At 72.7% G+C, this 55,594-nt stretch carries 57 protein-coding genes (1 of these 57 running past the window's edge); 21 read left to right on the top strand and 36 right to left on the bottom strand.

The features are described from left to right. Nucleotides 1-826 carry the 3' portion of a hypothetical protein gene (locus ACZ53N_RS03405; protein WP_469139270.1) on the top strand. The gene continues 272 nt to the left of window position 1, outside the view, so the window shows 826 of its 1,098 coding nt (coding positions 273-1,098); its start codon lies off the left edge, out of view; it ends in the stop codon at nt 824-826. Nucleotides 827-918: 92 nt separating this feature from the next. Continuing rightward, nucleotides 919-2,457, top strand: a complete 1,539-nt coding sequence (locus ACZ53N_RS03400) for an alpha/beta hydrolase (protein ID WP_469139269.1) — start codon at nt 919-921, stop codon at nt 2,455-2,457. A gap of 75 nt (nt 2,458-2,532) precedes the next feature. Here ACZ53N_RS03400 and moeZ read toward each other — a convergent pair whose 3' ends face one another. The 12 genes from moeZ to ACZ53N_RS03340 form a co-directional block, all read right to left on the bottom strand. Beyond that, nucleotides 2,533-3,711: an adenylyltransferase/sulfurtransferase MoeZ gene (moeZ, locus tag ACZ53N_RS03395; RefSeq protein WP_130879771.1), complete on the bottom strand. Its 1,179-nt coding sequence runs from the start codon at nt 3,709-3,711 to the stop codon at nt 2,533-2,535. 83 nt (nt 3,712-3,794) lie between these two features. Beyond that, complete coding sequence (locus ACZ53N_RS03390; protein ID WP_469139268.1) at nt 3,795-4,547, bottom strand: spherulation-specific family 4 protein; 753 nt, start codon at nt 4,545-4,547, stop codon at nt 3,795-3,797. Continuing rightward, the gene (locus tag ACZ53N_RS03385) at nt 4,535-5,449 is read right to left on the bottom strand and encodes an NAD-dependent epimerase/dehydratase family protein (RefSeq protein WP_130879769.1); all 915 of its coding nucleotides are present in this window, start codon (nt 5,447-5,449) and stop codon (nt 4,535-4,537) included. The genes ACZ53N_RS03390 and ACZ53N_RS03385 overlap by 13 nt, the downstream gene beginning before the upstream one ends. A gap of 126 nt (nt 5,450-5,575) precedes the next feature. After that, a complete protein-coding gene (locus tag ACZ53N_RS03380; protein WP_469139267.1) occupies nt 5,576-6,745 on the bottom strand; it encodes a hypothetical protein in 1,170 nt (389 codons plus the stop codon). Continuing rightward, nucleotides 6,742-8,415 (bottom strand): DUF3492 domain-containing protein, encoded by a 1,674-nt coding sequence (locus tag ACZ53N_RS03375; RefSeq protein ID WP_469139266.1) that lies wholly within the window; start codon nt 8,413-8,415, stop codon nt 6,742-6,744. Before ACZ53N_RS03375 ends, ACZ53N_RS03380 begins: the two co-directional genes overlap by 4 nt. 162 nt (nt 8,416-8,577) lie before the next feature. Next, entirely contained in the window at nt 8,578-10,212 is a 1,635-nt protein-coding gene (locus ACZ53N_RS03370; RefSeq protein WP_469139265.1) for an ABC transporter ATP-binding protein, read from the bottom strand. Continuing rightward, complete coding sequence (locus ACZ53N_RS03365; RefSeq protein ID WP_469139264.1) at nt 10,209-11,198, bottom strand: ABC transporter permease; 990 nt, start codon at nt 11,196-11,198, stop codon at nt 10,209-10,211. Before ACZ53N_RS03365 ends, ACZ53N_RS03370 begins: the two co-directional genes overlap by 4 nt. Then, nucleotides 11,195-12,196, bottom strand: a complete 1,002-nt coding sequence (locus tag ACZ53N_RS03360; protein WP_469139263.1) for an ABC transporter permease — start codon at nt 12,194-12,196, stop codon at nt 11,195-11,197. Before ACZ53N_RS03360 ends, ACZ53N_RS03365 begins: the two co-directional genes overlap by 4 nt. Then, nucleotides 12,193-13,920 carry an ABC transporter substrate-binding protein gene (locus ACZ53N_RS03355; protein WP_469139262.1) on the bottom strand — a complete coding sequence of 576 codons (1,728 nt, stop codon included), beginning with the start codon at nt 13,918-13,920 and terminating at the stop codon, nt 12,193-12,195. The genes ACZ53N_RS03360 and ACZ53N_RS03355 overlap by 4 nt, the downstream gene beginning before the upstream one ends. 145 nt (nt 13,921-14,065) lie before the next feature. Then, entirely contained in the window at nt 14,066-14,158 is a 93-nt protein-coding gene (locus tag ACZ53N_RS03350; protein WP_311775271.1) for an Ms4533A family Cys-rich leader peptide, read from the bottom strand. A gap of 113 nt (nt 14,159-14,271) precedes the next feature. Continuing rightward, entirely contained in the window at nt 14,272-15,681 is a 1,410-nt protein-coding gene (locus ACZ53N_RS03345) for a DUF3152 domain-containing protein (RefSeq protein ID WP_469139261.1), read from the bottom strand. Then, on the bottom strand, nt 15,674-16,660 hold the full coding sequence (locus tag ACZ53N_RS03340; protein WP_469139260.1) for an alpha/beta fold hydrolase: 987 nt from the start codon (nt 16,658-16,660) through the stop codon (nt 15,674-15,676). Before ACZ53N_RS03340 ends, ACZ53N_RS03345 begins: the two co-directional genes overlap by 8 nt. 222 nt (nt 16,661-16,882) lie before the next feature. Between ACZ53N_RS03340 and ACZ53N_RS03335 the strand changes: the two genes are divergently transcribed. The 4 genes from ACZ53N_RS03335 to ACZ53N_RS03320 all read left to right on the top strand — a co-directional run bounded on the left by ACZ53N_RS03335 (nt 16,883) and on the right by ACZ53N_RS03320 (nt 18,802). After that, complete coding sequence (locus tag ACZ53N_RS03335; protein ID WP_469139259.1) at nt 16,883-17,101, top strand: hypothetical protein; 219 nt, start codon at nt 16,883-16,885, stop codon at nt 17,099-17,101. A 190-nt stretch (nt 17,102-17,291) separates the two neighbouring features. Then, nucleotides 17,292-17,927 (top strand): TetR/AcrR family transcriptional regulator, encoded by a 636-nt coding sequence (locus ACZ53N_RS03330; RefSeq protein ID WP_469139258.1) that lies wholly within the window; start codon nt 17,292-17,294, stop codon nt 17,925-17,927. Nucleotides 17,928-18,101: 174 nt separating this feature from the next. Further along, the gene (locus tag ACZ53N_RS03325) at nt 18,102-18,329 is read left to right on the top strand and encodes a DUF3107 domain-containing protein (protein WP_469139257.1); all 228 of its coding nucleotides are present in this window, start codon (nt 18,102-18,104) and stop codon (nt 18,327-18,329) included. Between the two features lie 191 nt (nt 18,330-18,520). Then, nucleotides 18,521-18,802, top strand: coding sequence for a hypothetical protein (locus tag ACZ53N_RS03320; protein WP_207303972.1), 282 nt, complete (start codon nt 18,521-18,523; stop codon nt 18,800-18,802). Nucleotides 18,803-18,991: 189 nt separating this feature from the next. On the opposite strand, the gene ACZ53N_RS03315 is transcribed toward ACZ53N_RS03320, so the two are convergent. After that, the gene (locus ACZ53N_RS03315; protein WP_469139256.1) at nt 18,992-19,732 is read right to left on the bottom strand and encodes a ferritin-like fold-containing protein; all 741 of its coding nucleotides are present in this window, start codon (nt 19,730-19,732) and stop codon (nt 18,992-18,994) included. A 518-nt stretch (nt 19,733-20,250) separates the two neighbouring features. Here ACZ53N_RS03315 and ACZ53N_RS03310 point away from each other — a divergent pair. Then, nucleotides 20,251-22,935: a DEAD/DEAH box helicase gene (locus tag ACZ53N_RS03310; RefSeq protein ID WP_469139255.1), complete on the top strand. Its 2,685-nt coding sequence runs from the start codon at nt 20,251-20,253 to the stop codon at nt 22,933-22,935. Nucleotides 22,936-22,956: 21 nt separating this feature from the next. Here ACZ53N_RS03310 and ACZ53N_RS03305 read toward each other — a convergent pair whose 3' ends face one another. Beyond that, nucleotides 22,957-23,127, bottom strand: a complete 171-nt coding sequence (locus ACZ53N_RS03305) for a hypothetical protein (RefSeq protein ID WP_469139254.1) — start codon at nt 23,125-23,127, stop codon at nt 22,957-22,959. Between the two features lie 67 nt (nt 23,128-23,194). Between ACZ53N_RS03305 and ACZ53N_RS03300 the strand changes: the two genes are divergently transcribed. Then, nucleotides 23,195-24,049 carry an alpha/beta fold hydrolase gene (locus ACZ53N_RS03300; protein WP_469139253.1) on the top strand — a complete coding sequence of 285 codons (855 nt, stop codon included), beginning with the start codon at nt 23,195-23,197 and terminating at the stop codon, nt 24,047-24,049. A gap of 168 nt (nt 24,050-24,217) precedes the next feature. On the opposite strand, the gene ACZ53N_RS03295 is transcribed toward ACZ53N_RS03300, so the two are convergent. Then, nucleotides 24,218-25,000, bottom strand: coding sequence for a VOC family protein (locus ACZ53N_RS03295; RefSeq protein ID WP_469139252.1), 783 nt, complete (start codon nt 24,998-25,000; stop codon nt 24,218-24,220). Between the two features lie 200 nt (nt 25,001-25,200). Then, entirely contained in the window at nt 25,201-26,151 is a 951-nt protein-coding gene (locus ACZ53N_RS03290) for an NYN domain-containing protein (RefSeq protein WP_469139251.1), read from the bottom strand. Nucleotides 26,152-26,357: 206 nt separating this feature from the next. Between ACZ53N_RS03290 and ACZ53N_RS03285 the strand changes: the two genes are divergently transcribed. Then, nucleotides 26,358-26,510, top strand: coding sequence for a hypothetical protein (locus tag ACZ53N_RS03285; protein WP_469139250.1), 153 nt, complete (start codon nt 26,358-26,360; stop codon nt 26,508-26,510). Between the two features lie 87 nt (nt 26,511-26,597). On the opposite strand, the gene ACZ53N_RS03280 is transcribed toward ACZ53N_RS03285, so the two are convergent. From ACZ53N_RS03280 to ACZ53N_RS03265, 4 genes are all read right to left on the bottom strand, one after another. Then, the gene (locus tag ACZ53N_RS03280; RefSeq protein ID WP_469139249.1) at nt 26,598-27,203 is read right to left on the bottom strand and encodes a MarC family protein; all 606 of its coding nucleotides are present in this window, start codon (nt 27,201-27,203) and stop codon (nt 26,598-26,600) included. A gap of 157 nt (nt 27,204-27,360) precedes the next feature. Further along, on the bottom strand, nt 27,361-28,236 hold the full coding sequence (locus ACZ53N_RS03275) for a PHP domain-containing protein (protein ID WP_469139248.1): 876 nt from the start codon (nt 28,234-28,236) through the stop codon (nt 27,361-27,363). Nucleotides 28,237-28,454: 218 nt separating this feature from the next. After that, nucleotides 28,455-29,105, bottom strand: coding sequence for a DUF6758 family protein (locus ACZ53N_RS03270; RefSeq protein ID WP_418099946.1), 651 nt, complete (start codon nt 29,103-29,105; stop codon nt 28,455-28,457). A 265-nt stretch (nt 29,106-29,370) separates the two neighbouring features. After that, nucleotides 29,371-29,967, bottom strand: a complete 597-nt coding sequence (locus ACZ53N_RS03265) for a suppressor of fused domain protein (protein WP_469139247.1) — start codon at nt 29,965-29,967, stop codon at nt 29,371-29,373. Nucleotides 29,968-30,441: 474 nt separating this feature from the next. Between ACZ53N_RS03265 and ACZ53N_RS03260 the strand changes: the two genes are divergently transcribed. Next, nucleotides 30,442-31,548 carry a magnesium and cobalt transport protein CorA gene (locus ACZ53N_RS03260; RefSeq protein ID WP_469139246.1) on the top strand — a complete coding sequence of 369 codons (1,107 nt, stop codon included), beginning with the start codon at nt 30,442-30,444 and terminating at the stop codon, nt 31,546-31,548. Nucleotides 31,549-31,622: 74 nt separating this feature from the next. Here the strand turns inward: ACZ53N_RS03260 and ACZ53N_RS03255 are convergent, their stop codons facing one another. Further along, a complete protein-coding gene (locus ACZ53N_RS03255; RefSeq protein ID WP_469139245.1) occupies nt 31,623-32,621 on the bottom strand; it encodes a DMT family transporter in 999 nt (332 codons plus the stop codon). A gap of 166 nt (nt 32,622-32,787) precedes the next feature. Here ACZ53N_RS03255 and ACZ53N_RS03250 point away from each other — a divergent pair, with 166 nt between their 5' ends. Next, complete coding sequence (locus tag ACZ53N_RS03250; protein ID WP_469139244.1) at nt 32,788-33,303, top strand: hypothetical protein; 516 nt, start codon at nt 32,788-32,790, stop codon at nt 33,301-33,303. A 148-nt stretch (nt 33,304-33,451) separates the two neighbouring features. On the opposite strand, the gene ACZ53N_RS03245 is transcribed toward ACZ53N_RS03250, so the two are convergent. Continuing rightward, on the bottom strand, nt 33,452-34,240 hold the full coding sequence (locus ACZ53N_RS03245; RefSeq protein ID WP_469139243.1) for a hypothetical protein: 789 nt from the start codon (nt 34,238-34,240) through the stop codon (nt 33,452-33,454). A 180-nt stretch (nt 34,241-34,420) separates the two neighbouring features. Between ACZ53N_RS03245 and ACZ53N_RS03240 the strand changes: the two genes are divergently transcribed. The 3 genes from ACZ53N_RS03240 (at nt 34,421) to ACZ53N_RS03230 (ending at nt 37,522) form a co-directional block, all read left to right on the top strand. Continuing rightward, on the top strand, nt 34,421-35,725 hold the full coding sequence (locus ACZ53N_RS03240; RefSeq protein WP_469139242.1) for a magnesium transporter MgtE N-terminal domain-containing protein: 1,305 nt from the start codon (nt 34,421-34,423) through the stop codon (nt 35,723-35,725). Further along, on the top strand, nt 35,715-36,317 hold the full coding sequence (locus ACZ53N_RS03235; protein WP_469139241.1) for a DUF1003 domain-containing protein: 603 nt from the start codon (nt 35,715-35,717) through the stop codon (nt 36,315-36,317). The genes ACZ53N_RS03240 and ACZ53N_RS03235 overlap by 11 nt, the downstream gene beginning before the upstream one ends. Before the next feature lie 71 nt (nt 36,318-36,388). Beyond that, nucleotides 36,389-37,522, top strand: coding sequence for an Mrp/NBP35 family ATP-binding protein (locus ACZ53N_RS03230; protein ID WP_469139379.1), 1,134 nt, complete (start codon nt 36,389-36,391; stop codon nt 37,520-37,522). 86 nt (nt 37,523-37,608) lie between these two features. On the opposite strand, the gene ACZ53N_RS03225 is transcribed toward ACZ53N_RS03230, so the two are convergent. The 5 genes from ACZ53N_RS03225 to sigE all read right to left on the bottom strand — a co-directional run bounded on the left by ACZ53N_RS03225 (nt 37,609) and on the right by sigE (nt 42,355). After that, nucleotides 37,609-38,316, bottom strand: coding sequence for a hypothetical protein (locus tag ACZ53N_RS03225; RefSeq protein WP_469139240.1), 708 nt, complete (start codon nt 38,314-38,316; stop codon nt 37,609-37,611). Nucleotides 38,317-38,434: 118 nt separating this feature from the next. Beyond that, nucleotides 38,435-38,869: a sec-independent translocase gene (locus tag ACZ53N_RS03220; RefSeq protein ID WP_469139239.1), complete on the bottom strand. Its 435-nt coding sequence runs from the start codon at nt 38,867-38,869 to the stop codon at nt 38,435-38,437. Between the two features lie 108 nt (nt 38,870-38,977). Beyond that, nucleotides 38,978-40,708 (bottom strand): S1C family serine protease, encoded by a 1,731-nt coding sequence (locus ACZ53N_RS03215; protein WP_469139238.1) that lies wholly within the window; start codon nt 40,706-40,708, stop codon nt 38,978-38,980. Nucleotides 40,709-40,814: 106 nt separating this feature from the next. Further along, a complete protein-coding gene (locus ACZ53N_RS03210; RefSeq protein ID WP_469139237.1) occupies nt 40,815-41,582 on the bottom strand; it encodes a zf-HC2 domain-containing protein in 768 nt (255 codons plus the stop codon). Next, entirely contained in the window at nt 41,579-42,355 is a 777-nt protein-coding gene (gene sigE / locus ACZ53N_RS03205) for an RNA polymerase sigma factor SigE (RefSeq protein WP_469139236.1), read from the bottom strand. Before sigE ends, ACZ53N_RS03210 begins: the two co-directional genes overlap by 4 nt. Nucleotides 42,356-42,485: 130 nt before the next feature. Here sigE and ACZ53N_RS03200 point away from each other — a divergent pair, with 130 nt between their 5' ends. After that, nucleotides 42,486-43,151 (top strand): O-methyltransferase, encoded by a 666-nt coding sequence (locus ACZ53N_RS03200; protein WP_130879739.1) that lies wholly within the window; start codon nt 42,486-42,488, stop codon nt 43,149-43,151. Between the two features lie 153 nt (nt 43,152-43,304). Here ACZ53N_RS03200 and ACZ53N_RS03195 read toward each other — a convergent pair whose 3' ends face one another. Beyond that, entirely contained in the window at nt 43,305-43,472 is a 168-nt protein-coding gene (locus ACZ53N_RS03195; RefSeq protein WP_009997451.1) for a DUF3117 domain-containing protein, read from the bottom strand. A 311-nt stretch (nt 43,473-43,783) separates the two neighbouring features. Here ACZ53N_RS03195 and chcB point away from each other — a divergent pair, with 311 nt between their 5' ends. Beyond that, nucleotides 43,784-44,572, top strand: a complete 789-nt coding sequence (gene chcB / locus ACZ53N_RS03190; RefSeq protein WP_469139235.1) for a 2-cyclohexenylcarbonyl CoA isomerase — start codon at nt 43,784-43,786, stop codon at nt 44,570-44,572. Nucleotides 44,573-44,669: 97 nt separating this feature from the next. Here chcB and ACZ53N_RS03185 read toward each other — a convergent pair whose 3' ends face one another. Further along, nucleotides 44,670-45,281 carry a DNA-3-methyladenine glycosylase I gene (locus ACZ53N_RS03185; RefSeq protein WP_469139234.1) on the bottom strand — a complete coding sequence of 204 codons (612 nt, stop codon included), beginning with the start codon at nt 45,279-45,281 and terminating at the stop codon, nt 44,670-44,672. Next, nucleotides 45,278-45,751 carry a DivIVA domain-containing protein gene (locus tag ACZ53N_RS03180; protein WP_469139233.1) on the bottom strand — a complete coding sequence of 158 codons (474 nt, stop codon included), beginning with the start codon at nt 45,749-45,751 and terminating at the stop codon, nt 45,278-45,280. Before ACZ53N_RS03180 ends, ACZ53N_RS03185 begins: the two co-directional genes overlap by 4 nt. A 124-nt stretch (nt 45,752-45,875) precedes the next feature. Between ACZ53N_RS03180 and folP the strand changes: the two genes are divergently transcribed. Continuing rightward, on the top strand, nt 45,876-46,736 hold the full coding sequence (folP, locus tag ACZ53N_RS03175) for a dihydropteroate synthase (protein ID WP_469139232.1): 861 nt from the start codon (nt 45,876-45,878) through the stop codon (nt 46,734-46,736). Nucleotides 46,737-46,806: 70 nt separating this feature from the next. Here the strand turns inward: folP and ACZ53N_RS03170 are convergent, their stop codons facing one another. Together ACZ53N_RS03170 and dapE are read right to left on the bottom strand one after the other, a co-directional pair. Continuing rightward, entirely contained in the window at nt 46,807-47,556 is a 750-nt protein-coding gene (locus tag ACZ53N_RS03170; RefSeq protein ID WP_390149304.1) for an LOG family protein, read from the bottom strand. 139 nt (nt 47,557-47,695) lie between these two features. Then, nucleotides 47,696-48,775 carry a succinyl-diaminopimelate desuccinylase gene (dapE, locus tag ACZ53N_RS03165; protein WP_469139231.1) on the bottom strand — a complete coding sequence of 360 codons (1,080 nt, stop codon included), beginning with the start codon at nt 48,773-48,775 and terminating at the stop codon, nt 47,696-47,698. A gap of 145 nt (nt 48,776-48,920) precedes the next feature. On the opposite strand from dapE, the gene ACZ53N_RS03160 reads away from it, so the two are divergent. Then, nucleotides 48,921-49,850 (top strand): VldE C-terminal domain-containing protein, encoded by a 930-nt coding sequence (locus ACZ53N_RS03160; RefSeq protein WP_469139230.1) that lies wholly within the window; start codon nt 48,921-48,923, stop codon nt 49,848-49,850. 299 nt (nt 49,851-50,149) lie between these two features. Then, a complete protein-coding gene (locus tag ACZ53N_RS03155) occupies nt 50,150-50,530 on the top strand; it encodes an ATP-binding protein (RefSeq protein WP_469139229.1) in 381 nt (126 codons plus the stop codon). Nucleotides 50,531-50,797: 267 nt separating this feature from the next. Here the strand turns inward: ACZ53N_RS03155 and dapC are convergent, their stop codons facing one another. Next, the gene (gene dapC / locus ACZ53N_RS03150; RefSeq protein ID WP_469139228.1) at nt 50,798-51,895 is read right to left on the bottom strand and encodes a succinyldiaminopimelate transaminase; all 1,098 of its coding nucleotides are present in this window, start codon (nt 51,893-51,895) and stop codon (nt 50,798-50,800) included. Nucleotides 51,896-52,012: 117 nt separating this feature from the next. Further along, nucleotides 52,013-52,342, bottom strand: coding sequence for a ferredoxin (gene fdxA / locus ACZ53N_RS03145; protein WP_087926433.1), 330 nt, complete (start codon nt 52,340-52,342; stop codon nt 52,013-52,015). Nucleotides 52,343-52,456: 114 nt separating this feature from the next. Between fdxA and ACZ53N_RS03140 the strand changes: the two genes are divergently transcribed. Next, complete coding sequence (locus ACZ53N_RS03140; protein WP_469139227.1) at nt 52,457-53,479, top strand: GNAT family N-acetyltransferase; 1,023 nt, start codon at nt 52,457-52,459, stop codon at nt 53,477-53,479. 74 nt (nt 53,480-53,553) lie between these two features. Further along, entirely contained in the window at nt 53,554-54,429 is an 876-nt protein-coding gene (locus ACZ53N_RS03135) for a transglutaminase-like domain-containing protein (protein WP_469139226.1), read from the top strand. 18 nt (nt 54,430-54,447) lie between these two features. Here the strand turns inward: ACZ53N_RS03135 and ACZ53N_RS03130 are convergent, their stop codons facing one another. Both ACZ53N_RS03130 and ACZ53N_RS03125 read right to left on the bottom strand, forming a co-directional pair. Beyond that, nucleotides 54,448-55,101: a response regulator gene (locus ACZ53N_RS03130; protein ID WP_469139378.1), complete on the bottom strand. Its 654-nt coding sequence runs from the start codon at nt 55,099-55,101 to the stop codon at nt 54,448-54,450. A gap of 11 nt (nt 55,102-55,112) precedes the next feature. Further along, nucleotides 55,113-55,424, bottom strand: a complete 312-nt coding sequence (locus ACZ53N_RS03125) for a sensor histidine kinase (protein WP_469139225.1) — start codon at nt 55,422-55,424, stop codon at nt 55,113-55,115. Nucleotides 55,425-55,594 lie beyond the last annotated feature (170 nt).

Below are 55,594 nucleotides of genomic sequence, written 5' to 3'. Positions count from 1 at the left end.
GGGCCCGGAGGCGTACCACCAGCGCGTCACGGTCCGGCTGGACACCGGTCCACGCGGCGCCGACCAGCGGCGGAGCTGGCTGGACGGGCTGTTCGCGGGTGGCGGGGCAGCCCTGCCCGGCGGGCTTCCCGGGTTCGCCGCGGCCGGGTCCGGTGCGCTGGTGCTGCCCGAGAGCTGCGATGTGGGCGGCCGCCCCTCCGTCGTGTCCCTGACCGGCACCTTCACCGGCTCGGCCGCCCGCGTCGGCCACCCCGGCTTCCCGCAGGGCTCGGCACCGGAGATAACCGGAAAACTGCTGATAGAAATAGCCAATCGAGCGATAAACGTCAGCAGTTGCGCTTCCGGGCCACCCCTGCGGTTACCTCACGCCACAGCCGGAGACGGGCCGGGCGGCGAGGGCGGAGGCGCGGACGCGGGGACGGGTGACGACTGCGCGATCCCCGCGCTCGCGGCCGGCGAGGCCAAGGGCACCGGGCGCCCCGCGAAGACCGCGGGCAGCTCCCGCGGCGCCCTGCGGACCTGCACCGTCCCCGCTGCCGACGGCCGGCCGGCGATCCGGTTCGCGGCGATCGGCATCCCCCGGCTCGTCACCCTCTTCGACGGGCTCACGGGCGACCGGCCGCCCGCGCCCGGCTGGCGGGCCACCGGCCGTATCGAGGCGACGCGAGCCCTGGTGCGCGCCGACTGCGCCGGCCACCCCACGGTCTTCGCCCTGCGCACCGGACCGGGCCGCACCCACACCCGGCTCGACGACGCCCGCGTCGCCTTCCCCACCCTCGTCGAGCCGGTGGCCCGGCGGGCGGGCTGCGCGCGCCTGCGCACCTGACCCGGCTCGCCACCGGCGCCGCGCTCCCCCGCCTCCGGTGTTTCCCGGCGGCCCCGCCACCTCCCCCGCGGCCGGTCCGTAGAGTTTGAGCCATGAGTCCCATACGGCTACGGGCCACCGCCCTCGCCTCCGCCGCCCTCGCGATCGTCCTCGCCGCCACGGGGTGCGAGGACGGCAGGCCCATCGACGGCAAGAACGGCTCCAAGGACCGCGCCTCCGGTGACGGCTCCCTGCGCTGGAAGAAGTGCTCCGCCCCCACCGCCGCCCAGGGCGGCGACGGCAAGGCGCCCGGCCGGGCGTGGGAGTGCGCGACGCTGCCCGTACCGCTGGACTACGCCAAGCCGGACGGCGAGAAGATCGACCTCGCACTGATCCGGATCAAGGCCAAGGACACCTCGCGCCGTATCGGGTCGCTCGTCTTCAACTTCGGCGGCCCCGGCGGCTCCGGCGTGGCGACGTTGCCGGGTTTCGCCGACAGTTACGAGAAACTGCGCGGCCGCTATGACCTCGTGAGCTTCGACCCCCGCGGGGTCGGCGAGAGCGCGGGCGTGCGGTGCCAGAGCGACGCGGAGCTGGACGCCGCCGCGCAGCTCGACTTCACCCCCGACGACGACGCCGAACTCCGCACGGCCCTGGCCTCCAACAAGGCCTACGTGGACGCCTGTCGGCGCAATTCGGCCAAGGTGCTCCCCCATGTGACCACGACGAACACCGCCCGCGACCTGGACCGGCTGCGGGCCGCCCTCGGTGACGCCGAGCTCCACTACTTCGGCATCTCCTACGGCACGGAACTGGGCGGTGTCTACGCCCACTTGTTCCCGAAGAAGGTCGGCCGCGCCGTCCTCGACGCCGTCGTCGACCCGACGCAGGACCCCGTGGGGGGCGGCCTCGGCCAGACGAAGGGCTTTCAGCTGGCCCTCGGCAACTACCTGAAGGACTGCGCCTCCCAGGGCGCCCCGGGCTGCCCGACGCAGGACCAGATCACTGATCTGCTGAGGAAGCTCGATGTGAAGCCGCTGCCCACCTCCCAGGGCGGCCGCAGGCTCACCCAGGACGAGGCGGTCAACGGCATCGCCGCCGCGCTGTACTCCAAGGACACCTGGAAGTATCTGACGGCCGGGCTCCAGGAGGCCATGGGCAAGGGCACCGGCGACACCCTGCTGCTGCTCTTCGACTCCCTCGCCGGCCGTAACCCCGACGGCCGCTACAGCAACCTCCAGGCGGCCAACAGGGCCATCTCCTGCGCCGACGCCGAGCAGCGCTACAGCGTGGACGACGTGAAGGCGAACCTGGCGGAGTTCCGCAAGGCGTCACCGGTCTTCGGGGAGTCGGCGGCCTGGTCGCTGCTCGGCTGCACGGACTGGCCGGTCAAGGGGCAGTGGAAATCGCCGGACGTGCGCGCCGAGGGCGCCGCCCCGATCGTCGTGATCGGCAATACGGGCGACCCGGCCACCCCGTACGAGGGCGCGCGGAAGATGGCGCGGCAGCTCGGCGAGCGGGTCGGCATCGAGGTGACCTACCGGGGTGAAGGCCACGGCGCGTACAACAGCGGCAACGCCTGCATGACGCGCGCGGTCGACAGCTATCTGCTCGACGGCAAGGTCCCGGCCGCCGGCTTGAGCTGTTCGTAGAACGCGAGCAGAACGAAGGGCCGGCCCGCGGACGCGGACCGGCCCTTCGTCATGAGTACGTCTGCCTGAGCGCCTCTAGTAGACCGGCTTCTCGGGCTCGATCTGGTGGACCCAGCCGATCACGCCGCCGCCGACGTGGACCGCGTCGGCGAAGCCCGCCGCCTTGAGGACCGCGAGGACCTCCGCGGAGCGGACGCCCGTCTTGCAGTGCAGGACGATCTTCTTGTCCTGCGGGAGGCCCTGGAGGGCGCTGCCCATCAGGAACTCGTTCTTCGGGATCAGCCGGGCGCCGGGGATGGAGACGATCTCGTACTCGTTCGGCTCGCGGACGTCGATGATGTCGATGTCGTCGCCCTCGTCGATCCACTCCTTGAGCTGCTTGGGAGTGATCGTGGACCCGGCGGCGGCCTCCTGGGCCTCCTCCGAGACGACGCCGCAGAAGGCCTCGTAGTCGATGAGTTCGGTGACCGTCGGGTTCTCGCCGCAGACCGCGCACTCGGGGTCCTTGCGGATCTTGACCTGGCGGTAGCTCATCTCCAGTGCGTCGTAGATCATCAGTCGGCCGACCAGCGGCTCGCCGATGCCCGCGAGCAGCTTGATGGCCTCGTTGACCTGGATGGAGCCGATCGAGGCGCAGAGCACCCCGAGCACGCCGCCCTCGGCGCAGGAGGGCACCATGCCCGGCGGCGGGGGCTCGGGGTAGAGGCAGCGGTAGCAGGGGCCGTGCTCGCTCCAGAACACCGAGGCCTGGCCGTCGAAGCGGTAGATCGAGCCCCATACGTACGGCTTGTTCAGCAGCACGCACGCGTCGTTGACGAGGTAGCGGGTGGCGAAGTTGTCGGTGCCGTCCACGATCAGGTCGTACTGGGAGAAGATCTCCTTGACGTTGTCCGCCTCCAGGCGCTCCTGGTGGAGGACGACGTTCACGTACGGGTTGATGCCGAGGACCGAGTCGCGGGCCGACTCCGCCTTGGAACGGCCGATGTCCGCCTGGCTGTGGATGATCTGGCGCTGCAGGTTCGACTCGTCGACCTCGTCGAACTCCACGATGCCCAGCGTGCCGACACCGGCCGCGGCGAGGTACATGAGGGCGGGCGAGCCGAGGCCGCCCGCACCCACGCAGAGCACCTTGGCGTTCTTCAGGCGCTTCTGCCCGTCCATCCCGACGTCCGGGATGATCAGGTGGCGGGAGTACCGACGGACCTCTTCGACGGTGAGCTCGGCAGCCGGCTCGACCAGGGGTGGCAGCGACACGGGGTCTCCAGGGTCATCCCCGCAAGCGCGGGGAACATGCAGGCGACGTACGTACTTCCCCGGTAACACTGCCACGCCCCGTCTCATTCCGAGAGACCCGGTCCGATGCGCGAGACGATTTCGTCCCAGTAGCCGGGCATCGACTCCCAGGGGTCCGCTTCGTCGCGATCCGTCCGGTCCGTGAGGTAGACGGTGCCCGCGCCCTGCCAGCGGGCGATGCGCAGGGCCTCGTCCAGGTGGGGGCGCGGCACGCCGTGCACGAGGTGGCAGAAGCGCTCCGGCGGGTGGTCGGCGGTCCACTCGGCGACCTGGGACCAGCGGTAGCGGGACCAGGGCCCGGCGAAGGTGACGAGTTGGTCGGCAAGGGTGGCGTAGCCGGAGCACGGGTGCGTGCCGTGGACGAGGACGACATAGGCGTTCTCACGCAGGGTGCGCAGCGTGGTGACCACCCGCCGGATGCCGGGGAGGGCGCCGGCCTCGGTCGGCGCACGGTCCAGCGAGAAGCCGTCGACCTTGTACCAGTTCAGGAAGCGCTGTGCCTCCGACACCAGTTCACCGAAGGGGCGCGAGCCAAACCCCACGTCCAGGTGACCGAGGACGCGCACCCCCGCCTCGCGCAGCCGGGTGGCGGCGGTCAGACAGTACGGGTCGGGGCGGCTGCCGGGGCCGCTCGCGACGTTGAGCACGGTCCAGTCCAAGCGGACTTCGGCGCGGGCCAGTTCACCCCATTCGAGGGGGGCGACCAGGGGGTGGGCGAAGCCGGGGACACCGAAGCGGAGCGGCGATTCCCCCGGTGGCGCGGAGCGGCGGTGCCCCGAGGAGATCAGATGCGACACGCCGCCTCCATCCAGATGTCGGCGAGCGACTCCTCCAGGCCGATCCGGGGCCGCCAGCCGAGCCGGTCGCGGGCGGTCCGCACGTCGGCCTGCTGCCAGGTGCCGCAGCCGTCGGGATAGGGGTACGCGGGCGGACTGCCCAGATGCGGGTCGTCCAGCTCGTGCAGGGCGCCGCCGAAGCCCGCGACCCGGGCGAGGAGCGACGCCGCGTCCCGCAGCCGGACGGCGCGGCCGGTGCCGATGTTGACGGCGCCCTGGGCCGCGGAGAGGGAGGCCGCGTGGACGGCCCGGGCGATGTCGCGCACGTCGACGAAGTCGCGCTGGACGCCGAGGCCGCTGAGCTTGAGTTCGTTGTCGCCGCTCTGCATCGCGCGGCGCATGGACTCGGCGAGCCGGCCCAGCGGCGAGCCGGCGGGGGTGCCGGGGCCCACCGGGGAGAAGACCCGCAGCACGATGGCGTCCAGGCCGGAGCCGAGCACCAGCTCGGTGGCGGCGAGCTTGCTCACCCCGTACGGGCCGCCGGGGCGCGGCACGGCGTCCTCGGCCGTGGAGGAGCCGGGCTGCGAGGGCCCGTACTCCGAGGAGCACCCCACCTGCACCAGGCGGGCGCCGCAGCCGCTGCGGCGCAGCGACTCGCAGACCGTGGCGACGGCGACGGTGTTGTGCCGCGCCAGATCGCGGGCGCCGCCGCGGGTGGCGCCCGCGCAGTTGATCACCACGCCGGGGTGGACGGCGTTCAGGAACCGGGTGAGCGCACCGGGGCTGCCGGTGGCCAGGTCGAAACGGACGTCCGCCTCGTCGCCCCGGCCGAGGGCGGTGAGCTGGACGGCGGGGTCGGCGAGCAGCCGGTCGGCCACATAGCGGCCGAGGTAGCCGTTGGCGCCGAGCAGAAGGACCCTCATCGGTCGCGCCCTCGCTCTCGCCCGGCGGTGCTGAGGGGGTGAACGGTCATCTTTCTTGCTCCTCTAACGGGGTGTGCGGCGTGCCGCGTGGCGGCGGATCGTGGTCACCGGGCGAGGGCTTCTCCGCTATGCCTCCGGCACGGGGGCGTAGCGGGAGGAGCCTGGGCGGAGGTGACCCGGCGCGTACGCGAGATCCCCGCGGCCATGGGCGCAGGCGCGGGACAGGGCGGGGAAGGAGTAGGCCAGCAGGACGAGCGCGGGAACGGCGCACGCCACGAGGGGGAGGGCGGCGGCCCCGTACGCCTCGGTGGCCCGGGCGACGGGCCACTCCAGGCCCGCGCAGCCGGGCAGCCGTGCCGCGAGGAGCATGCCGAGCGGGGTGGCCTCCGCCGCGCAGGCGGCGAGTGCGGCGGTGACGGCCGCCTTGCCGAAGCCGTACGCCGCCAGCAGCCGGCCGACGAACAGGAGCGCGCCGAGGGCCGCCACGCCGGCGTAGGCGAGGGCGGGCGGGGGGCCGGGCGGCGGGGCGGCGGCGAGCTGCCCGGCGGACTCCAGGGCGGCGGCGAAGGGGCCGCCCAGCCGGGTGCCGGGCGCCGGCACCCGGGAGGTCACCACCGTGCGCGCGGCCCACAGGATCGCGAGCAGCAGGGCGACGAACACACCGACCGCGGCGAGGAGCATCGGCCGTACTCGCGCCCCGAATTCCGCCAGCCCCCGGCTGGTGGCGAGCGCGCGGCACGCCCGCGTGCCGAACCAGTGGCCGCACCAGGCCGCCGGGGCGACGGCACAGGCCAGCGCGACGGCGGTCGGCGCGGCGGCCGCGGCGACGGCGGGCGGGGTGAGCCCCTGGTGACTGCCGAGCAGTTCGACGAGCAGGCGCTCGCCGACGAGGCCGTACGCGACCAGCCAGAGGCAGCAGATCCAGCCCAGGAAGCCCCAGCCGTACGGGCCGCGGTCGTACGCCCGCCGGTCGGACGCACCGGGGCCGTGGGCGTCCGATCCATCGGCGGCGGGGACCGGTGACTCGACCGGCAGCGGCCCGTCGGCGCGCTCCACGCGTGCGTGGATCTCTTCCGCCAGGGAGAACACGTCCCGGTGCCGGCACTCCGCCGCCACCCGGTCCGTGACGCCGCGCGCCTCCAGGGCGGCGGCGAGTTCGAAGGGGTCCGCGGCGCGGGCGCACAGGAGGTGGTGCCGTTGGATGAGCGTCTTCACCGGATCGACGGGACCGGCGGGGGCGGCGGGTATGCCGGCGGCGGCGGTCGGAGCGCTGTCGTCGGTGAGAGGTGTCGTCATGGGCGGCCCGCCCAGGTGGGTGCGGTGGAGCGGCTCCAGGGCAGCGGCGGGTGGGCGTCGGCGGCGTGGGCGAACGGCACCGAGGGGTCCGGGGTCTCCTGCCGCACCGGGGCGCGGGAGAGGACTTCGAGGTGGATCCCGTGGTACGCGGCCACGTTCCGCTCGACGGTGAAGAGTTCGAGCGCCCGCGCCCGGGCGGCGGCCCCGAGCCGTGCCCGCCGGTCGGGGTCGCGCAGCAGCGCGAGAGCGGCCTCGGCGAGCGCCCGGGCGTCGCCCGGCGGGACGACCGGACCGGTCCCGCCGATGACGTCCCGCACCATGCCGACGTCGGGCGAGACCGTGGCCCTGCCGCAGAGCATCGCCGCCACGAGCGGTGCCGGAAAGCCGTCCGCGGACCCGGCGAGGACCACGACGCTGGCCGAGGCGTAGACGTCCGGGTCGCCGGCTTCGTCGAACGAGGCGGTCTCCTCGAACGAGACGGCCGGGGCCAGGGCCGTGGGGGGCCCGGAGCCCGGTGGCGGCCCCGGGTCCGGGGGGCCGACGACGCGGAGGCGGACATCGGGCTCGGCCTCGCGCAGCTCGGCGAGCGCCTGCCACAGGGCGGGTTCGGGGCGGCCGCCCACGCACACCAGGGTGCGGCCGTCGTCCGTGCGGGCCGCACCGGCCCGGCCCACGCCCTCGCCCACCGCCTCGTAGCGGCTCGGGTCGACGCCGGGGTGGAGCGTGCGCAGCCGCTCGCGGTCCGCGCCGCAGCGCTCCTGCCAGCGACGGTCCCGGGTGTCGCCGTGGGTGACGAGCGCGGCCCGGTCGTAGACCTCGGCGGTCAGCAGCCGGTGGAAGGCGGAGAGCAGCGTCCGGACGGCCAGGGACAGACCCGCGGCCCCCTCGCCGGCCGTCCCGCCCGCCTCGCCCGTCCCGCCCGCGGTGAGCCCCGCGCCACCCTCCCGCAGGTAGTACGCCCGGAGCCGGACCCCGTACTCGGTGACGAGGAGCGGTGTCCCGAAGAAGCGTTTGGCCATCAGTCCCGGCAGCGCGGCGACGCCGCCCGAGGTCGCGTGGCACAGGTCGACACCGGCCAGGCCCCGCTCGTCGTCGGCGCCGCTGCCGGACGCGCCGTACCAGTCCAGGGACAGCGGTCTCAGCGCCCGTTCCAGGAGCCCGGAGACGAGGAGGAGGTCGGCGACCCGGGTGCCGTAGGCGGCGGGGTGCGCGCCCGGTGCCCGGCAGGCTCTCTCCAGGGCGCGCAGGGCCTGTTCGGAGCGGAGCGCGCCCGCCAGGCCGCCGACGTCGCGGGCCAGCTCGGCGAGTCCGTACAGACCGTCGGCGAAACGGTACGCCAGATCCGTCGACGAGGGCTCACCCGGCGAGCTGATCGCCGCGACCAGTTCACCGAAGTGCTCGTCGAACACGCGCCGTTCACGTCGGCCGTACGCGCCGTACGCGCGCCCCCCGGCCCGGGGGGCCGGTTCGCCCCACAGCGGGGCCGTCCGCACCCGACGCACCTGGCCCGGGAGTTCGCACGGCCCGCCCCGTTCCTCACGAGCGTCACGGCTCAGTGCGTAGATCTCGAAGTCGTGCCCCTCGAGCCCGCGGACCAGTCGCTCGCACCACCGGCCGCCCTCGCCCGCGCCGTACGGGTACCCACCCTCGGTCAGCAGTCCAACGCGCACGAGTGCACCCCCGTCTCTCCCTGATGGCCACCTCGGCAACCGCCGAACGGCAGCGGGAGCACGCTATGCGCGGTCCCCGGTGGCGCGATGGACGGTTGTCCGTCGCGCCACCGGAAGGGGTGAACGCACGTGACTTTCCGGGAGATGCGGCGTTACTCCGCGCTATGCGACGGCTTCCGCCGGTTCGAGCAGGGGGACGGCCGCCAGCAGACCCTGGGTGTAGGGGTGCCGGGGCTGCTCGTAGACGGAGTCGGCGGGGCCCTCCTCGACGATCCGCCCGCCGCGCATCACGACCAGCCGATCACTGACCTGCCGCACCACGGCGAGGTCGTGCGCGATGAAGACGAGCGCCAGCCCCAGGTCGCGCTGCAGCTCGCCGAGCAGCCGTACGACCTGTGCCTGGGTGGTGACGTCCAGGGCGGAGACGGGCTCGTCGCAGACGATCAGCCTGGGCTCGGGCGCGAGCGCCCGGGCGATGCCCACGCGCTGGCGCTGGCCACCGCTGAACTCGTGCGGATAGCGGTGGTACGCGCCGGGGTCGAGCCCCACCCGCTCCAGCAGTTCCCGCACCCGCGCGACGATCTCGGTGTCGCCCAGCTTCCCGGCGGCCCGCAGCGGGTCGGCGATCGACTCCCCGATGCTGCGCCGGGGGTTGAGCGAGGAGACCGGGTCCTGGAAGACCATCTGCAGCTCGCTGCGGAAGGACCGCAGCTCTCGCTCGCGCAGCGCCCCGATGTCACGGCCCCGGTAGCGCAGCTCCCCGCCGGTGGGCTCCAGGAGCCGCACCAGCATCCGGCCGAGCGTCGTCTTCCCGCTCCCGGACTCGCCGACGACACCGACCGTCTCCCCGGCGCGCACGGTCAGCGACACACCGTCCACGGCGGTGACGGCCCGCTTGCCGCGCCCGAACTCCCGGCGCAGCTGTGTGGCTTCCAGCAGCGGGGCATCGTGGGAAGGTCCGTCGACGGACGGCTTGACGAGACCTGTTCGCCGTACGTTTATCCGCGGGACGGCGGCCAACAGGTCACGCGTGTACGGCTCGCGCGGCGCGCCCAGCAGCGCGCGGACCGGGCCGCGCTCGACCGCGCGGCCGTCCTTCATCACCAGCAGGTCGTCGACGCTGCCGGCCGCCACGCCCAGGTCGTGGGTGACGAGGATCAGGCCCATGCCGGTCTCCTCGCGCAGCTCGCGCAGCAGGCCGAGGATCTGCGCCTGGACGGTGACGTCGAGGGCGGTGGTGGGCTCGTCGGCGACGAGGAGGCGGGGCTCGCAGGCGAGCGCCATGGCGATGAGGGCGCGCTGGCGCATGCCGCCGCTGAACTCGTGCGGGCGGGAGCGGGCGCGGCGGGCCGCGTCCGGGATGCCCACCCGGTCCAGTACCTCGGCCGCCCGCGCCCGGGCGTCCCGCCGGGAGTCGTCCGGGCGGTGCACGCGGTGGACCTCGGCGATCTGGTCGCCGACGGCCTGGTACGGGTCGAGGGAGGAGAGCGGGTCCTGGAAGACCATCGCCGCCACCCCGCCCCGCACCCGGCGCAGTTCGGCGTCGTCCGCGGCCGACACGTCGTGGCCGGCGACCCGCACCGAGCCGGTGACCTCGGCGCCCGTACCGCGGTGCAGACCGAGCAGCGCGTACGCGGCCGTGCTCTTGCCCGAACCGGACTCTCCGACGATGGCGAGCGCCCCGCCGGGGGCGAGCTCGAAGGAGAGACCGTCGACGGCCCGTACGACGCCGTCCTCGGTGGGGAAGGCGACGGACAGGTCGGCCACGGACACCAGGGGCTGGAGGTCGGCGGTCATCGCAGGGACACCCTTCGGTCGGCGACGGCGTACAGCACGTCCGCCACGATGTTGGCGATCACGACGGCGGCACCGGTGATCACCACGACGGCCACGACGACCGGCAGGTCGATGGTCTGCGTGGAGCGCACCAGCAGCTGGCCGATGCCGGGCAGGCCGAACATCATCTCCGTCAGTACCGCGCCACCGAAGATCGACCCGAAGTCGGCGGCGGTCAGGGCGATGACCGGGGCCAGCGCGCCCCGCAGGGCGTGCCGCGCGACCAGCGACCGCTCGCGCACACCGTAGGCGCGGAAGGTGCGGATATGGTCCTCGGCCAGCGTCTCCAGCGTGGAGCTGCGGGTCAGCCGCGCGTACTTGGCGGATTCGAGCAGGCCGAGCGCCACCCAGGGCAGCAGCATGTTCCAGGCCCATTGTTCAGGGTTCTCGGTCAGCGGCACGTAGGACGGGAAGGGCAGCCATTCCAGATACGCGCAGAAGATCATCAGCAGCACCAGGCCACTGATGAAGACCGGGGTGGCGGTGCCGGCGAGGGTGAGCCAGGTGAGGACCCGCTCGGTCGCTCCGCCGCGCCGCAGCGCGGACAGCAGACCGGTGCCGATGCCCACTACGAGCCAGACGACCATGGCGCCGACGGCCAGCGAGGCCGTGGCGGGCAGCCGTTCGACGAGCAGGTCGGTGACCTGCTGGTTGTTCTGGTACGAGAGGCCGAAGCAGGGCGCGTCGCAGTGCAGCACGGCGGTGCCGGCGGAGTAGTCCGATCCGACGAGGACGCCCTGCAGGAAGTGCCAGTACTGCACCAGGAGGGGGTCGTCGAGCGCGAGCTGCTCGCGGACCTGCCGGATCTGTTCGGGGTTGCAGCGCGGGCCGCACGCCAGGCGCGCGGGGTCGCCGGGCGCGACGTAGAACGTCACGTAGACGACGGCCGAGAGCACGAGGACGACGGCGACCGCGCCCAGCGCGCGGCGCAGGAAGTAGGTGATCACGCCGTGCCTCCCGGACGGGACTTGCGGAAGGTGCGCCCGCCCCTGCCGACCCGCAGCCGGGACGCCTCGCGCGGGTCGAGCGCGACGCGCACGCCGTCGGCGAGCACGGTGAAGGCGAGCGTGGTGACGAACAGCAGCAGCGCCGGCAGCAGTACGTACGCGGGGTCCGAGCGGAACCAGGTGGTGGCCGTGGAGAGCATCTGCCCCCAGGAGGGCGTCGGCGGCTTCACGCCCACGCCGAGGAAGGACATGCTCGCCTCGATGACGATGTTGGTCGGCAGCAGGATGGCCGCATAGGTGATCACGGGCGCGGCGAGCGCGGGCAGCAGCTCGCGCCGGGCGACCCGCCAGGAGGAACCGCCGGTCAGCCGGGCGGCCGAGACGTAGTCGAGCTTCTTCAGGCTCAGCGTCTGACCGCGCACGAGCCGTGCCGTGGGGCCCCAGGCGAGCAGGCCGATGGCGAGGACGAGCAGCAGCGGCCGCGGGAAGTCCGTGGGCACGACGGCCATCAGCGCGATGGCGAAGACGAGCAGCGGCATCGCGACCATCACATCGGTGAGGTGGCTGAGCGCGCTGTCGACGAACCGGTTGCCGAGCGCGGCGGCCAGGCCCACGGCGAGGCCGATGAGCACCTGGACGACGGTGGCGCCGAGGGCCACGAGCAGCGAGACGCGGGCGCCGTAGAGGAGCCGTACGAACATGTCGCGGCCGGTGCCCGGTTCGACGCCGAGCCAGTGCTCGGCGCTGATGCCGCCGAAGTCACCGAGCGGCACCCCGCCGCGTGCGGAGTCGACGAGCGCGTCGTGGTAGCTGTTCGGGTCCTGGCCCTCCAGCGCGGCCAGCAGCGGCGCGGCGAGGGCGAGGAGGACGAGGAGGCCCAGCACGGCGGCGGCCGCGACCGCGGACTTGCGCGCCCTCAGCCGCCGCCAGACCTGCCGGGCGCCGGAGGCGGGAGTGTCTCCCGCCGCCGGTTCCGAGGTGATGAGAAGGTCCGTCACTTGACCGCGACCTGCGAGACGTCGAGGACACCGGTCCAGTCGCTGATGACGACGTTCTTGACGCTCTTGCCGTAGAGGCGCTTGTAGACCGGGTGGAAGAGCGGCACGGTCAGCGCCTGCTCGCCGATCTTCCGGTCGAGGGCGCCCCAGCGCTTGGCGGCCGCGGCGTGGTCGGTGATCTTGTTGATCGCGTCGATCTCGTCGTTGACCTCGGAGTCGTCGAGGCGGGAGGCGTTGAAGTTGCCCGCGCCCTCCTTGACGATCTGCCGGCCGTCGAAGATCGGCGCGAGGAAGGGGCCGCCGGAGGGCCAGTCGGCACCCCAGTGGGCGAGGAAGAGGCCCGGCTGCTTGTCGAGGCTGTGGGTCTTCTCGTCGTAGTCGTTGGCCTCCAGGCCCTCGAGCTTGACCTTGATGCCGGCCTCCTTGAGCGCGGCCTGGACGGCGGTGGCGATCTCGGGGCTGGTCTCGAAGTCCTGGGCGGTGGAGTGCGTCAGCGTGATCTCCAGGCCGTCCTCGTGACCGGCCTCCTTCAGCAGCTCCTTGGCCTTGGCCGCGTTGCCCGTCCTCCCCGCCGGGAAGTGGTCGTAGGGCGTGAAGCCGAAGGACTTCTGGTTCGGCAGGAAGGTCGTCGCCGGCTCGGCCAGCGAGGAGCCGCCCGCCGCGTTCACCACGCTCGTGCGGTTGATCGCGTAGGAGATGGCCTCGCGCACCTTCGGGTCGTCGAAGGGCTTCGCCTTGGGGTTGAAGGCCAGGTAGTTGGTGTAGCCGAAGTGGCCGGTGCCGACCCGGGCGGCGAGCTTCTTGTCGCCGGTGACCTGGGCGAGTTCGGCGGGGCCGAGGTTGGTGTCGGTGGTCACGGCGGCGGCGTCCGCGCCCTGGCCGCTGGAGAGGCGCTGGTTGATGACCGCCGAGGACAGGCCGGACTTGACCTCGATCCGGTCGGGGTAGGCGTGCCGCTCCTTGTCGGTCTCCTCCGACCAGTGGGTGTTGCGCTCCAGGACCAACTGCTCGCCGTCGCCCACGTTCTTCACGACCTTGTAGGGGCCGGAGGAGACCGGGTGCTCGGCGTACTTGACGCCGGTGTCCTTCGCCTTGGGCACGGGGGCGAACTGGGTGGAGGTGGCGAAGTAGGGGAAGTCGCCCACGGACTTGCGCAGCTTGAAGACGAGGGTCTTCGCGTCGGGCGTCTCGATCGAGTCGAGGCCCTTCTTCTCCTTGTACGGGCCCTGGTAGGTGTCGCCGCCGATCAGCCAGTCACGCAAGTAGGGCGCGCTGCCGGAGAGTTCGGCCGCGAAGGAGCGCTCGACGCCGTACTTGATGTCGGCGGCGGTGATGGGCGAGCCGTCCTCGTACTTCAGCCCGTCCTTGAGCTTGTACGTCCACGTCTTCGCGTCGTCGCTCGGCGTGCCGGTGTCGGTGGCGAGGTCGGGGACGACCTCGGTGCCCTTGGCGCCGTCCTCGCGGTTGCGGGTGGTGAGGGTGCGGTAGACGAGCGAGGGGATGTTGCCGCCGCCGGAGGTGTAGAGGCGGGCGGGGTCGAACTGCTTCTGCGGCTGCCGGTTGAGGACGGTGAGGGTGCCGCCCTTCTTCGCGGAGCCCTGGGCTCCGCCGTCGCCCTCGGCGCCGTCGCTGCCCTCCGGGCCGCATGCCGCCGCGCCTCCGATCAGGACCACACTGACGGCGGCCGCGGCCACGCGGCGGGATATGACGGACATGTGACGCATGACGGGGTATGCCTTTCGCGGAAGCGAGAGAAGGAGAGCGGAAAGCACCCACGGAAGGCGGTTGAGGAGCGCAGCGGAGCGCGGACCGCCCCCGGCGGGCGCGGCCCCGGAGGGCAACGCGGATGTACGCGGGGGAAGGGCGGTCTCAGCGACAGAGGATGTCGGCGACTGCGTGCGCGGCCACGCCGATCAGCGCCAGCTCGAAGCCGGCGATCTCGGAGGCGTGGTGGTGCGACATGGCCAGAACATTGAACGAATTTTCGGCCACTGGCAAAGGTGTCTCAGCATCAGAGACCGAATGTCCCAGGGAGTGAGAAAATAACAGGACGGTAACCCCGGCGCTCCCGCCCGTCACCCGCCCTTGGGGAAGGGCCAGGCGTTGGGGCGGCACGTCACGCCGTCGGTGGTCAGGAACTTGGTCTGCTGCATCATCACCGGCGCCAGAGCGCCCTGCGTCTCGCAGGACTCGTGGTCGTGCCCGAGGCGGTGACCTACCTCGTGGTTGATCAGCATCTGCCGGTAGGCGTGCATCTGGTCGCCGTACGTCTGCGCGCCCTGCGCCCACCGGTAGGCGTTGATCATCACGCGCTCGGTCGCGGCGGAGTCACAGGAGACGTTGTCCTGGGTGGTGTCCAGACCCGACTTGGCGCACCAGGTGTGCGTCGTGCCGGGGCTGGCCAGGGTGATGACGAAATCGGCGTCCTTGGAGGGGACGCGCTCGAACGTCCGCTTGCCGCCGTGGCCCCAGCTGCGGTCGTCGTTGAGGGTCCTGTGCACGGCTTCGGCGAAGAGCGCCCCGTCGAGCGGCAGACCCTTCTCCACGTCAACGCGGTAGCGCAGGACTTCACCCTTACCGGGGGCCCGGTCGTGGCCGCCCACGGCCTCGAACGTGCCGGACGCCTTCGCCTTCGCGTCCAGCGGGTACTTCTTCGCCATCTTCTGGTCGTACGAGAGGGGGACGGCCGCGCCGCCGTTCGGCGTGGGCCGGCTGTCGGAGCGCGAGGCGGCCTCGGATCTGTGCCGCTCGACGTCCGCGGACCGCGCCTGGGCCTTGCCCTCCGCGGTGTCCTCGACCTGTCCCCCGACGACGACGGCCAGCACGGCCGTCACCACGGCGGCGGCCACACCGGTCACGGTCCGCGCCGGTCCGCCGGGTCCGGCCGCGGCGACCCGCCGGTTGCCGCCGCCGCCCGTGCCGCGCGGGGTGGGCAGCGGCTTGGCGTCGGGAGCGTCGGAGCCGTAGTCCCCGGAAGGGACGTACACCGGGGGGACGTACGCGGCGGGAGCGGGTGCCTGGACGGAGGGGCGGTACCCGGAATTCTCATACACATCTGGATCATGCCCGGAAGATCCATGACCATGGGCGCCGGACACAGTGGAGCCGTACCCGGGCGGCGCACAGCCGTGCCCCGCGCTCCGGGTGCTCTCCCCGCGCTGCGGGCCGATGAAGCCCCATCCGAGCCCCGGCTCGGCCGGAGCGGGATGCCCACTCCGGGCGGACGGCCGGATGGCCTCACCCGCCGAGGTGCCGCCCTGGTCCGCCGCGGCCGCGGTGGCGCCCCGGCCGGCCTGATCACGCCGGTCGCCCGGGGCGTCCGGGTCGGGAGCGGAACGGTGGCGCACCCGGTCCGGTGCCGGCGTCGCCGAGCGCGGGGCCGGCGGGCCCTGGCCGGCCGGCGCGCGCCTGCGCCCCGTACCGGGACCGGCCGGCGCCGCGGGCTCCTGTGCGGCCTGGGGGGCGCGTGCGCTGTGTTTACCCACGGGGCGGGGCGCTCCGTTCAGACGTGTTCGCGGGGACCGCGAGGAGTTCGCGGAAGGCACGGGCCACCGCGTCCGGATCCTCCATCATGGCGACGTGACCCGCGTCCAGCAGCGTCAGCAACCGCGAGTCGCGGAAAGCCTTGGCCGCGCGGTGCGCCATGCGGTAGGAGACGAGCTGGTCGCGCGTTCCGTACACGAGCAGCGTAGGGGCAAGGACCTTCTCCGCCTGGCGCCACAGCGAGTGCTGGCCGCCCAAGGTGTACGCGTCGACGATGCCGCGCGCCGAGCGCGCCATGACGTCCCAGAAGTACGGCAGCTCCAGCCGGCGCTCGTACTCCGCGACCGCCAGGGCGAATCCTTCCGGCGTCACCCGCGCGGGGTCGCCGTAACAGAGCGCCAGCACCTCCCGGGTGCGCCGCTCGGGCGTCCAGTCCTTGGTCATCCGGGCGAAGAGCGAGACGACCCCCGGCACCGCGAGCAGCCCGGTCGGCACGGCCGTGCGCTGCGGGCGGAGCTCGGGCAGGGCGGGCGAGACGAGCGTGAGGGTGCGGACGAGGTCCGGCCTGACGGCGGCCACGCGGGTGGTGATCGCGCCGCCCATCGAATTCCCGACCAGATGCACCGGGCCGCGACCGGCCGCGTCGAGGTGGCGGATGACCACGCGGGCGTAGGCGGTGATGGAGTAGTCGCCGTCGTCCGGCGGGGGCGAGTACCCGAAGCCCGGCAGGTCCAGCGCCTCGCCGTCGACGGTGTCCGTGAGCCGCTCCATGAGCGCGGACCAGTTCTGCGCGGAACCGCCGAGTCCGTGGACGTAGAGCGCGGGCGGCAGCCCCGGCCGCGCGGCGGGCCGGGAGCGCACGGCCAGCGTGGCCCCGGGCAGGGTCACGGTGCGCAGTTCCTCGCCCTCGCTGACCTGCGAGGACCGCGTGGGTGGCACCACGGGTACGGCGCGGGCGTCCGGCGACTGGGTCGATGACATGCGGGCAATGTTACGAGACGATCACGCCCGACCCCCTGTGGCGGCCGTCACAGATCGCCTGGCGGCGGGAAGCCGCCTCTCCTAGGCTCATAAGCACAAGGCGTGAGGGACCCTGAAAGAGCAGGGCAGACCACAAAGAAGCGGCAGCACGGCGCGGAACACCGCACGGGACACCACGAACGACAAGGCTCGATCAGGCAGACCGGGAAAGAGGCTCCGTATATGACCATCGACCCGTCCGACCCCGCGACGTTCGAGGACGACGAGGACGTCACGGAATTCGATGTCGAGGCACCGGAGGCCGACGCCGCGGAACAGCACGCGGACATCGCACCCCGCCGGGACGACCCCCAGCCGCCCCAAGACCCCGACTCCGCCAACGAGGCGGACCTCCTGGAGCAGGCCCGGATCGTGGAGGAGGACGAGGACGACTACCGGTGACCGCGACCGCCATACCGCCGGGTAACCCGGGGTCACCTGGGGTGACCTGCACCGATTGTCGGGTATTTGTCGGCTTCCCACAGCGTCCGGTACGTGAAATTCTCCGCTCCGACCACGCACGGCCCGGTTACCCAAAAGTACGATGGCGGGCGCGGTGCACACCGTGCACGGAACAATCATGGGAGGCGGCGTGACAGCCATCGAGCAGACCGAGGCGCGCCCGCGAGGCACGCGCCTGCCGCGCCGAGCCCGACGTAATCAGCTCCTGGGCGCGGCCCAGGAGGTCTTCGTGGCGCAGGGGTACCACGCGGCGGCGATGGACGACATCGCCGAGCGCGCCGGCGTCAGCAAGCCGGTGCTGTACCAGCACTTCCCCGGCAAGCTGGACCTCTACCTCGCCCTGCTGGACCAGCACTGCGAGGCCCTGCTGCACGCGGTGCGCACGGCGCTCGCCTCCACCTCGGACAACAAGCTGCGCGTGGCGGCCACCATGGACGCCTACTTCGCGTACGTGGAGGACGAGGGCGGCGCCTTCCGGCTCGTCTTCGAGTCCGATCTGACCAACGAGCCGGCCGTGCGCGAGCGGGTGGACAAGGTCTCCCTGGAGTGCGCGACGGCCATCAGCGAGGTCATCGCCGAGGACACCGGTCTGTCGAAGGACGAGGCCATGCTGCTGGCGGTGGGCCTCGGCGGCGTCTCCCAGGTCGTCGCCCGCTACTGGCTCTCCAGCGAGAGCGCGGTCCCGCGCGAGACGGCCGTCCAGCTCCTCACCTCGCTGGCATGGCGCGGCATCGCGGGCTTCCCGAAGAACGCCCCCGAGCTCTGAGGCGGGTCCCGGCCGGTCTTCGGTGATCCACCCCTGTTCGCTGCGAGCGAGCGGAGACCGGCTCGGCTCGTCCCCGTACCGGGCTAGTGTGTGGAAGGTACGGCGCGGCTGACCGCGCACCCCTCCCCTGGGCTTCACCCCGGGGGACCCCACATCTTCGGAGGGACATAAGCCGTGGAGGTCAAGATCGGCGTGCAGCACGCACCCCGCGAGATCGTTCTGGAGAGCGGGCAGTCTGCCGAAGAGGTCGAGCGCCTGGTCGCCGACGCACTCGGCGGCAAGACGCCGCTGCTGAGCCTGGTGGACGACCACGGCCGCAAGGTCCTGGTGCCCTCCGAGCGACTGGCGTACGTGGAGCTCGGCGAGCCGACCGTCCGTAGGGTCGGTTTCAGCACGCTCTGAGTCCGCAGTCGGACGACAGTGACGAACGGCGGGGCCCCGGTGCGGAATTCACCGGGGCCCCGCCGTTCGTCGTACCCGTCGTCGTACCCGACGCGGCTACAGGGACGAGGGTTGCCGCGCACAGGCATGGGGTAAGACCGCTACGACCGATTTGCACCTGCTCCTCGGCCCCGCACGGGAGGGAAGTGACCATGATCCTCTGGGAAGCGCTCGGCTCGGTCCTCATCGGCCTCGCCGTCTCCTACGGAGCCCTGCGCTGGCTGCCCGAGCGTTACGGGCAGTTCCGCTCCCGGCTCCTGGCGCTGACCACCGGACCGGTCTCCGCGCTGTTCGGCGCCCTGCTGACCCACTCGGTCCTCGGGTCCGGCCACGCGGTGGCCACCCTGATCGCCTCCCTCTGCGTGGCCGTCGCCCTGCAGTCCCTGCTGCTGCGCCCGGCGAACCGGGCGCCCCGCCGATCAGCCACTGCTTGAAGCGGGCGCGCCCGGGTCCCCGCGCGCCGGCCGGCGCCCGTGCGCCGGCAGTGCGCGAAGCCGCTGCCAGGGCGTGTCCAGCGGACCTTGTTCATCAAGCCCGTCCGGCGTTCGAGGACGCGCCCGCAGGGCGCTACAGCCGCAGGCGGCAGCCGGGCGGCAGCCGGGCAAAGATCCGCCGGACAGGGCCTAGGCCGCGAGGCCCAGTGCGGCCATCCGCTTGGTGTGCGCCTCGGTGATGCGGGAGAACATCTTCCCGACCTCCGCGAGGTCGAAGCCGTCGGCCACCCCGCCGACCAGCATCGTGGAGAGCGAGTCCCGCTCGGCGACCACGCGCTGCGCCTGCGAGAGCGCCTCGCCCATCAGCCGCCGGGCCCACAGCGCCAGCCGCCCGCCGACCCGCGGCTCGGCCTCGATCGCGGCCCGGACCTTCTCGACCGCGAAGGTCGCGTGGCCGGTGTCGTCCAGCACGGTCAGCACCAGGGCGCGGGTGTCGGAGTCCAGCCGGGCCGCCACCTCACGGTAGAAGTCACTGGCGATCGAGTCGCCGACGTACGCCTTGACCAGGCCCTCCAGCCAGTCCGAGGGCGCCGTCTGGCGGTGGAACTCGTCCAGCGCCGCCGCGAAGGGCTGCATCGCGCCGGTCGGCTCCACATCGATCGCGGTGAGCCGGTCGCGCAGCCGCTGGAAGTGCTGGAACTCGGCGGTGGCCATCTTGGCCAGCTCGGCCTTGTCATCGAGCGTCGGCGCCAGCTTGGCGTCCTCCGCGAGCCGCTCGAAGGCGGCGAGCTCGCCGTAGGCGAGGGCACCCAGCAGGTCCACCACCGCGGCGCGGTACTGCGGGTCGGCGGAGGCCTGGGCCCAGTCCTGGGCGGCGATTCCGGTCAGTGCTTCGTCAGCGGGCTCGTTGGCCGTGTCGGGCGTCTCCATGAAAGGCACCCTAGCCCGCCCCGCTACAGGGGGAAGGCCCTGGTCAGCCACTTCATCCCCATCCGTCCGAAGGATTGTCCGGACACACATGCGCGTTTCCGGGGTACAGTGGTAATGCGCCTGCCGAGTATTCGGTGGGCTGTTCCAATGCTGTGTCTTCTGGAGACGCCACCCATCGGTCCCCAGAGTCCCAGCGGATGCCCGGTCGGTGGCCCGATCGGCTTCCACAAAACCGACCGCCCTCCGCGCGGTGCGTACGAGACGTACGCACATCTGGAGGGATCCGCTCGCGGCACGAGAGCTCGAGCGAAGGCAGTGGTCCCGCGCCATCCGGCTTCCCCAGGCCGGACAGTACCCCGGCGCGGTACGTACGACCCCCTTCGCCGCCTCGCGTCGCGTCTCACAGAAGAGGCAATCCGCTGACATCTCAGCCCACTTTCCGAGACCTCGGGATTCTCCCCGAAATCGCCGAAGCCCTCGAAGCCGTCGGCATCGTGCACCCCTTCCCGATCCAGGAGATGACCCTCCCGGTGGCCCTGGCGGGCTCCGACGTCATCGGCCAGGCCAAGACCGGCACCGGCAAGACGCTGGGCTTCGGCCTGCCCCTGCTGGAGCGCGTCATCGTCCCCGCCGACATCGAGTCGGGCCGGGCCAAGCCCGAGCAGCTGACGGACGCCCCGCAGGCCCTCGTGGTCGTCCCCACCCGCGAGCTGTGCCAGCAGGTCACCAACGACCTCCTCACCGCCGGCAAGGTCCGCAATGTGCGGGTCCTGGCGATCTACGGCGGCCGTGCCTACGAGCCGCAGGTCGAGGCGCTCAAGAAGGGCGTCGACGTGATCGTCGGTACGCCCGGCCGTCTGCTCGACCTCGCCGGCCAGCGCAAGCTCGACCTCTCGCACGTGAAGGCCCTCGTCCTGGACGAGGCCGACGAGATGCTCGACCTGGGCTTCCTGCCCGACGTCGAGCGGATCATCACGATGCTGCCGGCCAAGCGCCAGACGATGCTCTTCTCGGCGACCATGCCGGGCGCGGTCATCAACCTCGCCCGTCGCTACATGTCGCAGCCCACGCACATCCGCGCCACCGCGCCGGACGACGAGGGCCAGACCGTCGCCAACATCACGCAGCACGTCTTCCGCGCCCACAACATGGACAAGCCGGAGATGGTCTCGCGCATCCTCCAGTCGGAGGGTCGCGCGCTCGCGATGATCTTCTGTCGGACGAAGCGGACGGCGGCGGACATCGCCGACCAGCTCGCGCGTCGCGGCTTCGCCTCCGGCGCGGTCCACGGCGACCTCGGCCAGGGCGCCCGCGAGCAGGCGCTGCGCGCGTTCCGCAACGGCAAGGTCGACGTCCTGGTCTGCACCGACGTCGCCGCCCGCGGCATCGACGTCGACAACGTCACCCACGTGATCAATTACCAGACCCCCGAGGACGAGAAGACCTACCTGCACCGCATCGGCCGCACCGGCCGCGCGGGCAAGTCGGGTACGGCCATCACGCTGGTCGACTGGGACGACATTCCGCGCTGGAAGCTGATCAACAAGGCGCTCGACCTGCCGTTCGACGAGCCGGAGGAGACGTACTCCACCTCCCCGCACCTCTACGAGCTGCTGGGCATCCCGGCCGGCACCAAGGGCGTCCTGCCGCGTTCCGAGCGGACGCGCGCCGGGCTCGCGGCCGAGGAGATCGAGGACCTCGGCGAGACCGGTGGCCGCGGTCGCGGCCGCGGCCCGAAGCAGGCGTCCGCTGCCCCGGTGGCGGAGGAGCGCCCGGCCCGGACCCGTACCCCGCGTCAGCGCCGTCGCACCCGCGGCGGCTCGGACGCGGTCGCCGAGGCGGTCGCTCCGACGCAGGCCCCGACGACGGCCCCGATGACGGCCCCGACCGGTACGGAGCAGTCCGCCCCGGAGACGCCCGCGAAGCCGCGCCGTCGCCGTCGCACCCGTAACGGCTCCGGCTCCGGCTCCACGGCCGCCGTCACGCCCGTGACGACCGAGGCCACGTCCACCGAGGCCCCGGCCGGCAAGGCCCCGACGTCGGAGCAGCAGGCCGACCGTCAGCCGCGCCGTCGTCGTGCGCGTGGCACCCGGCCGCAGGGCGCCCTCGCGCCCCTCGCGCCGCTGGAGGCCGTGCGGAAGGACCCCGAGCCCGACTTCCAGACGGTCCAGACCGTTGTCGCGGCGGCCGCCACCCCGGTCATTCCGGCCCAGGCCACCGAGGCGGCTCCGGTCGCCCCGAAGCGGACCCGCGCCCGTAAGACCGTCGTGGCCGAGCCCGAGGCCGACTTCCAGACGGTCGCACCGGCCCCGGCCGTCGAGGCCGCCCCGGCCAAGCCCGCCCGCCGCACCCGGGCGAAGAAGGCCGCTGCTCCGGTCGAGACCGCTGCTGTCGTCGAGGCCCCTGTGGCTGAGGAGACCGCCGAGGTCAAGCCGAAGCGGACCCGTGCTCGTAAGGCCGTCGCCCCGGCCGCCGAAGCGGTCGTCGAGTCCGCGCCGGCCGTCGAGGTCGCGCCGACCGTCGAGGTCGCCGAGGCCAAGCCCAAGCGCACCCGCGCCAAGAAGGCCGTGGCCGCGGTGGAGACCGTCGCCGCGGAGGTCGCGGAGGTCGCGGAGACCAAGCCGAAGCGGACCCGCGCCAAGAAGGCCGCCGCTCCGGTCGAGACCGCTGCTGTCGTCGAGGCCCCTGTGGCTGAGGAGACCGCCGAGGTCAAGCCGAAGCGGACCCGTGCCCGTAAGGCCGTCGCCCCGGCCGCCGAAGCTGTCGCCGAGACGGTGGAGACGGCCGAGGTCGAGGCCAAGCCCAAGCGCACGCGTGCCAAGAAGGCCGTCGCCGCCGAGCCCGTCGCCGAGACGGCCCCGGTCGTCGAGGAGAAGCCGAAGCGGACCCGCACCACGAAGGCCGCTGCCGCGAAGGCGGAGGCCGCTGTGGCTGAGGAGGCTGCCGAGGTCAAGCCGAAGCGCACCCGCGCCAAGAAGGCCGTCGCCCCGGCCGCCGAAACCGTCGCCGAGACGGCCGAGGTCGCGGAGGCCAAGCCGAAGCGCACCCGCGCGAAGAAGGCCGTCGCCGCCGAGCCCGAGGCCGCCGAGGCGAAGCCGAAGCGCACCCGCGCCGCGAAGCCCGCGGCCGAGGTGGCCGACGAGGCCCCGACCAAGCCGAAGCGCACCCGCACCACCAAGCCCAAGGTCACCACCGAAGGCTGACGCACCATCACCGACGGCCGGTCACCCCACGCGGGGTGGCCGGCCGTCGGCGTATCCGGGATCAGGCCACGATCCCCCGTCCACCGCGACGGACGCTCCCGTGCTGCACCCGCCGACCGGGCCCGCCAAGTGGGCGACCGTGTCGGCGATCTCCCCGGGCCGGCCGTAGCGGCCCGGCGCGGTGAAGGACATGCTCCGATCGTCGTCCTCACAAGCCCGCGGGTCCGGCGGCCGTCGGACGTGGCGTTAGCCTCGTGCCATGAGCCGGCCGCCCTTCCTCGCCCTCCCCCCGCGCGCACGCGCGTACCGCCTCGCCACCTCGCGCGGAGAGTTCGCCGTGCACGACGCGCGCCCCACGCCACAGGAGCGCGGCACGGCGTTGCTCGTCCCCGGATTCACCGGCAGCAAGGAGGACTTCGTCGCGCTGCTGGAGCCCCTCGCGGACGCCGGGTACCGTGCCGTCGCCGTCGACGGCCGGGGGCAGCACGAGAGCGGCGGGCCGCGCGCGGAGGGCGCGTACGAGCAGGGCGAGCTGGCCCGGGACGTCCTCGCGCAGGCGGCCGCCCTGGGCGGTGACGTGCATCTGCTCGGGCACTCCCTCGGCGGGCTGATCACACGCGCCGCCGTGCTCGCGGACGCGTCGCCTTTCCGCTCGCTGACCATCATGAGCTGCGGTCCCGCGGCGATCTCCGCGGTGCAGCAGGACCGGACCCGGATGCTGATCCATGCCCTGACCACGATGGACATGGAGGCCGTCTGGCAGGAGATGCGGCGGGTGGACGCGGAGAACGGTCCCGCCGAGGACGCGGCCCCGGAGCTGGACGCGTTTCTGCACCGGCGCTGGATGGGCACTACGCCGGAGCAACTCATCGTGACCGGGCGCCAGTTGATCAGCGAGCCGGACCGCACGCCGGAGCTGGCCGGGGTGGCGCTGCCCAAGCACGTGATCTCCGGGGCGCTGGACTACGCCTGGCCGGTGGCGTCGATCGACGCGATGGCCAAGGAGCTGTCGGCGGTGCGCACGGTGATTCAGGGCGCGGGCCACTCCCCCAACGCGGAACGCCCGGCCGCCACGGCGGAAGCGCTCGTCCGTTTCTGGGACGTCGCGGACTGAACGCGGTGCCGCCGCGGGCGGGGCGTTGTTGCCGCCTGCGGCGGCGAGCGCCCTGCGGGCGCGTCCTCAATCGCCGGACGGGCTGATTCGGCTGAGCTCAGCCGAACAGCCTGTCCGGCGATTGAGGGGAGCGCACCGCCGCGCCCCCATGACCCGCCGGCCAGGCCACTAACACTCGGCCTGCGCCGTCACCGTGAAAAGCCCGCCCTCCGGGTCGCGCAGGGTCGCCTCGCGGCCCACCGACGAGCGGCCGGGCTCGGCGGCGACCGTGCCGCCCGCCGCAAGGGCCGCCTCCACGGCCTTCTCGACGTCGTCGACGCAGAAGTAGACGTGCCAGCGCGGCCTGACCCGGGGGTCGGGGGCCGCCTCGACGCCGCCGCCGCGCAGACAGGCCACCGTCTGCCCGCCGGCCAGCACCATTACCGCGTCGTCCTCGTAGCGGACCTCGATGCGGCCCGGCCGGTCCGTGGCCCATTCGAAGACCTCGCCGTAGAACATGGCGGCGGCGAAGGCGTCCCGGGTGCGCAGTTCCAGCCAGGCGGGCGCGCCGCCGCTGCCGATGTGCCACCCGGGCAGGACCTGGCCCTCCCAGAAGCCGAAGACGGCCCCCGCCGGGTCCGCCGCCAGGGCGGCCCGGCCGCGGCCGACGGCGATCGGCCCGACCGCGACGGTCGCGCCGCGCTCGCGGATCCGCGCCGCGACGACGTCGGCGTCGTCGACGGCGAAGTAGGAGGTCCAGGAGACGGGGACGCCCATGGACTTGGCGACGTTGCCGAGACCGGCGACGGGCTTCCCGTCGGCGAGCGCCACGGAGAAGGCCTCGCCCAGGCTGCCCGGCCGGAAGGTCCAGCCCATCACCGCACTGTAGAAGTCCTGGGCCGCGGTGAGGTTGCTGGTCAGCAGGCTCACCCAGCAGGGCGCCCCGCGCCCGGCACGGTCGGAGGCCGACATGGCCGATCGCCTCGTTTCTCTTCCGCACTTCACGACGGTCATGGGCGGCCGCGACGTCCGCGACCACGCCCCTAGCCAGGGTTCCACTCGCTTCCCCCGCGCGCATTCCGGCACGCGCGGGCACGCACGGTGATGTCACCGGGCCATGGGGCCTACTGCCCTACCTACGACCGTACGACTGTCTCCCGGCGGCCGCGGGTTCAGTACTGGGTGCGCAGGTGGTCCCAGAAGCCGTCCCGCAGTGCCCGCCGCAGATCCGCGTGGCCGCGCAGCGACAGGCCGAGCAGCGCCTCCGCCTCCACCAGCAGCTCCTGGTCGACGGAACCGGGCAGATAGGGGTGGCCGGGCAGCAGCTCGGCGAGCGTGGCGCGGCCGCGCGAGCCGAGCCACTGGGCGGCGACCCGGGCGCCGACGAACCGCACGTCGTCGCGGGTGGGGGCGGGCCCCTGGTGGACGGGCGCGTCGCCGAAGGGCTCGTAGACGGCTCGCCGGGTCACGTACGGCTTGCAGAAGTCGAGGTCGAAGGTGCGCTGGCTGTCGACCTCCCACAGCAGCGGCTCGGCCTGGTTCCGGCCGCCGACGGCCTCGATGCCCCAGAGGTGGACGCGCGCGCCGTAGCCCTGAGCGGCCTCGACCGCCGAGACGAGGTCCTCGTCACCGCCGATGAGCGCCGCGTCACTGATGGCGCGGTGCCGGGCGAGGGATTCGAGGTCGGTGCGGATGAGGGAGTCGACGCCCTTCTGCTGGTTGTTGGCGTTGAGGTTGCCGAGCCGGACCTTGACGTCGGGGAGCTCGGCGATGCTCTGCTGCTCGGTGGTGTGGATCCGGCGGCGGGCGCCGTCGTACCAATAGACCCGCAGCAGCCGGCTGTCGGGGAAGATCGTGCGGGCCCGGTCGATGAAGGCCTCGATGAGCCCCTCCGCGTCGAGGTCGAAGGTGCGCCGGTCCTCGGTGCCGGTGACGAGCCGCCCCGCCGCGGCGTAGACGTAGCCGGCGTCGACGAAGATCGCGTGGGTGGAGGGGGTGGTCGCGACCTCGGCCAGCACCCGGGTGAGCAGCTCGTTCGTGCGCTCGACACCGGCGGCGATCAGGGCGAGATCCAGGGGGCCGGGGCGTTCTTGGGGGCCGGTGAGGCCCTGCGTTTCATTCATACACATCTCATTGTCGTGGCGATCACGCAGCGGACACAAGCCGTCACACTACTGACCAGTAATTAGTCAAGTTAAAAATTTCCTTAGCGTAGGGAATGTTTGCAGGCATCACCTCGTTGGACACATGTAGAACGCGCCGCGCTGTCGCCGCGCGCGTCACTACTCATTGAAGTTCTCCTCAGGAGGATCAGACGAAGGGAGAAGCCTTGCGCTTCGAGATCATGCGCCTGGACGACGTCGACGGCTCCGCCGTGGACAGCACCGTCGTGGACGCCGCCTCCGTCAAGCGGATCGTGCAGCAGGCCGCCCAGATCGGCCAGCGCATCTATATCCGCCCGGCCGACACCTCGGTCCGGTAACGCCTTACGTTCGGCAACGGCCGACGCCCCCGTACGCTCGATCGTACGGGGGCGTTTCATATGCCCGGGGGCGGTTCGGCCGAGACGTCAGCTGCCGTTGATGACCTGGGTGACGCCGTTGATGATCTGCTGCACGGCGAGCGCCGAGAGCATCATGCCCGCGAGCCGCGTCACGAGCACCACGCCGCCGTCCTTGATGACGCGGATGATCAGCAGCGAGTAGCGCATCACGAGCCAGAGCACGATGTGCATCGCGGCGATCGCGGTCCACACCGACACCTGCCCGGCGAGGCCGTCCGCGTGCTGCACCGCGAGGATCACCGAGACGATCGCGCCGGGACCGGCGAGCAGCGGCATGCCCAGCGGCACGAGCGCGACGTTGACGTCCTTGGTCTGCGTCGGCTCCTCCGACTTGCCCGTGAGCAGGTCCAGGGCGATGAGCAGCAGGAGCAGACCACCGGCGATCATCAGCGCGGGCGTCGTGATGTGCAGATAGTCCAGGATCTGCTGACCGCAGATGCCGAACACGGCGATCACACCGAACGCGACCGCCGCCGCCTGCCAGGCCATCTTCCGCTGGATCTTGGCGGGACGGCCGGAGGTGAGGGCGAGGAAGATCGGCGTGATGCCGGGCGGGTCCATGATCACGAAAAGCGTGAGAAAGAGGGATCCGAAGACAGCGATGTCGAACACAGTGAGGGCCTTGCGGGAGTGGTGCGAGCGGGGAGGTGGGGAGCGCGAAGGAGCGCGGGTGCCGATGGCGTAGGAGTGGGTACGGGCGTACGGGCACGGTCGGTCCGTACGGGAACCCGGAGGACGGGCCTGGGGAGCCGGTGAGGCCCGGGGTGGGTCAGCCGCCCGCGCCGGGGACGGGGAACGCGCCCGTCGCGCGGCGCGTGATCTCGCCGTAGATCTCCGGGTCGGTCGTGTACTCGCCGAGCTCGCAGGTCTTGCGGCTGCCGTGGTAGTCGCTGGAACCGGTGGTCAGCAGACCGAGGTCGGCGGCGAGGCCGCGCAGCCGGGCGCGGGTCGGCTCGTCGTGGTCCATGTGGTCCACCTCGATGCCGTCCAGCCCCGCCGAGGCCAGGTCGGCTATCGCGCTCTCGGAGACACAGCGGCCGCGCCCCCGGGCCAGCGGGTGCGCGAGGACGGTGACGCCACCGGCGGCCTTGACCAGCCGGATGGCCTCGAAGGGGTCGAGTTCGTGCTTGTCGACGTAGGCACGGCCGTCATTGGCCAGCCAGTCGGAGGTGAAGGCGTCCGAGACGGTGTCGATCACACCGAGCTCGACCATGGCGGTGGCCACGTGCGGCCGGCCCACGGCTCCGCCGGCGGCGAGCTCCGCCACCCGCTCCCAGGTGACCGGCACGCCCAGCTCCCGGAGCTTGGCGACCATGCCGCGCGCGCGGGGCACCCGGTCGTCACGCACCAGCTCGCGCTCGCGGGCCAGCTCCGGCTCCAGCGGGTCGAAGAGGTAGGCCAGCATGTGCACGCCGACGGCGGCTTCCCCGGACGGGGAGGGGGCCAGGCGGCAGGAGAGCTCGGCGCCGGTGACCAGGGTCAGCCCCGCGGGGAGGGCCGCGATGGCCTCCGCGTGGCCGCCGACTCCGTCGTGGTCGGTCAGCGCGACGACGTCCAGCCCGGCGGCGGCCGCGTTGCGGACCAGCTCGGCGGGGGTGTCCGTACCGTCCGAGGCCGTGGAGTGGGTGTGCAGATCGATGCGCACGACACGGCTCCCACGGCAGGCGGTACGGACAGGACCGGTTCAGGATAGCCGTCGATTGAATACGGCCTGAATACGACCAGGTCCGGCCCGGTCAAGGGGCATGCGCGATCACTTACGAAAGCTTGGCGTGCGTGTCGCGGGCATCGGTGGAGGCGTGGCGTCCCGGGCATCCGGACCGCCTCGGCGCGGTCCGGATGGACCTCGGCTCCGGCCGGACCTCAGCGGGGCCCCGGCGACAGAATGCGCGGCGACAGCGCGCCGCACGGCAGCAGATCGACCTCCGCGCCCGCGTCGCGCAGATCGGTGAGCACCAACTCGTCGTACATCAACAGCCCCGACCGCTCCGGCCAGACGACGGCCCACAGCCACAGCCCGCGCGCCTCGCCCGCGAACACGGCCCGGTCATGGGGCACGCCCTCGACGTGCCAGAGGGGGGTGGGACGGCCGGCTGCGTGCACCTTGGCGGCCGGCGGGCGGTCCACGCACATATGGGGGCCGGGGTCCGGGCCGTCGATGCCCGCGTAGCGCGCGCCGAGGCCGACGCCCAGCTCCTCGGCGACGAGCAGCAGCTCACCGGGGCCGCCCAGCGGGCCGGGACCGGAACAGGCGACGGCGGTGGCACGCCCGCCGCTGCGGTCGTCACCCGCGCACGCCACGCCGGTGAAGAGCCAGCCCACCGGCAGGGGCCAGGGCATCCACACGGGGACCCGGGCCCGGTTGACCACGACGGCCAGCGCCTCGACGCTCGGCGGGACGACAGGCTGCAAGGGGTGCACAGCTCCGTGCACGCCGCACTGCCAGGAGTCGGCGAAGAGACCGGGCGCCCGCACCCGGCCACCGCACTTCGGGCAACTGGGTTCGCCCCTCATAGGGTCCAACGGTCCTCCGCGGTCGGCGCCGCGTCAAGGACGATCACCCGTCCGGGCGGAGTCATGGCGGAATCCCATGGGCGGCCCGTCGCTCTCGTCCCGTCCGCGTCGCATCCGGCACGGGGGCGGGGCGCGGAAGCCACTGCGCGCCCCACGGTGGCTGCGCGCCCCACGACGGCCGTGGTCAGCCGCGGTCCGGTCTGTTCAGCCGCACGGTCAGCGTGATCAGCCGCGATCAGACGGGGGCGGACGGAGTCGGACGGGGTCAGCCCAGCGGGACCCCGGCGCGCAGCGGATCGCGGAGATCGGTGCCGTGCCGCAGCCACCGCTCCTCCAGGGCCGCCGCGCCCTGCACCCGCTTCCAGGCCGCCTCATTGGGCGTCATCGGCAGCAACGGGAGGAAGCGGACCGGGTCCATCGGCTCGTCCAGCTCCAGGTCCTCGATCAGCCCGCCGGACTCGGCGACGAGCACGGACGTGAAGGGCGCCTCCGGCCAGAGCGGCTCACCGGTGTCCAGCGACGCGCCCGGCGCCACGATGACGCCCTCCACCTGCGGGGATGCGGCGAGCACGGCCAGTGGGCGGAGCACCTTGTCGGTGTCGGCCCGCCCCTTGCGGACGGTGAGGACCAACTCGGCGCGGGGGCCGCGCAGCGGGTCGACGAGAGTGGCGGTGGGGTCGGCCATGGGTTGGGCGGACATTCCGAGGGTGGCGTAGCGGACGACCTCGCCGTCGGGGTCGGAGGCGGTGAAGCGGAGGACCTCGATGCGGTCCGTGCCCAGGAAGGTGACCGCGGCGCGTGCGTCGGGCTCGCCCAGGGCCGTACGCAGCCGGGCCTCGACCAGTGCGAGAACGTCTGACATGCAGCGAGCATAGAACGCGTATCGAACGGGCAAAGGCGGGGTCCGGTGCGCCACGCGGCTGCTAGCCTTGACCTCTGGTCAGGGAATTACGTTCGTCCCTCAGCGGGGACCGGCCGGAGGAGGTGGGGCTGCGGTGGATCCTAGTCGACCGTGCAGTACCGACAGTTCTCCCGTCCCTCCGCTCCGGACGCGCCCTGTGTGACCCAAGAGCCTTCTGCGACCCGGCCGCCCTATCGGCCGTCCCGGCCCCGGAAGTCCTTTCGCGCCCGCAGTACTTGACGGAAGAGCGCCTTCGTCTCGCTTTGTTCCGTGTTCTCTGCGAAGTTCTCTGCGAACTGCCGTCAGCCTCCACGCCCCGCACGAAGCGCAGCCCGATTCGCGGACGTAGCCCCCTGCCCAGGCACCCACGTCCACGTTCCCGGCCGCGTTGCGCCCGCGTACGTGGCTGACGGCCGGCCCGTGAAGGAGCCAGCCATGTCGATGATCCGCGACCTGCGTGCAGCCGTCCGCCCCGCCCTCCGCCGGGGGGACACCCCCTACACCTACGACACGACCCGGGACCCCGCCACCAACAGCGCCGTGGTCGACTGCGCCGTCTACCGCGACGGCAAGCGGGCGAGCGCCCACATCAGCCCGGCGGAAGCCATGCGGCGCGTACGGGCCGACGGGGGCTTCGCGTGGATCGGGCTGCACGAGCCGACCGAGCGTGAGTTCTCCGGTATCGCCCGGGAGTTCGGGCTCCACCCGCTCGCCGTGGAGGACGCGATCCACGCCCACCAGCGGCCGAAGCTGGAGCGCTACGACGACACGCTCTTCACCGTCTTCAAGACCATCCACTACGTCGAGCACGCCGAACTCACCGCCACCAGCGAGGTGGTGGAGACCGGTGAGGTGATGTGCTTCACCGGCCGGGACTTCATCATCACGGTCCGGCACGGCGGCCAGGGCTCGCTGCGCGCGCTGCGCCACCGTCTCCAGGACGACCCGGTCCTGCTCGGCAAAGGACCCTCGGCCGTGCTGCACGCGATCGCCGACCAGGTGGTCGACGGCTACATCGCGGTCGCCGACGCGGTGCAGGACGACATCGACGAGGTCGAGATCGATGTCTTCTCCGCGCCCAGCAAGGGCACTTCGCGCGGTGGCGACGCCGGCCGGATCTACCAGCTCAAGCGTGAGGTGCTGGAGTTCAAGCGGGCGGTCACCCCGCTGATGCGGCCGATGCAGCTGCTGAGCGAGCGGCCGATGCGGCTGGTGGACCCGGACATCCAGAAGTACTTCCGCGACGTCGCGGACCACCTCGCGCGCGTGCACGAGCAGGTGGTCTCCTTCGACGATCTGCTCAACTCCATCCTCCAGGCCAACCTCGCGCAGGCGTCGGTCGCGCAGAACGAGGACATGCGCAAGATCACCTCGTGGGCGGCGATCTTCGCCGTGCCGACGATGATCGCGGGGATCTACGGCATGAACTTCGAACACATGCCGGAACTGAAGTGGAAGTACGGCTACCCGACGGTCATGGTCGTCACGGTCACGATCTGTGTGGCGATCCACCGGGGGTTCAAGCGGAACGGGTGGCTGTAGGGCGGGTGGCTGTCGGCGCGGGTCGCTGCCGCCGCGGGCGGCGGGGTCTGTAGGGGCCGGTGCGGGCCCCTACGTCAGACGCCCGATTCGACCTGCGGCTTCCGGGTGCGGTCCGCCATGATCACCAGGGCCAGACCTGCCATGATCACCGCAAGCGCCGGGTACGCCGCGGCCGACGGCAGCTGGCCCAGCCAGACGGCCGCGATCAGGGCCGCGCCCGGCGTCTCCAACAGGATCGCCGTCGAGGTGACGGACGGCCCGAGGCCCTTGACGACCCGGTTGATGAGGGAGTGCCCGAGCAGTTGGGCGCAGACGGTCAGCACGGCCAGCTTGAGCCACGTCCCGCCGCTGTAGCCGCCCAGGGCGGAGCCCGAGACGAGACAGGTGACGAGCAGCAGCACGGTCGTCGTGGTGTAGCAGACGTATGTGTACGCGAGGGTGCCCACCGTCCGCCGCACCTCCGCTCCCAGCAGCACGTACCCGGCCGCCGCCATGCCGCCCGCGAGGGCCAGGGCGTCCCCGGCGAGGGCGCGCGGGGAGAGGGACAGGTCCACGCCCGTGAGGATCACGACGCCGAGGAAGGCGAGGGCGGTGCCCGCCCAGACGAGCGCCGGCGGGCGGTGGCCGCGCAGGCACAGCAGGAGCGTCGTCCAGATCGGGGTGGTGGTGACCAGCGCGGTCGAGGAGGCGACCGAGGTCATGTGCAGGCTCGGCAGCCACACCGCGAAGTGCACGGCGAGCAGCGCCCCCGCGGCGACGGCCAGCAACAGTGCGCGACGGCCCATGCCGAGCAGCTCCGCGCGGTGCCGGAACAGGGCGAAGGGGGTGAGCGCGCCGACGGCCATGGCGTTGCGCCAGAACGCGACGGCGAGGGCGGGGGCCGCGGTGGCGGCGATGAGCGGGGCGGAGAGCGAGACCCCGGCGATGGCTATCGCGAGCAGCACCAGATCCGTACGCGTCCCGGGGCGCGCGCCTCGCCCTTCGGGCCGTTGCCCTTCGGGGTTCTGCGGATCGGTGGGTATCGCGGGGGTCGCGGGGGGCGGGTCGCCACGGTGGGCACGGGCTGCTCTCACGCTTCCCAGCGTATGCGCTGCGCTTGGCTGTTCTGTTGGCGTTTCGCGCTTCGCCTGCGGCGGCGAGCGCCCTGCGGGCGCGTCCTCAAACGCCGGACGGGCTGCTGTGCGGTGGCGCACCCTGTGATCCGGCCGGGGGGACCCCCGATCCGCTTAAGGTAATCGCATGACGCTGACGCAGGCCCTGATCGAAGAGGCCACCAAGAAGTCCGGTCTCATCTGGGTGGAAGGGCCCTCCGGGCCCAGCCGTGCGCTGTGGCATGTGTGGCACGAGGGTGCCGTGCATCTCGTGGGCGGGCCCGGGGAGCAGCCGTTGGAGGGGCTCGCGCTCGAGGACGGCGGGGTGGCGACCGTGACCGTGCGCAGCAAGGACAAGGGCGGGCGGCTCGTCATGTGGGGCGGGCGGGTCACCGTGCTGGAGCCCCGGGGCGAGGCGTGGGCCGGGGCCGTGGCCGAGCTGAAGGGCAAGCGGCTCAACGCGCCGGACGCCGAGGCGATCGAGGAGCGGTGGGCCCGCGACTGCCGGGTGCTGCGGATCGAGCCGAACGGGACGACCGGTGAGCTGCCCGACGGTTCGCTGGCCGCCAGGCCGCTTCCGACATCCGTCACGACCCGGCAGCCCATGCCCGCGGCGCTGCCGAAGTTGCTGCGCAAGGGGTTGGGGCGGCGCAAGAAGCGCTAGCGGGTCTTCGGCCGCGGGCCGGTTCGTGCTGCCTGCGGCGGCGGGCGCCCTGCGGGCGCGTCCTCGAACTCCCCTAGCTACCGCTGGAAGGTACCCCAGCGGGCTGGATGTGGCCGGCCTCGGCCAAACCAGCCCGTCCGAACAGTTGCTAACCGCTCCGCGGAATCTGCTTCCCGTAGTCGACCATCTGCTTCTTCTCGGGCACGGCCAGCGCGAAGTCCTGGCCCCAGCCGCCCAGTTCCAGCTGGCCCCCGCCACCCGCGCGCTGCACGCGCAGCGGGTAGGGGTCGCCCTTGAGCGAGACGTCGAGCTGGCCGCCGTTGCCCGCGCCGCCGCTGATGCGGATCGTCCGGACGCCGCCGACGGTGCCGTGCTCACCGCGGGCGAGCTTGCCGTGCAGCCCGAGGAGGCCGTCGAGAAGCACGTCCTTGTCGGTGAAGCCCTTGAACTGCTGGTAGGAGGGATCGCCGGTCGGGACCTTCACGTATTTGTCGTCGAGCTTGTCGGCCGCGGCCGCGCTGTCGCCCTTGGTGGACGGCTTCCCGGGGGCGGCCGTCGGGGTGCCCGCCGCGCCCTGCCCCGGGACGGCGTCGTGCGACCAGAACGCCTTGTTCGCCTTCAGGAACAAGGCGTCGCCGACGCGCAGCAGCTCGAAGGTGCTGCCGTTGGAGGAGACCCGGCCCATGCCGCCGTCCTTCTTCAGCCGCATGTCGAGCTTGTACGTGCGGCCCTGGCTGACGACGTTGCCGGAGAGGTGGACCGCGGCGGCGCTGCGGGCGGCCGCGCGGGCCTTGGTCTGGATGACCGTGGCCTCGAGCTTGCCGACACCGTTGGTCCCCTTGTCGGGGTCCTCGGGGGTGCCGCCGCCGCAGGCCGTGAGCGTCGCGGCCAGGGCGGCGCACACCATCCCCACGAGGGCCGCGTTCCGGGTTCGCACCTTGGCTCCTGCCTCCTGTTACCGATGGGAGTACGGCAGCGTACCCGCGCCGCCGGGAGCGTACGCGGGGAGACCGTACGGGCGCACCCTCGCGGCGGGGCGCAGCCGGTCACGTTAGCCTGAAACGCAGATCGGCCGGTGACCGGCCGGGGAACGGCCAGGGGTCAGGAGGTTCGCGGCATGGCAGCAGGCGCCCCTCGGGTCTTCGTCTCGCACCTCTCGGGCGTGGCCGTCTTCGACCCCAACGGGGACCAGGTGGGCCGGGTGCGCGACCTGGTGGCGATGCTGCGGGTCGGCGGCCGCCCGCCGCGTGTCCTCGGGCTGGTCGTGGAGGTCGTCAGCCGGCGCCGGATCTTTCTGCCCATGACCCGGGTGACCGGGGTGGAGTCCGGCCAGGTCATCACCACGGGCGTGGTCAATATGCGGCGCTTCGAGCAGCGGCCGACCGAGCGGCTGATCCTCGGCGAGCTGCTGGACCGGCGGGTGCGGCTGGCCGACGCGGATCCGAAGGACGCGGAGGTCACGGTCCTCGATGTGTCGATCACCCAGCTGCCGGCCCGTCGCGACTGGGAGATCGACAAGGTTTTCGTACGGCGCGGCAAGGGCGGGGCGCTGCGCCGCAAGGGCGAGACGCTGACCGTCGAGTGGTCGGCCGTGACGGGCTTCTCCATGGAGGAGCAGGGGCAGGGCGCGGAGAACCTCCTGGCGACCTTCGAGCGGCTGCGCCCGGCCGACCTCGCCAACGTGTTGCACCACCTGTCTCCCAAGCGGCGCTCGGAGGTGGCGGCGGCGCTGGACGACGACCGGCTGGCGGACGTGCTGGAGGAGCTGCCGGAGGACGACCAGATCGAGATCCTCGGCAAGCTGAAGGAGGAGCGCGCCGCCGACGTCCTGGAGGCGATGGACCCGGACGACGCGGCCGACCTGCTCTCGGAGCTGCCCGAGGAGGAGATGGAGCGGCTGCTGACGCTGATGCAGCCGGGCGACGCCGCCGACGTGCGGCGGCTGCTGGCGTACGAGGAGCGGACGGCCGGCGGGCTGATGACCACCGAACCGATCGTGCTGCGCCCGGACGCCACCGTCGCCGACGCGCTGGCCCGGGTGCGCAACCCCGACCTGTCCCCCGCGCTCGCCGCGCAGGTCTACGTCTGCCGGCCGCCGGACGAGACGCCGACGGGCAAATATCTGGGCACCGTGCACTTCCAGCGGTTGCTGCGCGACCCGCCGTTCACGCTCGTCGGCTCGATCGCCGACACGGATCTGCGGCCGCTGCCGCCGGGCACCCCGCTGCCGGCCGTCACCAGCTATCTGGCGACCTACAACATGGTCGCCGCGCCCGTCGTGGACGCGAGCGGCTCGCTGCTGGGCGCGGTGACCGTCGACGACGTTCTGGACCATCTGCTGCCCGAGGACTGGCGCGAGACCGAGCTGCACCACGGCGCGCTGGACATGAGCGATCTGCGGGAGAGCGTCGATGGGCACTGACCGCGGTCGCGACTTCGGGCTCACTCCGCGCGGGGAGCGCGGCGAGTCCAAGGACCGGGCCAAGGAGCGGGCCAAGGCGCAGTCCGCCGCCCCGCAGCGGGTGCGGCTGGACCAGCCCCGCCTCAAGCGGCGCAGCTGGCTGCCGACGTACGACCCGGAGGCCTTCGGCCACGCCTCGGAGCGGATCGCCCGGTTCCTGGGCACGGGCCGCTTCATCGTGTGGATGACGGTCGTCATCATCCTGTGGGTGGTGTGGAACACGTCCGCGCCGGCTCATCTGCGGTGGGACACGTACCCGTTCATCTTCCTGACCCTGATGCTGTCGCTCCAGGCCTCGTACGCGGCGCCGCTGATCCTGCTGGCGCAGAACCGGCAGGACGACCGGGACCGGGTCAATCTGGAGCAGGACCGCAAGCAGAACGAGCGGTCCATCGCGGACACCGAGTATCTGACGCGGGAGATCGCGGCGCTGCGGATGGGGCTCGGCGAGGTCGCCACGCGGGACTGGATCCGCTCGGAGTTCCAGGACCTGGTGAAGGAACTGGAGCAGCGGCGGGTATTCCCGGAAGAGAGTGAGGAACGCGACCGCTGACAGCCCTTTCCGCGGCCCTGGTGGGGCGCCGTACCATCGACCGTATGGCTACCGACACTGCACCGGGCTCCGTGCCGAGCGAGGACGCGATCCGCGCCGCGCTCGCGACGGTGAACGACCCCGAGATCCACCGGCCGATCACCGAGCTGGGCATGGTCAAATCCGTCGGGATCGCCGCGGACGGCACCGTGGCCGTGGCCGTGTACCTGACGGTGTCCGGTTGCCCGATGCGCGAGACGATCACGAAGAACGTGCGCGACGCGGTCGCGGGCGTCACCGGCGTCACGGGCGTCACCGTCGAGCTGGACGTGATGAGCGACGAGCAGCGCAAGGAGCTGGCCTCCGCGCTGCGCGGCGGCACCGCCGAGCGCGAGGTGCCCTTCGCCCAGCCCGGCTCGCTGACCCGCGTCTACGCGGTCGCCTCCGGCAAGGGCGGCGTCGGCAAGTCCTCGGTCACGGTCAACCTGGCGGCGGCGATGGCGGCCGACGGGCTGAAGGTCGGCGTCGTCGACGCGGACATCTACGGCCACTCGGTGCCGCGCATGCTGGGCGCCGAGGGCAAGCCCACCCAGGTCGAGAACATGATCATGCCGCCGTCGGCGAACGGCGTGAAGGTCATCTCGATCGGGATGTTCACGCCGGGCAACGCCCCGGTGGTGTGGCGCGGCCCGATGCTGCACCGCGCGCTCCAGCAGTTCCTGGCGGATGTCTACTGGGGCGACCTCGACGTCCTCCTGCTGGACCTGCCGCCGGGCACCGGTGACATCGCGATCTCCGTCGCACAGCTCGTGCCGAACGCCGAGATCCTCGTGGTGACGACCCCTCAGCAGGCCGCCGCCGAGGTCGCCGAGCGCGCCGGTTCGATCGCCGTGCAGACCCACCAGAAGATCGTCGGCGTCGTGGAGAACATGTCCGGGCTGCCCTGCCCGCACTGCGACGAGATGGTCGATGTGTTCGGTTCGGGCGGCGGTCAGCGGGTCGCCGACGGGCTGACCCGGACCACGGGCACGAACGTGCCGGTGCTGGGCTCCATCCCGATCGACGTACGGCTGCGCGAGGGCGGCGACGAGGGCAAGCCCGTCGTCCTGACCGACCCGGAGTCCCCGGCGGGCAGCGCGCTGCGCGCCATCGCCGGCAAGCTGGGCGGCCGCCAGCGCGGCCTGTCGGGCATGTCGCTGGGCATCACCCCGCGCAACAAGTTCTGACGGCATACGTTCTGACGGCCGCAGAGCCGGACGGTAAGGGGCGGCTTCCCTGGGGAGGCCGCCCCTTACCCATGGCCGGAGGCCGGTCAGTGCTCGTAGGAGGAGATCTCCTTGATCACCGAGAAGCCCATGCCGTACGCGCTCATGCCGCGCCCGTACGCGCCCAGGTGGACCCCTCCTTCGGCGGATCCCGCGAGGACCCAGCCGTACTCGGACTCGCGATAGCGGAAGTCGGTCGGCACACCGTCCACCGGGAGCGACAGCGTCGACCAGGCCGCGTCGTCCAGGTGGTCCGCGAGCTCCCAGGCCAGTGCCGTCTGCTGGTCCAGCCAGTCCTGTCGCAGAGCCCGCTCCATCTGGGCGGGCCACGTGCACGACAGCAGCCCCGAGCCGGCGAGCCAGGCCGCCGAGGAGACCGAGGTGGCCTCCAGCACGCCCGTACCGTCGGCGCTGCGCCGCAGCGGGCGGCTCGCGACGGTCACCACGACCGCGAAGCGCTGCCGGGAGCCGTGGCCGCCGATGTGCTCACCGCGCAGCGAGGGCTCCTCGCCGTGGCCCGTCGCCCCGTGTTCCACCGTGCCGTCGGCGGCGGCGCCCACCTGCATCAGCCAGCGCCGCCCGGTGTACGCCTCGTCCAGGCCGTACCAGGGGAACGAAGCCATCAGATAGCCGTCGACCGACCGCCGGGTACCGGTCCCGCCCTGTGCCGCTTCCTGCACCGCGGACGCGGTGTCCACGGCGGACGCATCGGTTGTGCCGGCCCCCTGGGCCCCTACCCGACTCGTCGTCTCCATCTGCGTGGCGCCTCCTTGTTGCCCTGCCGGCCCGGGCGAGCACGCCCCTCAAGGACGACTTCACCCCAAACACAGGGAGGATAGCCACCCCCGTCAATGGCGCCCGGCATCCGCGGACTCAGGTGGCGTCGGAATCGAACGGCGGAGGTGTGCCGACGTCCCGCTTGGCCTGCTTCTTCAGCAGGTCCGGGGTGCCCGAGCCGCCCGCGGAAGGGGCCGGCTGGGTGGATTCGCGGCCGTGCACGGCGTCCGTGAGCTCGGCCATCTCCGACTTGAAGTCGAAGCCGTTGCGGATCTCCTTCAACCCCAGCTCGTCCTTGTCCAGGACGTGCTTGCGGACGAAGGTCTTGGGGTTCAGGTCCTCGAACTCGAAGTCCTTGAACTCCGGGCCCAGCTCGGAGCGGATGTCCTCCTTGGCGCTCTCGGAGAACTGCCGGATCTTGCGCAGGGTCCGGGACACGTCCTGGATGACCTTGGGCAGCTTGTCCGGTCCGAAGATGAGCACCGCCAGCACGACGAGCGCGACCAGCTCGAAGAATCCTATGTCGAGCACGTTGCAGCTCCTTGATGCGTCAGTGGCCGCCGGGCCAGGCCACCTATCACGGTACCTGGCCCGGAGTGGGCCGAGGGAACAGCCGGGCCAACATCGGGCCAAAGCCTGTCAGCCCGCGTCCGCCGATCCCAGGGTCAGCTGCACGGTGCGTTCCCGGCCGCCGCGCTCGACGGTCAGGCCGAGCCGGTCGCCCGGGCGATGACTGCGGATCTTGACGATCAGCTCCTGGCCGCTGTGCACCGGAACGCCGTCCACCTTGGTGATCACGTCCCGGGGCTCGATGCCCGCCTTGTCGCCCGGTCCGCCGGGGGACACGGCCGGGCCCTTGGCGCCCTTGGTGTTCACCCGCGCGCCGTCGCCCGTGTACTCCATGTCGAGCGTCACGCCGATGACCGGGTGGGTGGCCCTGCCGGTGTTGATCAACTCTTCGGCGACCCGCTTGGCCTGGTTGATCGGTATGGCGAAGCCCAGGCCGATGCTGCCGCCCTGGCCGCCGCCGGGGCCGTCCTCGTTCCCGGCGGAGCGGATGGCGCTGTTGATGCCGATGACGCGGGCCTGGGCGTCCATCAGGGGGCCGCCGGAGTTGCCCGGGTTTATCGGGGCGTCGGTCTGCAGCGCGTCGACGTAGCTGACGTCGCTGCCGTCCCGCTTCTCGCCGCCCGCGGTGATCGGGCGCTCCTTGGCGCTGATGATGCCCGTCGTGACCGTGCCCGCGAGGTCGAACGGCGCCCCGATGGCGACGACGGAGTCGCCGACCCGGACGGAGTCCGAATTGCCCAGGGGCAGCGGGGTCAGCCCGGAGACGCCGGTGACCTTGATGACGGCCAGGTCGTAGCCGCTGTCCCGGCCGACGACGGTGGCCTTGGCGGTCTGGCCGCCGTTGAAGGTCACGGATATGGAGCCGTCGGCCCCGGCGGGCTCCACGACGTGGTTGTTGGTGAGGATGTGGCCCCGCTTGTCGAGCACGAAGCCCGTGCCGGTGCCCTGGTCCTCGCCGCCGCGCACATGGATCGTCACCACGCCGGGCAGCGCGCGGGCGGCGATGCCCGCGATGCTCCCGGGTGCGCGGCTCGCCTGCTCCGCGGACGCCTGCGGCAGGGTCACGTTCCCGCCGATGCCGCCGTCCCGCTCCAGATGGGCGCCGATCGCGCCGCCGACACCGCCGGCGGCCAGGGCCACCACGGCGGCCCCCGCCACGAGCCTGCCGCGCCGGGCCCGCTTCGCCGGTGCCTCGACGGCGTGGGATCCCGGTGCGCCGTGCGGCCGGGGAGCCCAGGGGTCGTACTGCCAGGGACCCGGCTGAGGCGTGGCCGTCGCCGGGAAGGGGGTGCCGTGGGCCGGGGTGACGTTCGCCGGAGGCAGGTGGGAGCCGTGCGCGGGGGTGACGCCCGCCGGAGGCAAGTGCGTGCCCTGCGCGGGGGTGACACCCGTCGGCGGCAGGTGCGTGCCGTGCGCCGGGGTCACCGGGCGCTGGACGGGCGGTGCGGGTGCCCAGGGGCCCGGGCCGCCGTACGGGGGCGTCCCGTACGGATCGGGGGCGTGCAGGGGGGCGGGGGCGCCGTCGTGGCCGGGGGCGGCGGTGACGGGCGGGGCCGCCGTGTCCGCGGGGGGCTGCTGGGCGGGATGCGCCGACTGCGCCTCCCAGGGTGCATCCTGCGGCAGGGGCGGCGCCACGGGCCGCGCCTCGGCGGCGGGCATGCCCTCGGCGCCTGCGTACCGCTCCGCCCCCAGAGCTACGGGCTGCTCGCCCGCCCCGTCCTGCCGGTCGGCCTGCGCCCGGCGCGGACGGCTCCACCACTGCGGCTTGGGCCCGAGAGCCCGCGCCTTCCCCTCGTCCATCTTCTCCCCACGGTTCGCCTGAGGGCGCGCGGCATCGCCCGAGGCGTGCGCGGCCCACTAGGGATTCAACCAGGTCTGCCCGGGTGTGCGCAGAGGGCCTCGGTTGTCAGTGCGACGTGGACGAGCCGGCCGCGGGCGGGGGCGGGGGTGCCGTCGGGACGGCGAGCGTGGTGCGGACCAGCGGCGGCAACAGCGGCGCCCCGGAGGGACGCAGCAGGGACACGCTCAGCGAGGTGGGCACCACGGGGACACCCATCGCGGTGGGCCGGTCCTGCGAGGCGGCGGCCATCCCCCGCTCCCGGCGGGTGTCCTCACGGACCCGGCCGGGGGCCATGGCGAGCGGGCTGGCCACCCGCCGGGCGTTCTCGGCGCGGGCCCGGGGGCTGTCCCCGGCCGTCTCCAGCGGCTGGGAGCCACCGAGCGCGAACGCGGCGAGCGAGACGGCACCGGCCGCGGCGAAGGCGAACCGACGCCCGCGCACGCTGCCGCGCTCGACGTCATGGGTGCGGAAGCCACGCTCAAGGGGCCGGTGGTCGACGCCCGGGAGCAGAGGCAGCTCCTCCACCCGTACGCCGAAGGCGCCTTTTCCCGGACCGCCCGGGCCCTGCCGTCCGTCCTGCCCGTCATCGCCCCCGGTGGCCGGCAGGCCCTGGAGCCGCGCGAGCAGGCTGTCGGACAGCGGCGGGGGCGCCGCCTGGGCGAACACGCTCTTGAGCCGACGCTGAGCGTCGGCTTCCGCTTTACAAGTCCAGCAGGTCGCCAGGTGCGCCAGCACCCGCTCCCGAGAGTCGTGTCCCAACTCCCCGTCGACCAGGGCCGCGAGGCGGTCGCCGAGATGGTGCTCGGCGGGGGACTGACCGCCTGAACCGGTCACGCGATCCCGACCTCCCTACCCAAAGGAACGCCGGGGGCCACACCCGCCACCGCGCGCTGCTCGGCCCGGGCGGCGGGCGAGCGGTGCTGCAGTGCCTTGCGCAGATGGGAGCGGCCACGGTGGATACGGCTGCGCACGGTGCCGAGCTTCACGCCGAGGGTCGCGGCGATCTCCTCGTAGGAGAGCCCTTCGATGTCGCACAGGACCACCGCGGCGCGGAACTCCGGGGCGAGGGTGTCCAGCGCCTGCTGGACGTCCGCGTCGAAGTGCGTGTCGTTGAAGTGCTGCTGCGGGGAGGGCTCGCGGCTCGGCAGCCGCTCCGCGGCGTCGTCGCCCAGCGCGTCGAAGCGGATGCGCTGACGGCGCCGGACCATGTCGAGGAAGAGGTTGGTGGTGATGCGGTGCAACCACCCCTCGAACGTGCCCGGGGTGTACGTGGACAGCGACCGGAAGACACGGACGAAGACCTCCTGGGTGAGGTCCTCGGCGTCGTGCTGGTTACCGGTCAGGCGGTAGGCGAGACGGTAGACCCGGCCGCTGTGGGTGCTGACGATCTCCTCCCAGGTGGGAGGGGTCCACGCCTGAGCATCCGCATCGGTGGCGAAAGTCGCGGTGGATGCGTCTGTGGTGCGGATCGGGCTGTCAGCAGTGTTGGTCACGGATTTCGGCTCGACGGCGGACCTGCGAAAGCGCCGCAGCGCTCTCCGACGGTCTCCGGCCGCAGCCGCACCTCCCCTGTCGGCTCTGGCGGTCTCCAGTAGAGCCCCTACCATATCCACCCCGCCCGTTAGCTCCGGATAAGTATTTTTGACCTGCTTTTGGTCTTGGTCCGCCAACTGCCTCTGCTCCTCTCAACGCCCGGTCCCATCTGCGGGTTCCCGTGGTCAGCGGATACAGTCACGGGTGCGTCGACTACGGGGACAGGAGAGGGCCATTACCGGCAACCGGCAGACGAGCTGGGCGTTCGCCGATGCGTTCGTCGCCGAGGACGAGGCGTTGCGCTGGGCCCGTGACCGGGCCCGTGAGGCAGGTCTCCGCTCGGTGTCGTCCGGCACCGGCGCCGCGCTGCGCCTTCTCGCCGCGGCGGTGGACGCCAAGGCCGTCGCCGAGATCGGCACCGGCACCGGGGTCTCCGGCATCCACCTCCTGCACGGCATGCGGCCCGACGGCGTGCTGACGACGGTGGACAGCGACCCCGAGAGCCAGCAGTTCGCCCGGCAGGCGTTCCGCGCGGCGGGCTTCGCCGGCAACCGGGCGCGCTTCATCCCCGGCCGCGCGCTGGAGGTGCTGCCGCGCCTCGCCGACGGCGGGTACGACCTGGTCTTCTGCGACGGCGACCGGCTGGAGTGTCTCGACTACCTAGCCGAATCGTTGCGCCTGCTGCGGCCCGGTGGCCTCGTCTGCTTCGAGGGCGTCTTCGCCGACGGCCGCACCGTGGACTCCGCGGCGCAGCCCGCGGAGGTCCAGCGACTGCGCGAACTGCTCCGGGCGGTACGGGAGTCCACCGTGCTGCTGCCGTCCCTGCTGCCGGTCGGCGACGGACTGCTGTGCGCGGTCCGGCGGGGCTGAGCGGCGGGGCGGGTCGGCTGATCGGCGGGGCAGGGAGACTGAGCGGCGCGGCAGGGCGGGGCGGCGGGGCACGGCGGACAGGGCCCCGGACATGCCACTGCCCCGGTGCCGGTGATCCGGCTGCCGGGGCAGTGAAAGAATCGTGGGCTTGCGTCAGCCGACGACCTTCTTCAGGGCGTCTCCGAGGGCCTCGGCCTCGTCCGGTGTCAGCTCGACGACGAGACGACCGCCGCCCTCGAGCGGAACCCGCATGACGATGCCCCGCCCCTCCTTGGTCACCTCGAGCGGGCCATCGCCCGTCCGCGGCTTCATGGCCGCCATGCTCGTTCCCCTTCCTGAAACCAGCTCATCGTCAGCCGACGGGTCCCTGGCAGGGCTCCGCATCACCGGCATCGAACACATTGCTTCCAGGCCATTATCCCGCATCGCGCGACCCGATGACCAACATCGGTCCGCATCCCTTCGACAACGCTCTCGCGCAAAACCACCCAATTCGGGGATCCGGCTGCGATACTGCTCCGCCACCACACCCGCACAGAGTCCCGATTCTTTGACGCAGGTCACATATCGACCGCGGATGATCTCCGGCATGCTGAGCCCTGACCACAGCCGACCGAGGGAGGGACCGCACCATGGCCGACACCGTGTTGTACCAGGTGAACGACGGACTCGCGACGATCACATTGAATCGTCCCGACGCCATGAACGCGCTGAACATCGAGACCAAGGTCGCGCTGCTCCGGGCCCTGCGCGAGGCGGCCGGCGACCCGGCCGTACGGGCCGTGCTGCTCACCGCCACCGGCCGCGCGTTCTGTGTCGGCCAGGACCTCAAGGAACACGTCGAGCTGCTCGGACGGGACTCCGAGAAGGTGATGAGCACGGTCGAGGAGCACTACAACCCGATCGTCACCGCGATCACGGGCATGCCGAAGCCCGTGATCGCCGGGGTCAACGGGGTCGCGGCGGGTGCGGGCGCGGGCTTCGCCTTCGCTGCGGACTACCGCGTGGTCGCGGACACCGCGGGCTTCAACACCTCCTTCGCCGGGGTCGCGCTCACCGCCGACTCGGGCGTCTCCTGGACCCTCCCCCGCCTCGTCGGCCACAGCCGGGCCGCCGATCTGCTGCTCTTCCCGCGCAATGTCAGCGCCCAGGAGGCGCAGGAGCTGGGCATCGCGAACAAGGTCGTCCCGGCCGCCGAGCTGGCCGCCGAGGCGAGCGCCGTGGCCCGCCGGCTGGCGGACGGCCCGACCTTCGCCTACGCGGCGATCAAGGCGTCCCTGGACTTCGCCGCCGGCCACTCGCTGACCGAGGCACTGGACAAGGAGAACGAGCTCCAGGCCAAGGCGGGCGCCTCCGACGACCACCGGATCGCGGTGGACGCCTTCCTGAAGAAGGAGAAGCCGAAGTACGTGGGGCGCTGACGCCAGGCGCCGCCGGACGGGCTGGATTCGGCTGAGCTCAGCCATAACAAGCCCGTCCGGCGATTGAGGACGCGCCCGCAGGGCGCCCGCCGGCGCGTCAGGCCGTCGCGGACCCCGGCGGCGGCAGCCGCCTGGCGTGGCAGTCCGCGAGGTGGTCGTCGACCAGGCCGCACGCCTGCATCAGGGCGTACGCGGTCGTGGGGCCGATGAAGCGGAAGCCGCGCTTCTTGAGCTCCTTGGCCAGCGCCGTGGACTCGGGGGTCGTCGCGGGCACGTCGGCCCAGGTGCGCGGTACGGGCCGGTCGGGTCCCGGGGCGTACGACCAGATGAGCGCGTCCAGCTCGCCGGGCTCCCACCGCGCCGCGACCTTCGCGTTGCCGATCGCGGCCGCGATCTTCGCGCGGTTGCGGATGATGCCCGGGTCGGCCAGCAGGCGCTCGGCGTCCGCGTCCGTGAAGGCCGCCACCGCGGCGATGGAGAAGCCGGCGAAGGCCGCCCGGAAGCCCTCCCGGCGGCGCAGGATCGTCAGCCACGACAGCCCGGACTGGAACGCCTCCAGGCACATGCGCTCGTACAGCGCGTCGTCACCGCGCACCGGCAGGCCCCACTCGGTGTCGTGATAGACGCGGTAGTCCGCCATGGACTCCGTCTCCAGGCCCCACGGACAGCGCGCCAGCCCGTCCGGACCGGCGACCGCACCCACGCTCATGCTCCCGCTCCCCCGTTCCGGCCGTCCCGGCCGTCCGCCGTCACGTCCCCGTCGGCGCGCCCGTCGGCGTACTGCCCCGCCTCCTGGCCACCGCCACCGCTCTCACCCCGCCCGGCCCGAGCCGGGTGACCGGGCTCGCCCTCGAGCAGGCCCGGTCCGCTCATGGCCGACGCCTGCGCTCCCGCGAGCGCCGCCTCCAGCTCGGCGATCCGGGCGTCGCGCTCGGCCAGCTCGGCCGCGAGCCGGTCCAGGGCGTCGTCGGTCTCGACCATCCGGTAGCCGCGCAGGGCGACCGGCAGCCGCAGCGCGTCGACGTCGGACCGGCCCAACGGGCGCTCGGCGGGCAACTGCGGGCCGATCCGGTCGGGAGCCGCGTCGGCCAACGCGCCGCCACCGCCGCCGCCGACGGAGAGCGTCACCGCGGCGACCACCACGAGCAGCGTGATGAGAAAGAACCAGAACACGACCATCTCCCCGAGGTGCGCCCGTCACGCGGTGCGTCGGAATTCCGCAAGCCAAACCGTGCTCCACGATCGTGCCATGCCCCACTGACAGTTAAGGTCGCTGGCGGACCACGGAGAGGGAGTACGGAAAATGCTGCGGCTTGGACGACGCGAGTTCGACGAGCGCGAACCGGTGATCATGGCGATCGTGAACCGGACGCCGGACTCCTTCTACGACCAGGGCGCCACCTTCCACGACGAGCCCGCGCTGGCCCGGGTCGAGCAGGCGGTGGCGGAAGGTGCCGCCATCATCGACATCGGCGGTGTGAAGGCCGGTCCCGGCGAGGAGGTGACCGCCGAGGAGGAGGCGCGCCGCACGGTCGGCTTCGTGGCCGAGGTGCGCAGGCGCCACCCGGACGTGGTGATCAGCGTGGACACCTGGCGGCACGAGGTCGGCGAAGCGGTCTGCGAGGCCGGCGCGGACGTGCTCAACGACGCGTGGGGCGGGGTCGACCCCAAGCTGGCCGAGGTCGCCGCCCGGTACGGCGCGGGGCTCGTGTGCACCCACGCGGGCGGTGTCGAGCCGCGCACCCGGCCGCACCGGACGGAGTACGACGACGTGATGGCGGACATCCTGCGGGTGACCCTCGGGCTGGCCGAGCGGGCCGTCGGCCTCGGGGTCCGTCGCGACGCCATCATGATCGACCCGGGCCACGACTTCGGGAAGAACACCCGGCACTCGCTGGAGGCCACCCGCCGGCTCGGCGAGATGACGGAGACCGGCTGGCCAGTGCTCGTCTCGCTGTCGAACAAGGACTTCGTGGGCGAGACGCTCGACAAGCCGGTGAAGGAGCGGGTGCTGGGCACCCTCGCGACGACGGCGGTCTCGGCGTGGCTGGGAGCCCAGGTCTACCGCGTGCACGAGGTCGCGGAGACGAAGCAGGTGCTGGACATGGTGGCTTCCATCGCCGGTCACCGCGCACCCGCGGTGGCCAGGCGGGGACTCGCCTAGGGTGACTCAAGGTCGCCGGACGGGCTGCTGCACTGTGTCCGTCCGGCGACCTTCGTCACCGGAGCCCCGGTTACGTCCCCGCTTCCTTCGTCACCAAGCCGATCGCCTCGTCGACGTCATCCGTGAGGTGGAAGAGCTGGAGATCGTGCGCCCCCGCCTTGCCCTGCGCGATCAGCGTGCCGCGCACCCAGTCGACCAGGCCCTGCCAGTACTCGGTGCCGAAGAGCACGATCGGGAAGCGCGTGACCTTCTTCGTCTGGACGAGGGTCAGCGCCTCGAACAGCTCGTCGAGGGTGCCGAGGCCGCCGGGCAGGACGACGAACCCGCTCGCGTACTTCACGAACATCGTCTTGCGGACGAAGAAGTAGCGGAAGTCCACGCCCAGGTTCACATAGGGGTTGAGCCCCTGCTCGAAGGGCAGCTCGATGCCGAGGCCGACCGAGACGCCACCCGCCTCCGTCGCGCCCTTGTTCGCCGCTTCCATCGCTCCGGGCCCACCGCCCGTGATCACCGCGAAACCCGCCTCGACCAGGCCGCGCCCGATCGCCACCCCGGCCTCGTACTCCGAGGAGTCACGGGGTGTACGGGCCGAGCCGAACACGCTGATGGCGGGCGGCAGTTCGGCGAGGGCCCCGAAGCCCTCGACGAACTCGGACTGGATGCGCATGACCCGGAAGGGGTCCTCGTGCACCCAGTCCGCGGTCCCTCTCGTGTCCAGCAGGTGCTGGTCGGTGGTCCCCTGCTGCATCTGACCGTGCCGGCGTGTGACCGGCCCCCGGCGCTGTTCCCGCTGCGCGCGCCTGCCGTCGGGACTGTCCATACCGTGCTCCCTCCGCATGGGGCCTCCCCGCCGAAAGCGGGGGAAGGATCTTCCATTCAGCCTAGGCCCACTCACGGGGCGCGCAGCGGAATTCGCGATGGCGGAGGGAGCTCGGGACCGGCGGGGACCCGAGGAACCGTCAGCTCGTCAGCCAGGCGCGCAGCCGCTCCGCGCACTCGTCGACCAGAGAGGCCAGCACCCGCTCGTCGCGCTTGTGCGCGAGCAGCGGGTCGCCGGGGCCGTAGTTCACCGCGGGCACGCCGAGGGCGCTGAAGCGCGAGACGTCCGTCCAGCCGAACTTGGGCTTCGCCGTCCCGCCGACGGCCTCCATGAAGGCGACGGCGGCCGGGTGGGACAGCCCGGGCAGCGCGGCGGCCGAGTGGTCGTCCACCACCAGCTCGGACACCCCGCAGTCGGCGAAGAACTCGCGGACGTGGGCGAGCGCCTCGGCCTCGCTGCGGTCGGGCGCGTATCGGAAGTTGACGGTGACGGTGCAGGCGTCGGGGATGACGTTGCCCGCGACGCCGCCCTCGATGCGGACGGCGTTGAGCCCCTCCCGGTACTCCAGTCCGTCGATCACCGGGCGCCGCGGCTCGTAGGCCGCCAGCCGCGCGAGGATCGGCGCCGCCGCGTGGATGGCGTTGCTGCCCATCCAGGAGCGCGCCGAGTGGGCCCGCTCGCCCTGGGTGCGCAGCAGGACCCGCAGGGTGCCCTGGCAGCCGCCCTCGACCTGGCCGCTGGAGGGTTCCAGCAGTACGGCGAAGTCTCCGGCGAGCCAGTCGGGGTGTGCCTCGGCGACGTGGCCGAGGCCGTTGAGGTGGGCGGCGACCTCTTCGTTGTCGTAGAAGACGAAGGTCAGATCGCGGTTCGGCTCGGGGACCGTCGCGGCGATGCGCAGCTGCACGGCGACGCCGGACTTCATGTCGCTGGTGCCGCAGCCCCACAGATAGCCGTCGTCGTCCAGCCGGGAGGGGACGTTGTCGGCGATCGGGACGGTGTCCAGGTGGCCGGCCAGCACGACGCGCTCGGCGCGGCCCAGGTTCGTACGGGCCACGACGTTGTTGCCGTACCGGTCGACCGTGAGGTGGGGCAGGGTGCGCAGCGCTTGTTCGACGGCGTCCGCGAGGGCTTTCTCGTCACCGCTCACCGACGGGAAGTCGACGAGTCGCGCCGTCAGGGCGCTCGCGTCGAGGGACAGGTCAAGTGCGGCATGGTCCATGCCGCGACTCTAACTCTCGTGGTCGTGTTCGAGGAGGCCCGGGGCGATTTCGGGCACTTCGGGAAAGGAGCTCGAAAGGCATGGGACCGGGAAAGGCACGGTCCGGCTCAATCGATTCTTATGTCTCTCCAGTAACGTGGCCCGCATGTCCCGGATCTCCCTCGCCCGCCGTGGCCGACTGCTGCGTACCGTGGCCGCCTGTGCCGTGCTGCTGGCATTGATCGGGTATCTGGTGGCACATTTCGTGACAGCCGGGCCGGGTGCGCCCCGATGTGTCGTCCGGGACCACGGCGAGGAGTATTCGCTCGATCCCGAACAGGCGGTCAACGCCGCGACGATCTCCGCCGTGGGCACCTCGCGGGTACTGCCGGAGCGGGCGGTGACGATCGCGCTGGCGACGGCCATGCAGGAGTCGGGGCTGCGCAACATCCACCACGGCGACCGCGATTCGCTGGGGCTGTTCCAGCAGCGGCCCACCCAGGGCTGGGGCACCGCACGCCAGATCACCGATCCGGTGTACGCGTCGGGGAAGTTCTACGCTCATCTGGTCGAGGTGCCGGGCTACTCCCGGCTGCCGCTCACGGTGGCCGCGCAGAAGGTGCAGCGCAGCGGATTCCCGCAGGCGTACGCCAAGCACGAGCCGCGCGCGGCGTTGCTCGCCTCGGCGCTCACCGGCCGCACGGCGGGCGCGTTCAGCTGCACGAGGAGCCCCGGCGACGGAAAGCCGGGCGACCCGTCGGCGGTACAGGCGAAGCTGACGCGCGAGTTCGGCGCGCTGGTGCGCCCGGTCGTGGGCGCCGGGTCCGGTGGCGGGGCCAAGGGCGCCGCGGGCGCCCGCACGGTGACGGTGCCGCTGCGGGCGGCGTCGACGGAGGACGATCTGCCGCGGCGCGGCTGGGCGTTGGCGTCGTGGGCGGTGGCGCACGCCGCCGAACTGCGCATCGAGCGCGTCGCCTTCGACGGCCGGGTATGGACGGCCGAGGATTCCGCCGCGGGCTGGCGGAAGAGCGCGGGGCACGCCGGGGAATCCGGTGCGGATACGACTCCCACCGTCCGGATCACCACCGATCAGTAGTGCGATCACACCCCCTTCCGGGGGATGGCCGCCGTGCGCGAATGCCGTGCTCACCGCATGCCCGGGAGAGCGGCGGGATTTACCCGAATCCCTTGTGACTAAAGGCTTGTAAGCCTTCCGCACCGCACTACGGGCCGCCACGTTTGCCCGGGTTTTCACAGAGCCGATAATGCGACGCATTACGAACTCTTTACCCTCGGGCACCGCAACCTTCAAGGGATTCGCGCGGTAGTCACTGCGTCCGCTCGCCAGCCAGTGAGCCGGACGGCAAACCTCCTCCACTCCGTCAAAGGAGCAACATGTCCCTCCCCCTCACGCGTCGGATCGCCCAGGCTGCACTCCTCGTCGCAGCGGGCGCCGCCGGTGCCGTCGGCGCGGCCGGCGTCGCGAGCGCCGCGGACGTGACCCAGGCCCCCCTGAGCAGCCTGGACACCGCGAACCTGACCAACAACGTGAGCGCGGTCACCGACCAGGCCGGTGGCACGGCCACCAACCTCGGGGGCAAGGCCGTCGAGGGCGTACCCGCCGCCACCAAGACCGTCGGCAAGGTCGGCAAGGAGGCCACCCCGGTCGTCCAGAAGGCCGCGGGCCAGGTCGGCTCCTCCGCCGGCAAGGTCGTGGGCGAGACCGCCAAGACCGCGACCAAGGGCGGGCTGCCCAGCACCCCGCTCGGCGGCTGATCCAGCAGCGCGCCGCACACGCGAGAGGGCCCGGGAGTCGTTTCCCGGGCCCTCTCGTATGTCTGCACCCCCGCTGCGCGGCGGTGTCCTCAAACGCCGGACGGGCCGCTGTGCTGTGTCCTCAATCGCCGGACGGGCTGGTATTGGCTGAGCTCAGCCACATCAAGCCCGCTGGGGGCACCTCCCAGCGGTAGCTGGGGGAGATTGAGGACGCGCCCGCAGGGCGCTCCCGCCGCAGGCGGGCCGACGGCAGCGAGCCGTACCCGCCTAGCCGCCCAGCCGGGCAACCGCCGCCGCGACCCGCTCGTCAGTCGCCGTGAAGGCGATCCGCACGAATTGCTCGCCCGCCGATCCGTAGAAGTCCCCGGGCGCGACGAGGATGCCGCGCTTGGAGAGCTCGCCGACGGTGTCCCAGCACGGCTCGTCGCGCGTGGCCCACAGGTACAGCGACGCCTCGCTGTGCTCGATCCGGAAGCCCGCGCCCTCGAAGGCCGCGCGCAGCGCGGCCCGGCGGCGGGCGTAGCGCTCGCGCTGCTCGGTGACGTGCGCGGTGTCGCCCAGGGCTGCGACGGTGGCGGCCTGGACGGGGGCCGCGACCATCATGCCGCCGTGCTTGCGGATCTGGAGCAGCTCGCCGAGGACGGCGGCGTCACCGGCGAGGAACGCCGCGCGGTAGCCCGCCAGGTTCGAGCGCTTGGAGAGGGAGTGGACGGCGACGATGCCCTCGTAGGAGCCGCCACAGATCTCCGGGTGCAGCACGGAGACCGGGTCGGCCTCCCAGCCCAGCTCCAGGTAGCACTCGTCACTGAAGAGCAGCACGCCGTGCTCGCGCGCCCAGGCGACCGTGCGCCGCAGCTCGTCCGCCGACAGGACACGGCCCGTCGGGTTGGACGGGGAGTTGAGCCAGAGCAGCTTGAGGCCGGTGGGGTCCAGCTCCGTCGGGTCGTCGTAGACGACGGGCTCGGCGCCCGCGAGCCGCGCGCCGACCTCGTACGTCGGGTAGGCGAGCCGCGGGTAGCCGACCTTGTCGCCGGCGGTGAGGCCGAGCTGGGTCGGCAGCCAGGCCACCAGCTCCTTGGAGCCGACGACGGGCAGCACATTGGTCTCGGCCAGGCCCTCGGCGCCCAGGCGGCTCGCGGCCCAGCCGGTCAGGGCCGCGCGCAGCGCGGGCGTGCCCCACACCGTGGGGTAGCCGGGGCTGTCCGCCGCGTCGGTCAGCGCCCGCTGGATCAGGTCGGGGACGGGGTCGACGGGGGTGCCCACCGACAGGTCCACGATGCCGTCCGGGTGGGCCGCGGCGGTGGCCTTGTAGGGCTCGAGGCGGTCCCAGGGGAAGGCGGGGAGGCGGGAGGAGACTGCGCCCACGATTCTCTCTCTTACGTCAGTCCGAAGTCGTTCTTGTGTCGGCGGTCCGCCGTGGAAACGCCGCGGCCCCGTACGGCGGAAGTGCCGTACGGGGCCGCGGCGGCGCCGGCGGGGCGATCAGTGCTCGCCCTCGGCCTGCGGCGGCAGCGCCGCGATGAAGGGGTGATCACGCTCGATCAGGCCGAGCTTGGAGGCACCACCGGGCGAGCCGAGCTCGTCGAAGAACTCGACGTTCGCCTTGTAGTAGTCCTTCCACTCCTCAGGAGTGTCATCCTCGTAGAAGATCGCTTCCACGGGGCATACCGGCTCACAGGCACCACAGTCGACGCATTCGTCCGGGTGGATGTACAAGGACCGGGAGCCCTCGTAGATGCAGTCGACGGGGCACTCCTCGATGCACGCCTTGTCCTTCACGTCGACACAAGGCTGCGCGATGACGTAGGTCACGCTGTCGTTCCTCCTCGGTAGGGCTCATCTCGCGCGGGAGCGCGGCGTCGTCGATGCCCACACCTAGTATCTCCGTTTCCGGGCACATGACGAACAGGAGGGGTGGGGAGAGCTGTGGAATTCACCACGGGCGGACGACTGGAAGTCCGGATCAATACCGCTGATGTAGGAAAAAGGGTATCTGTACGTCTCCTGAACGACCGCGAGCGTTCACCGGAGCGCTTCACCGACGCGGTGGGGGTGCTCTCGTCCTGGGATCACGGTGTGCTGCGGATCACACGCCGGAACGGGGAAACGGTCGAGGTCGAGGAGTCGGCGCTCGTCGCGGGGAAGGTCGTGCCGGACGCCCCGGCGCGGCGGCGCGGCCCGGCCACGAGCACGCGCGAGCTCCAGGAGGTCGCGGCGCGGGGCTGGCCCGCGCGGGAGACCGGGCGGCTGGGCGACTGGACCCTGCGGGCGGCGGGCGGCTTCACCGCCCGGGCCAACTCGGCGCTGCCCCTCGGTGATTGCGGGCTGCCGCTGCCGACCGCCCTGGACCGGGTCACCGCGTGGTACGCCGAGCGCTCGCTGCCCGCGTTGGTGCAGGTCACCACGGGGGACGCGGCGGCGGACGCGTTGCTTGACGCCGAACTCGCCGACCGCGGCTGGACGGCCGAGCGGCACGCGGTGATGCGCACCGCCGCGCTGGCGCCGATCGCCGACCGGGCGCCCCGCACGGCCACGGACGAGGTCCTGCTCTCCCGCGAGCCCTCCGACCAGTGGCGGGGCGCGTACGGCCGGGCCGCGACGGCCCCCGGGAGCGCCGACGACGCGCTGGCGGTACTGACCGGCGGTCCGTCGGTCTGGTTCGCGACCGTGCCGGGCGGGCCGGGCGACAGCGGTCCGGCGGCGATCGGCCGCTGTGTGGTGGACGGCCGGTGGGCGGGGTTCGCCGCGCTGGAGGTCGGACCCGCCCACCGCCGCCGGGGGCTCGGCACCCTGGTGATGGCACGGCTGGCCGAGCGGGCCCTCGACGAGGGCGCCTCGGCCGCGTATCTCCAGGTCGAGACGGACAACGGCGCCGCCCATGGCCTCTACGACGACCTCGGCTTCACCACGCACCACACCTACCACTACCGCCGCGAGCCCCAGCGGTAGGCACGGTCGCGGCCGCATCATGGAAACCGGCGATGGGCTTGTCGTCCACCGCCCCGAGCGGGTACGAGGCACGTATGCACGAGACGACTGGCCGACGGCAGCGGTTCACGGAGGCGGCCCGGGAGGTGCGCCCGGACCTCGCCCTGCTCTGCCTGCTGGTCGCCGCCGAAGCGCACGCCGGGTCCGGATCCCGGGCGAAGGACCCGCCGGAGGAAGCCCCCTCGGAGGAGGACCGGATCGACGCCGCGCAGATAGAGCTGGACCGGCTCGCCGGCCTGCTGCCGGCGCTCGGCCGTCAGGCGGAGCCGAGGCGGTGGGCGGAGGCGCTCGCGCAGTTGCTCGGCGAGCGCTGCGGCTTCCACGGCTCCCCCGCGGACTACCGCAGGCTGGAGTCCTCACTTCTCGACGAGGTGCTGCTGCGCCGCCGCGGTCTGCCCATCCTGCTGTCCGTGGTGTGGCTGGAGGTGGCGCGACGGGCGGGCGCGCCTGTGTACGGGGTGGCGCTGCCCGGCCACTTCGTCGTCGGCTTCGGCGGCCCGTACGGGGAGAAAGTGCTGGTCGACCCCTTCGACGGCGGCCGGCCGCTGTCCGACGAGGACGCCGGGCTGCTGGTCGCGGGCGCGACCGGGGCCCCGTTGTCACCGTCGATGTTCGCCCCCGCGGAGCCGCTGGACATCGTGCTGCGGGTGCTGAACAACATCCGTGCCTGGGCCGCCGCCCGGCCCGAGCGCAGCGACGTCCAGCTGTGGGCCCTCGAACTCTCCCTGCTGCTCCCCCGCCACCCGGCCCGGCTGCGCTACGAGCGCGCCGAGCTGCTCGTGGAGCGCGGGGACTTCCTGCGCGGCGCGCGGGAGCTGGAGGAGTACGCGGAGGTGATCGCGGCGGTGGAGCCGGGCACGGCCGCGAGCGTGCTGGGGCAGGCGCGGGCGGCGCGGGCGATGCTCAACTGAAAGCCGCGTCGAGCGAGGTCAGAGCCAGCCCTTGTCCCGGGCGATCCGGACGGCCTCCGCGCGGTTGCGGGCGCCGGTCTTCTGGATGGCCGTGGAGAGGTAATTGCGGACCGTGCCCTGCGAGAGGTGCAGGACCGCGGCCAGTTCGGCGTTGGTCGAGCCGTCGGCGGAGGCGCGCAGAACGGCCCGCTCGCGGTCGGTCAGCGGATTCGCGCCCTCGGCGAGCGCGGCCGCCGCGAGCGTCGGGTCGATGACCCGTTCCCCGCGCAGCACGCGTCGCACGGCGTCCGCCAGCTGGGCGGCGGGCGCGTCCTTGACCAGGAAGGCGTCCGCCCCGGCCTCCATCGCCCGGCGCAGATACCCGGGCCGCCCGAACGTTGTGAGGATCACGATCTTCAGGCCGGGCAGCTCGCGGCGCAGCAGCGCCGCCGCCTCCAGCCCGGTCATCCCCGGCATCTCGATGTCGAGGAGCGCCACGTCGACCGCCGCGCCCCGGGCGGCGTCCAGCACCTCGTCGCCCCGGGCCGCCTGGGTGACGACCTCGATGTCCCCCTCCAGCCCGAGCAGCGCGGCGAGCGCCTCGCGGACCATCGACTGGTCCTCGGCGAGGAGCACGCGAATGGTGCCGACGGGGCTGTCGGGGCCGCCGGGGCTACGGTCGTCGGGGCGCACGGGAAGATCGTTCACAGCGACAGGTTAGGCCGTTCGCCGGGGGCCGTGGCCGGCTCCGCGGGGTGCGCCTCGGCGGGCTCGGGCACCGGAGGGCGGCTGAGGGGCACGCGCGCCCGCAGCCGGAAACCGCCCCGCGGTCCGCGCCCGGTCTCCAGCCGGCCGCCCGCGAGGGCCAGTCGCTCGGACAGGCCCGTCAGGCCGTTGCCGTGCGGCCGGGCGGGGCCGTGGCCGTTGTCGGTCACGGTCAGGCACAGCTCGTCCCCCCGCTCCTCGAGCGTCACCTCGCAGCGGCTCGCGCCGCTGTGCCGCACCACATTGGTCACGGCCTCGCGCAGCGCCCACGCGAGCGCCCCCTCCTCCTCCGGCGGCAGTTCCGCGTGGGCTCCCCCCTCGACGGGGGGGGGGGGGGGGGGGGGGGGGGGGGGGGGGAGGGGGGGGGGGGGGGGTGGTGGGGGGGGGGGGGGGGGTGTGGGGGGGGGGGGGGTGGGTGGGA

The sequence above is a fragment of the Streptomyces sp. NPDC033229 genome (genome assembly GCF_055576875.1).
This window is presented reverse-complemented; position numbering and strand designations above follow the sequence as displayed.

Coding starts and splice junctions, on each gene's coding strand:
- folP (WP_469139232.1), top strand. CDS start 45,876: ATGCTGCGGCTTGGACGACGCGAGTTCGACGAGCGCGAACCGGTGATC.
- ACZ53N_RS03370 (WP_469139265.1), bottom strand. CDS start 10,212: ATGACCGCCGACCTCCAGCCCCTGGTGTCCGTGGCCGACCTGTCCGTC.
- ACZ53N_RS03270 (WP_418099946.1), bottom strand. CDS start 29,105: ATGAGGGGCGAACCCAGTTGCCCGAAGTGCGGTGGCCGGGTGCGGGCG.
- ACZ53N_RS03400 (WP_469139269.1), top strand. CDS start 919: ATGAGTCCCATACGGCTACGGGCCACCGCCCTCGCCTCCGCCGCCCTC.
- ACZ53N_RS03305 (WP_469139254.1), bottom strand. CDS start 23,127: ATGTCCTTCACCGCGCCGGGCCGCTACGGCCGGCCCGGGGAGATCGCC.
- ACZ53N_RS03350 (WP_311775271.1), bottom strand. CDS start 14,158: ATGTCGCACCACCACGCCTCCGAGATCGCCGGCTTCGAGCTGGCGCTG.
- ACZ53N_RS03240 (WP_469139242.1), top strand. CDS start 34,421: ATGGCAGCAGGCGCCCCTCGGGTCTTCGTCTCGCACCTCTCGGGCGTG.
- ACZ53N_RS03160 (WP_469139230.1), top strand. CDS start 48,921: ATGTCCCGGATCTCCCTCGCCCGCCGTGGCCGACTGCTGCGTACCGTG.
- ACZ53N_RS03300 (WP_469139253.1), top strand. CDS start 23,195: ATGAGCCGGCCGCCCTTCCTCGCCCTCCCCCCGCGCGCACGCGCGTAC.
- ACZ53N_RS03235 (WP_469139241.1), top strand. CDS start 35,715: ATGGGCACTGACCGCGGTCGCGACTTCGGGCTCACTCCGCGCGGGGAG.
- ACZ53N_RS03180 (WP_469139233.1), bottom strand. CDS start 45,751: ATGGTCGTGTTCTGGTTCTTTCTCATCACGCTGCTCGTGGTGGTCGCC.
- ACZ53N_RS03355 (WP_469139262.1), bottom strand. CDS start 13,920: ATGCGTCACATGTCCGTCATATCCCGCCGCGTGGCCGCGGCCGCCGTC.
- ACZ53N_RS03225 (WP_469139240.1), bottom strand. CDS start 38,316: ATGGAGACGACGAGTCGGGTAGGGGCCCAGGGGGCCGGCACAACCGAT.
- ACZ53N_RS03315 (WP_469139256.1), bottom strand. CDS start 19,732: ATGGAGACGCCCGACACGGCCAACGAGCCCGCTGACGAAGCACTGACC.
- ACZ53N_RS03380 (WP_469139267.1), bottom strand. CDS start 6,745: ATGACGACACCTCTCACCGACGACAGCGCTCCGACCGCCGCCGCCGGC.
- ACZ53N_RS03135 (WP_469139226.1), top strand. CDS start 53,554: ATGCACGAGACGACTGGCCGACGGCAGCGGTTCACGGAGGCGGCCCGG.
- ACZ53N_RS03195 (WP_009997451.1), bottom strand. CDS start 43,472: ATGGCGGCCATGAAGCCGCGGACGGGCGATGGCCCGCTCGAGGTGACC.
- ACZ53N_RS03170 (WP_390149304.1), bottom strand. CDS start 47,556: ATGGACAGTCCCGACGGCAGGCGCGCGCAGCGGGAACAGCGCCGGGGG.
- ACZ53N_RS03265 (WP_469139247.1), bottom strand. CDS start 29,967: ATGTCAGACGTTCTCGCACTGGTCGAGGCCCGGCTGCGTACGGCCCTG.
- ACZ53N_RS03250 (WP_469139244.1), top strand. CDS start 32,788: ATGACGCTGACGCAGGCCCTGATCGAAGAGGCCACCAAGAAGTCCGGT.
- ACZ53N_RS03310 (WP_469139255.1), top strand. CDS start 20,251: ATGACCCTCCCGGTGGCCCTGGCGGGCTCCGACGTCATCGGCCAGGCC.
- ACZ53N_RS03155 (WP_469139229.1), top strand. CDS start 50,150: ATGTCCCTCCCCCTCACGCGTCGGATCGCCCAGGCTGCACTCCTCGTC.
- ACZ53N_RS03385 (WP_130879769.1), bottom strand. CDS start 5,449: ATGAGGGTCCTTCTGCTCGGCGCCAACGGCTACCTCGGCCGCTATGTG.
- ACZ53N_RS03215 (WP_469139238.1), bottom strand. CDS start 40,708: ATGGACGAGGGGAAGGCGCGGGCTCTCGGGCCCAAGCCGCAGTGGTGG.
- chcB (WP_469139235.1), top strand. CDS start 43,784: ATGGCCGACACCGTGTTGTACCAGGTGAACGACGGACTCGCGACGATC.
- ACZ53N_RS03185 (WP_469139234.1), bottom strand. CDS start 45,281: ATGAGCGTGGGTGCGGTCGCCGGTCCGGACGGGCTGGCGCGCTGTCCG.
- ACZ53N_RS03340 (WP_469139260.1), bottom strand. CDS start 16,660: ATGTCATCGACCCAGTCGCCGGACGCCCGCGCCGTACCCGTGGTGCCA.
- ACZ53N_RS03260 (WP_469139246.1), top strand. CDS start 30,442: ATGTCGATGATCCGCGACCTGCGTGCAGCCGTCCGCCCCGCCCTCCGC.
- sigE (WP_469139236.1), bottom strand. CDS start 42,355: ATGGTAGGGGCTCTACTGGAGACCGCCAGAGCCGACAGGGGAGGTGCG.
- dapE (WP_469139231.1), bottom strand. CDS start 48,775: ATGGACCATGCCGCACTTGACCTGTCCCTCGACGCGAGCGCCCTGACG.
- ACZ53N_RS03295 (WP_469139252.1), bottom strand. CDS start 25,000: ATGTCGGCCTCCGACCGTGCCGGGCGCGGGGCGCCCTGCTGGGTGAGC.
- ACZ53N_RS03335 (WP_469139259.1), top strand. CDS start 16,883: ATGACCATCGACCCGTCCGACCCCGCGACGTTCGAGGACGACGAGGAC.
- ACZ53N_RS03290 (WP_469139251.1), bottom strand. CDS start 26,151: ATGAATGAAACGCAGGGCCTCACCGGCCCCCAAGAACGCCCCGGCCCC.
- ACZ53N_RS03320 (WP_207303972.1), top strand. CDS start 18,521: ATGATCCTCTGGGAAGCGCTCGGCTCGGTCCTCATCGGCCTCGCCGTC.